The 54,740-nt window shown below is 70.7% G+C and carries 53 protein-coding genes and 2 pseudogenes (1 of these 55 running past the window's edge); 25 read left to right on the plus strand and 30 right to left on the minus strand.

Going from position 1 to position 54,740, the window contains the following annotated elements:
- Positions 1-118, plus strand: partial view of an IS5 family transposase gene (locus tag ACE101_RS11720; RefSeq protein ID WP_379129184.1) — the final stretch only. 461 nt of this gene lie to the left of the window's left edge; the window shows 118 of its 579 coding nt (coding positions 462-579); its start codon lies off the left edge, out of view; it ends in the stop codon at positions 116-118.
- Between the two features lie 64 nt (positions 119-182).
- Here the strand turns inward: ACE101_RS11720 and ACE101_RS11725 are convergent, their stop codons facing one another.
- From ACE101_RS11725 to ACE101_RS11735, 3 genes are all read right to left on the minus strand, one after another.
- Positions 183-431 carry a hypothetical protein gene (locus ACE101_RS11725; protein ID WP_379129385.1) on the minus strand — a complete coding sequence of 83 codons (249 nt, stop codon included), beginning with the start codon at positions 429-431 and terminating at the stop codon, positions 183-185.
- Positions 432-530: 99 nt separating this feature from the next.
- Positions 531-1,799, minus strand: coding sequence for a Zn-dependent hydrolase (locus ACE101_RS11730; protein ID WP_379129387.1), 1,269 nt, complete (start codon positions 1,797-1,799; stop codon positions 531-533).
- 52 nt (positions 1,800-1,851) lie between these two features.
- On the minus strand, positions 1,852-2,901 hold the full coding sequence (locus ACE101_RS11735) for a pyridoxal-phosphate dependent enzyme (RefSeq protein ID WP_379129389.1): 1,050 nt from the start codon (positions 2,899-2,901) through the stop codon (positions 1,852-1,854).
- 29 nt (positions 2,902-2,930) lie between these two features.
- Between ACE101_RS11735 and ACE101_RS11740 the strand changes: the two genes are divergently transcribed.
- Positions 2,931-3,440 carry an Lrp/AsnC family transcriptional regulator gene (locus tag ACE101_RS11740; protein WP_379129391.1) on the plus strand — a complete coding sequence of 170 codons (510 nt, stop codon included), beginning with the start codon at positions 2,931-2,933 and terminating at the stop codon, positions 3,438-3,440.
- Between the two features lie 348 nt (positions 3,441-3,788).
- Entirely contained in the window at positions 3,789-4,589 is an 801-nt protein-coding gene (locus tag ACE101_RS11745; RefSeq protein WP_379129394.1) for a MetQ/NlpA family ABC transporter substrate-binding protein, read from the plus strand.
- Between the two features lie 22 nt (positions 4,590-4,611).
- Here ACE101_RS11745 and ACE101_RS11750 read toward each other — a convergent pair whose 3' ends face one another.
- Positions 4,612-5,052 (minus strand): winged helix-turn-helix transcriptional regulator, encoded by a 441-nt coding sequence (locus tag ACE101_RS11750; RefSeq protein WP_379129396.1) that lies wholly within the window; start codon positions 5,050-5,052, stop codon positions 4,612-4,614.
- Positions 5,053-5,177: 125 nt separating this feature from the next.
- On the opposite strand from ACE101_RS11750, the gene ACE101_RS11755 reads away from it, so the two are divergent.
- A complete protein-coding gene (locus tag ACE101_RS11755; protein ID WP_379129399.1) occupies positions 5,178-5,951 on the plus strand; it encodes an SDR family oxidoreductase in 774 nt (257 codons plus the stop codon).
- Positions 5,952-5,998: 47 nt separating this feature from the next.
- Here the strand turns inward: ACE101_RS11755 and ACE101_RS11760 are convergent, their stop codons facing one another.
- The 3 genes from ACE101_RS11760 to ACE101_RS11770 all read right to left on the minus strand — a co-directional run bounded on the left by ACE101_RS11760 (position 5,999) and on the right by ACE101_RS11770 (position 9,386).
- Positions 5,999-7,405: a phosphatase PAP2 family protein gene (locus ACE101_RS11760; RefSeq protein WP_379138602.1), complete on the minus strand. Its 1,407-nt coding sequence runs from the start codon at positions 7,403-7,405 to the stop codon at positions 5,999-6,001.
- 341 nt (positions 7,406-7,746) lie between these two features.
- On the minus strand, positions 7,747-7,950 hold the full coding sequence (locus ACE101_RS11765) for a hypothetical protein (RefSeq protein ID WP_379129401.1): 204 nt from the start codon (positions 7,948-7,950) through the stop codon (positions 7,747-7,749).
- A gap of 428 nt (positions 7,951-8,378) precedes the next feature.
- Positions 8,379-9,386, minus strand: a complete 1,008-nt coding sequence (locus tag ACE101_RS11770) for a LysR family transcriptional regulator (protein WP_379129404.1) — start codon at positions 9,384-9,386, stop codon at positions 8,379-8,381.
- Between the two features lie 130 nt (positions 9,387-9,516).
- On the opposite strand from ACE101_RS11770, the gene solA reads away from it, so the two are divergent.
- The 6 genes from solA (at position 9,517) to ACE101_RS11800 (ending at position 15,561) form a co-directional block, all read left to right on the plus strand.
- On the plus strand, positions 9,517-10,686 hold the full coding sequence (gene solA, locus ACE101_RS11775) for an N-methyl-L-tryptophan oxidase (RefSeq protein ID WP_379129406.1): 1,170 nt from the start codon (positions 9,517-9,519) through the stop codon (positions 10,684-10,686).
- Between the two features lie 149 nt (positions 10,687-10,835).
- Complete coding sequence (locus ACE101_RS11780) at positions 10,836-11,654, plus strand: transporter substrate-binding domain-containing protein (RefSeq protein ID WP_379129408.1); 819 nt, start codon at positions 10,836-10,838, stop codon at positions 11,652-11,654.
- Positions 11,655-11,817: 163 nt separating this feature from the next.
- Positions 11,818-12,564: an amino acid ABC transporter permease gene (locus ACE101_RS11785; RefSeq protein ID WP_379129411.1), complete on the plus strand. Its 747-nt coding sequence runs from the start codon at positions 11,818-11,820 to the stop codon at positions 12,562-12,564.
- Positions 12,561-13,406, plus strand: a complete 846-nt coding sequence (locus tag ACE101_RS11790; protein WP_379129413.1) for an amino acid ABC transporter permease — start codon at positions 12,561-12,563, stop codon at positions 13,404-13,406. The genes ACE101_RS11785 and ACE101_RS11790 overlap by 4 nt, the downstream gene beginning before the upstream one ends.
- 11 nt (positions 13,407-13,417) lie before the next feature.
- The gene (locus tag ACE101_RS11795) at positions 13,418-14,170 is read left to right on the plus strand and encodes an amino acid ABC transporter ATP-binding protein (protein WP_379129416.1); all 753 of its coding nucleotides are present in this window, start codon (positions 13,418-13,420) and stop codon (positions 14,168-14,170) included.
- A gap of 8 nt (positions 14,171-14,178) precedes the next feature.
- On the plus strand, positions 14,179-15,561 hold the full coding sequence (locus tag ACE101_RS11800; protein ID WP_379129419.1) for an MmgE/PrpD family protein: 1,383 nt from the start codon (positions 14,179-14,181) through the stop codon (positions 15,559-15,561).
- Between the two features lie 166 nt (positions 15,562-15,727).
- Here ACE101_RS11800 and ACE101_RS11805 read toward each other — a convergent pair whose 3' ends face one another.
- Positions 15,728-16,111 carry a hypothetical protein gene (locus tag ACE101_RS11805; protein ID WP_379129422.1) on the minus strand — a complete coding sequence of 128 codons (384 nt, stop codon included), beginning with the start codon at positions 16,109-16,111 and terminating at the stop codon, positions 15,728-15,730.
- 233 nt (positions 16,112-16,344) lie between these two features.
- On the opposite strand from ACE101_RS11805, the gene ACE101_RS11810 reads away from it, so the two are divergent.
- Positions 16,345-16,878 carry a PAS domain-containing protein gene (locus ACE101_RS11810; RefSeq protein ID WP_379129424.1) on the plus strand — a complete coding sequence of 178 codons (534 nt, stop codon included), beginning with the start codon at positions 16,345-16,347 and terminating at the stop codon, positions 16,876-16,878.
- A gap of 49 nt (positions 16,879-16,927) precedes the next feature.
- On the opposite strand, the gene ACE101_RS11815 is transcribed toward ACE101_RS11810, so the two are convergent.
- Positions 16,928-17,677: a helix-turn-helix domain-containing protein gene (locus ACE101_RS11815; protein ID WP_379129426.1), complete on the minus strand. Its 750-nt coding sequence runs from the start codon at positions 17,675-17,677 to the stop codon at positions 16,928-16,930.
- A gap of 94 nt (positions 17,678-17,771) precedes the next feature.
- Here ACE101_RS11815 and ACE101_RS11820 point away from each other — a divergent pair, with 94 nt between their 5' ends.
- Together ACE101_RS11820 and ACE101_RS11825 are read left to right on the plus strand one after the other, a co-directional pair.
- The gene (locus tag ACE101_RS11820; RefSeq protein ID WP_379129429.1) at positions 17,772-18,968 is read left to right on the plus strand and encodes an MFS transporter; all 1,197 of its coding nucleotides are present in this window, start codon (positions 17,772-17,774) and stop codon (positions 18,966-18,968) included.
- 251 nt (positions 18,969-19,219) lie between these two features.
- The gene (locus ACE101_RS11825) at positions 19,220-19,723 is read left to right on the plus strand and encodes a Ros/MucR family transcriptional regulator (protein ID WP_379129432.1); all 504 of its coding nucleotides are present in this window, start codon (positions 19,220-19,222) and stop codon (positions 19,721-19,723) included.
- Positions 19,724-20,212: 489 nt separating this feature from the next.
- Here the strand turns inward: ACE101_RS11825 and repC are convergent, their stop codons facing one another.
- Positions 20,213-21,364: a plasmid replication protein RepC gene (gene repC / locus ACE101_RS11830; RefSeq protein ID WP_379129435.1), complete on the minus strand. Its 1,152-nt coding sequence runs from the start codon at positions 21,362-21,364 to the stop codon at positions 20,213-20,215.
- A gap of 86 nt (positions 21,365-21,450) precedes the next feature.
- Between repC and ACE101_RS11835 the strand changes: the two genes are divergently transcribed.
- A complete protein-coding gene (locus tag ACE101_RS11835) occupies positions 21,451-21,582 on the plus strand; it encodes a hypothetical protein (protein ID WP_379129437.1) in 132 nt (43 codons plus the stop codon).
- 21 nt (positions 21,583-21,603) lie between these two features.
- On the opposite strand, the gene ACE101_RS11840 is transcribed toward ACE101_RS11835, so the two are convergent.
- Both ACE101_RS11840 and ACE101_RS11845 read right to left on the minus strand, forming a co-directional pair.
- On the minus strand, positions 21,604-22,092 hold the full coding sequence (locus ACE101_RS11840; RefSeq protein WP_379129440.1) for a hypothetical protein: 489 nt from the start codon (positions 22,090-22,092) through the stop codon (positions 21,604-21,606).
- An 84-nt stretch (positions 22,093-22,176) separates the two neighbouring features.
- Positions 22,177-23,355 (minus strand): MFS transporter, encoded by a 1,179-nt coding sequence (locus tag ACE101_RS11845; protein ID WP_379129442.1) that lies wholly within the window; start codon positions 23,353-23,355, stop codon positions 22,177-22,179.
- Between the two features lie 180 nt (positions 23,356-23,535).
- Between ACE101_RS11845 and ACE101_RS11850 the strand changes: the two genes are divergently transcribed.
- Positions 23,536-26,403: an ATP-binding protein gene (locus ACE101_RS11850; protein ID WP_379129445.1), complete on the plus strand. Its 2,868-nt coding sequence runs from the start codon at positions 23,536-23,538 to the stop codon at positions 26,401-26,403.
- 383 nt (positions 26,404-26,786) lie between these two features.
- The gene (locus tag ACE101_RS11855; RefSeq protein ID WP_379129448.1) at positions 26,787-28,475 is read left to right on the plus strand and encodes a methyl-accepting chemotaxis protein; all 1,689 of its coding nucleotides are present in this window, start codon (positions 26,787-26,789) and stop codon (positions 28,473-28,475) included.
- Positions 28,476-28,516: 41 nt separating this feature from the next.
- Here ACE101_RS11855 and ACE101_RS11860 read toward each other — a convergent pair whose 3' ends face one another.
- The 8 genes from ACE101_RS11860 to ACE101_RS11895 form a co-directional block, all read right to left on the minus strand.
- Complete coding sequence (locus ACE101_RS11860; RefSeq protein WP_379129451.1) at positions 28,517-30,235, minus strand: ATP-binding cassette domain-containing protein; 1,719 nt, start codon at positions 30,233-30,235, stop codon at positions 28,517-28,519.
- Positions 30,232-31,161: an ABC transporter permease gene (locus ACE101_RS11865; protein WP_379129453.1), complete on the minus strand. Its 930-nt coding sequence runs from the start codon at positions 31,159-31,161 to the stop codon at positions 30,232-30,234. Before ACE101_RS11865 ends, ACE101_RS11860 begins: the two co-directional genes overlap by 4 nt.
- Entirely contained in the window at positions 31,158-32,075 is a 918-nt protein-coding gene (locus ACE101_RS11870) for an ABC transporter permease (protein ID WP_379129455.1), read from the minus strand. The genes ACE101_RS11865 and ACE101_RS11870 overlap by 4 nt, the downstream gene beginning before the upstream one ends.
- An 8-nt stretch (positions 32,076-32,083) precedes the next feature.
- Positions 32,084-33,712 (minus strand): ABC transporter substrate-binding protein, encoded by a 1,629-nt coding sequence (locus tag ACE101_RS11875; RefSeq protein WP_379129457.1) that lies wholly within the window; start codon positions 33,710-33,712, stop codon positions 32,084-32,086.
- Positions 33,713-33,786: 74 nt separating this feature from the next.
- Positions 33,787-34,314, minus strand: a complete 528-nt coding sequence (locus ACE101_RS11880; protein ID WP_379129459.1) for a tetratricopeptide repeat protein — start codon at positions 34,312-34,314, stop codon at positions 33,787-33,789.
- Positions 34,286-35,065 (minus strand): ABC transporter ATP-binding protein, encoded by a 780-nt coding sequence (locus ACE101_RS11885; protein ID WP_379129462.1) that lies wholly within the window; start codon positions 35,063-35,065, stop codon positions 34,286-34,288. Before ACE101_RS11885 ends, ACE101_RS11880 begins: the two co-directional genes overlap by 29 nt.
- Positions 35,066-35,104: 39 nt before the next feature.
- Positions 35,105-35,950, minus strand: coding sequence for an ABC transporter permease (locus ACE101_RS11890; RefSeq protein WP_379129465.1), 846 nt, complete (start codon positions 35,948-35,950; stop codon positions 35,105-35,107).
- An 83-nt stretch (positions 35,951-36,033) separates the two neighbouring features.
- A complete protein-coding gene (locus tag ACE101_RS11895) occupies positions 36,034-37,107 on the minus strand; it encodes an ABC transporter substrate-binding protein (RefSeq protein ID WP_379129468.1) in 1,074 nt (357 codons plus the stop codon).
- 141 nt (positions 37,108-37,248) lie between these two features.
- Here ACE101_RS11895 and ACE101_RS11900 point away from each other — a divergent pair, with 141 nt between their 5' ends.
- Both ACE101_RS11900 and ACE101_RS11905 read left to right on the plus strand, forming a co-directional pair.
- The gene (locus ACE101_RS11900; RefSeq protein ID WP_379129471.1) at positions 37,249-38,049 is read left to right on the plus strand and encodes a type 2 periplasmic-binding domain-containing protein; all 801 of its coding nucleotides are present in this window, start codon (positions 37,249-37,251) and stop codon (positions 38,047-38,049) included.
- The gene (locus tag ACE101_RS11905; RefSeq protein WP_379129474.1) at positions 38,046-39,143 is read left to right on the plus strand and encodes a cytochrome-c peroxidase; all 1,098 of its coding nucleotides are present in this window, start codon (positions 38,046-38,048) and stop codon (positions 39,141-39,143) included. The genes ACE101_RS11900 and ACE101_RS11905 overlap by 4 nt, the downstream gene beginning before the upstream one ends.
- 132 nt (positions 39,144-39,275) lie before the next feature.
- On the opposite strand, the gene ACE101_RS11910 is transcribed toward ACE101_RS11905, so the two are convergent.
- The 9 genes and pseudogenes from ACE101_RS11910 to ACE101_RS11950 all read right to left on the minus strand — a co-directional run bounded on the left by ACE101_RS11910 (position 39,276) and on the right by ACE101_RS11950 (position 46,777).
- Positions 39,276-39,755, minus strand: coding sequence for an MFS transporter (locus ACE101_RS11910; RefSeq protein ID WP_379129476.1), 480 nt, complete (start codon positions 39,753-39,755; stop codon positions 39,276-39,278).
- Positions 39,756-39,913: 158 nt separating this feature from the next.
- A complete protein-coding gene (locus tag ACE101_RS11915; protein WP_379129479.1) occupies positions 39,914-40,255 on the minus strand; it encodes a hypothetical protein in 342 nt (113 codons plus the stop codon).
- 48 nt (positions 40,256-40,303) lie between these two features.
- The gene (locus ACE101_RS11920; protein WP_379129482.1) at positions 40,304-41,329 is read right to left on the minus strand and encodes a TRAP transporter substrate-binding protein; all 1,026 of its coding nucleotides are present in this window, start codon (positions 41,327-41,329) and stop codon (positions 40,304-40,306) included.
- Between the two features lie 72 nt (positions 41,330-41,401).
- Positions 41,402-41,611 (minus strand): annotated as a pseudogene (locus ACE101_RS11925) (aldehyde dehydrogenase family protein); the annotation flags it as partial.
- A gap of 92 nt (positions 41,612-41,703) precedes the next feature.
- Positions 41,704-42,813: a zinc-binding dehydrogenase gene (locus ACE101_RS11930; protein WP_379129485.1), complete on the minus strand. Its 1,110-nt coding sequence runs from the start codon at positions 42,811-42,813 to the stop codon at positions 41,704-41,706.
- A 237-nt stretch (positions 42,814-43,050) separates the two neighbouring features.
- Positions 43,051-43,914, minus strand: coding sequence for an HpcH/HpaI aldolase/citrate lyase family protein (locus tag ACE101_RS11935; protein ID WP_379138605.1), 864 nt, complete (start codon positions 43,912-43,914; stop codon positions 43,051-43,053).
- Positions 43,915-43,916: 2 nt separating this feature from the next.
- Positions 43,917-45,092, minus strand: a complete 1,176-nt coding sequence (locus tag ACE101_RS11940; protein ID WP_379129488.1) for a CaiB/BaiF CoA transferase family protein — start codon at positions 45,090-45,092, stop codon at positions 43,917-43,919.
- 155 nt (positions 45,093-45,247) lie between these two features.
- Positions 45,248-46,180 carry a LysR substrate-binding domain-containing protein gene (locus ACE101_RS11945; protein ID WP_379129491.1) on the minus strand — a complete coding sequence of 311 codons (933 nt, stop codon included), beginning with the start codon at positions 46,178-46,180 and terminating at the stop codon, positions 45,248-45,250.
- Positions 46,181-46,609: 429 nt separating this feature from the next.
- Complete coding sequence (locus tag ACE101_RS11950) at positions 46,610-46,777, minus strand: hypothetical protein (protein WP_379129493.1); 168 nt, start codon at positions 46,775-46,777, stop codon at positions 46,610-46,612.
- A 239-nt stretch (positions 46,778-47,016) separates the two neighbouring features.
- On the opposite strand from ACE101_RS11950, the gene ACE101_RS11955 reads away from it, so the two are divergent.
- The 7 genes and pseudogenes from ACE101_RS11955 (at position 47,017) to ACE101_RS11985 (ending at position 53,301) form a co-directional block, all read left to right on the plus strand.
- Positions 47,017-47,388 (plus strand): tRNA-binding protein, encoded by a 372-nt coding sequence (locus ACE101_RS11955; protein ID WP_379129496.1) that lies wholly within the window; start codon positions 47,017-47,019, stop codon positions 47,386-47,388.
- A 343-nt stretch (positions 47,389-47,731) separates the two neighbouring features.
- Positions 47,732-48,151 (plus strand): winged helix-turn-helix domain-containing protein, encoded by a 420-nt coding sequence (locus ACE101_RS11960; protein ID WP_379126108.1) that lies wholly within the window; start codon positions 47,732-47,734, stop codon positions 48,149-48,151.
- Between the two features lie 17 nt (positions 48,152-48,168).
- Positions 48,169-48,705, plus strand: a pseudogene (locus ACE101_RS11965) (IS630 family transposase); the annotation flags it as partial.
- A gap of 566 nt (positions 48,706-49,271) precedes the next feature.
- Complete coding sequence (locus ACE101_RS11970; RefSeq protein ID WP_379129498.1) at positions 49,272-50,075, plus strand: MetQ/NlpA family ABC transporter substrate-binding protein; 804 nt, start codon at positions 49,272-49,274, stop codon at positions 50,073-50,075.
- A 25-nt stretch (positions 50,076-50,100) separates the two neighbouring features.
- Positions 50,101-51,237 (plus strand): methionine ABC transporter ATP-binding protein, encoded by a 1,137-nt coding sequence (locus ACE101_RS11975; protein WP_379129500.1) that lies wholly within the window; start codon positions 50,101-50,103, stop codon positions 51,235-51,237.
- Positions 51,230-51,883, plus strand: coding sequence for a methionine ABC transporter permease (locus tag ACE101_RS11980; RefSeq protein WP_379129502.1), 654 nt, complete (start codon positions 51,230-51,232; stop codon positions 51,881-51,883). Before ACE101_RS11975 ends, ACE101_RS11980 begins: the two co-directional genes overlap by 8 nt.
- Positions 51,884-51,924: 41 nt before the next feature.
- Positions 51,925-53,301: an LLM class flavin-dependent oxidoreductase gene (locus ACE101_RS11985; RefSeq protein ID WP_379129505.1), complete on the plus strand. Its 1,377-nt coding sequence runs from the start codon at positions 51,925-51,927 to the stop codon at positions 53,299-53,301.
- A 29-nt stretch (positions 53,302-53,330) separates the two neighbouring features.
- Here ACE101_RS11985 and pepT read toward each other — a convergent pair whose 3' ends face one another.
- Positions 53,331-54,566, minus strand: a complete 1,236-nt coding sequence (gene pepT, locus ACE101_RS11990; protein ID WP_379129507.1) for a peptidase T — start codon at positions 54,564-54,566, stop codon at positions 53,331-53,333.
- Positions 54,567-54,740 lie beyond the last annotated feature (174 nt).

Genomic DNA, 54,740 nt, shown 5'->3' on the forward strand with positions numbered 1-54,740 from the left:
CGAGCGGCTGATCAACCGGCTCAAACAGTATCGCCGCATCGCCACCCGCTACGAGAAGCGGGCCACCAACTACCTCGCTATGGTCACCCTCGGCATGACAATGCTCTGGCTCACATGAGTTTGCAGAGACGCCCTAGAGCGCTTCGGCAGGACCGGCGCGCCGCGGTGGTCCGGTCAGGCCTTCACGGCGGTCCGGCCGTCGTCAGCGCCGCGGCGGCCGTCGTCAGCAGGATCACCCGGGGGATCGGCACGGCACCCTCGGGCGTGTCGAGAAGTCGGACCGCCCCCGGGGTTTCGTACCAGCTGGCCGCCCGTTCGGTCTTCGCGTCGATGTAGCGCGCGCGGAACCCGTCCGAGGCGTATCCACCCGCCGGCCGTCCTGACCATGACGGGGCGGCGCGTGGGAGCGGCCATCCGGCGCGGCTTGGCACCGATGGCGATCGCGGCGCTCCGCGGGCCGGGTCGCGGCGCGCCGGGTTGCGGCCGTGCGGAAGCCAGGTCCGCGGAAGCCAGGTCCGGCGGAGGCCCGCCTACGCGCCGGCACCGGCGGACGGGGAAGCGGGATCCGCGCCGCTGAGGCGCACGACCACGTCGAGCAGCACATTGGCGCCGGCCACGAGATCGGCGTCGGCCGTCCGCTCGCGCGGATTGTGGCTGATGCCGCCGATACTCGGGACGAAGATCATCGCCGCCGGGCAGATCCGGGCCATCATCTGCGCGTCGTGTCCGGCCCCCGAGGTCATGCGCCGCGTCGACAGGCCCCGCGCCCCGGCCGCCGCCTCGATCGCCCGGACGATGCCGGGATCGAAGGCGACCGGATCGAACCGGGCCAGGCGCCGGACCGTCGCCGTCACCTGCTCGGCCCGCGCAACCGCAGCGAGCCGCGCCGCGAAATCCGCTTCGAGCGCCGACAGGCGCGCCGCGTCGGGGTCGCGCAGGTCGACCGTGAATACGGCACGGGCCGGGATCACGTTGATGGCATCCGGCTCCAGGCGCAGACGTCCCACGGTCGCGACGCTCCTTCCGTTGCCGGCCCTCGCACGCTCGCGCAGCCACGTCACGACCTGCGCGGCCGCCACGCCCGCGTCCCGCCGCATCGCCATGGGCGTCGTCCCGGCGTGGTTGGCCGCGCCCGCGATGGTCACCTCCTGCCAGGAGATGCCCTGGAGATCCTCGACCGCGCCGATCGCGATCCCCTCCCGCTCCAGCACGGGTCCCTGCTCGACATGCAGCTCGACATAGGCGTGCGGCCGCAGGAAGCCGGGCTCGTGCGGGCCGGCATAGCCGATGCGCGCGAGTTCCTCGCCGAGGATCGTGCCGTCCGTGCCGACCGTCGCGAGCGCCTCCTCGACGGCGAGGCCGCCCGCGGCGACGAGCGAGCCCAGCATGTCCGGCGCGTAGCGCACGCCCTCCTCGTTCGTGAAGGCCGCGACGGCCAGCGGCCGCGCCGGCTCCCGGCCCGCCGCCCGCATCGTCTCGACGACGGCGAGCCCGGCGAGGACGCCGGTGCAGCCATCATAGGCGCCGGCATCGATGACGGTGTCGATGTGCGAGCCCATCATCACGGGCGCTCCATCGCGGCCGCCGGGGCGCCAGAGCCCGATCAGATTGCCGATCCGGTCGACCATCACCTCCAGGCCGGCCTCCCGCATCCAGGCGGCGAGGGCGTCGCGGCCGGCCCGGTCCGCGTCCGAAGCGGCGAGGCGGGTCAGCCGCCCCTGCGCGTCACGGCCGATCCGGGCGAGCGACCCGAGGCGACCGAGGAAGCGCGCGGCGTCGATGGAGAGGGGCGGGGTCACGGTTCGCTCCGTCGCTCACGGGTGCGGAGGCAGGCCGGCGGGGTTCCCCCGCTCAGGCCGCCAGCGCGCCCTCGGTCACGAGGACGAGGATGCGGCTCTCCCGGTCGAGCCCGAGCTCCCGGGCCAAGCCCGGATCCGCGAGGGCGGTGAGCGCACCCGCGAGGCCCGCCGCGCCGGACGGCGTCGTCGGCGGGCCGCCGTGCTCCGCCAGGATCCCGGGCGCCGCCGTCAGGCCGGGCTCGGACACGGTCACGACCCGGGCGCCGTGGCGGCGCAGGACGGTGAGGGCGGGCGCGCTGGCCTCGCCGCAGGACAGCATCTCGGCGGCGGTGTGAAGCGCGCCGGGCACCCGCACGGGTCGGTCCGCCGCGAGCGCGGCCGGCAGGCAAGCCGCCGCTGTGGGCTCGACGGCCACCACGAGGCCCGGCGGGGCCAGCCAGCCCGCGAGACCGTCGGCCACCGCCGCGGCCAGCCCGCCGACGCCGGCCTGGACGAACAGATGCGTGGGTCGCGCAGGCCCGGCGGCGGCCGCCTGGTCACGGATCTCGGCCGCCAGGACGCCGTACCCGGCCATGACGTCGCGCACGACCGGATCGCCCGGATCGTCGGTCGTGTCCGCGACGAGGATGGCGCCGCCCTCGCGCGCCGCCGCCGCGGCCGCATCCACCGCGTCGTCGTAGGTGCCTGCCACCCACGTGATCGCGGCGCCCTGATCGGCGATGCGGCGGGCCCGTGCCGCGGGGACGCCCTCGTGCAGGAACACCCGCGCCGGTGCCCCGGCGAACCGGGCCGCCGCCGCGACCGCTAGCCCGTGATTGCCGTCGCTCGCGCAGACGAGGGCCGGCTGGCCGCCCGGCCGCCGCGCGAGGAGATCGGGAAGATCCATGCCCGCGGCCCGCGCCAGGGCCTTCAGGCCCGCATAGGTGCCGCCCAGCGACTTGAAGCTGCCGAGCATGCGCGGACTCTCGTCCTTGGCGAGAAGCTGCGCCACGCCGAGCCGGGCCGCGAGGCCCGGCAGATCGCGGAGAGGCGTCGGCGCATAGGCCGGGTCGAGGGGCCGCAGCACGGCGGCGATCGCGTGGGGAGAGGCGGCGTTCGTCATGGCCCCATGATGTCCGGACGGAATGACGGATGGCGCCGATTGCCGGCGGTGCTACGCTTGTTTCCGGCATTCTTCGGAGTCCCGCGCTGGAAACCGTCACCCTCGACGCCTTCGATCGAGCCCTGCTCGCCGAGGTTCAGATCGACAACCAAGTGCCGGCGCGGGTGCTCGCCGAGCGGGTCGGCCTGTCCGAGAGCGCGGTCCTGCGGCGGTTGCGGCGCCTGCGGCGGGACGGGATCATCGTCGCGGACCGCGCGGTGGTGCATCCCGCCGTGCTCGGCACGCCGCTCACGGTCCACGTGCTCGTGTCGCTGGAGCGCGAGACATCCGACCTCCTCGATGCCTTCGTGCGCCGCCTGCGGAGCCGGCCCGAGGTGAGGGAGGCATGGTACGTCACCGGCGAGGTGGATTTCGTCCTGCAGCTCCGGCTCTCGGGCATGGAAGCCTACGAGGCCTTCACGCGCGAGGTCTTCCACGACGAACCGAACGTGCGCAGCTTCCGCACGATCATCGCCATGCGCCAGATCGTCGGCCCCTGACGGTCCGAGTCCCTTCCGCGCCGAGAGATTCCGCATCCTGCCATCGCGAGAAGATCCCGCGAGAAGATCCACATCGGATCGGGACGCATAACTGCGAATCCATTTCCTCGGTCGCAAGATAAACAGAAAACGAATCGCATTGACTCCGCAATGCAGCAAGGTCAGTTTTTCATGCGTGCGATCTTCTTTCCCCTGTGCACGATCGCGCCGCGAGGCGGGATCGATCTCGCCGAACTGCGTGCAGTTCGGCCGACATCATCCGTGCACGGGCCGGGAGAAGCGACCGCACGTCCCCGTCCCACCCCGCGGATCCCGCGGATCCGTCATCGCCAACCGCCCGGATCGCCCATGCTCACCCTCGCCAGACGGACCCTGATCGCAGTTGCGGCGCTCGCCGCGCTCGCCGGCTCCGCCACCGCGGCGCCGTTGCGCGTCGTCGCATCCTCCGTGCCCCACGCCGAGATCCTGCGGTTCGTGACGCAGAAGCTCGCACCCGATCTCGACGTCGCGATCATCGAGATCTCCGGCGACATCCGCCCCAACGCCCTCGTACTCAACGGCGACGCCGACGCGAACTTCTTCCAGCACGGGCCCTACCTGCGCAGCGAGGAGAAGCAGCTCGGAACGACGTTCGCCGTCACGGCGGCCACGCATATCGAGCCGCTTGGCATCTATTCGCGCAAGATCGGAAAGCTCTCCGAGGTGCCGGCCGGCGCCACCGTGGCGGTGCCGAACAACGTCACGAATCTCAGCCGCGCCCTGAACCTGCTGCAGGCCAGCGGCCTCATCACGCTGAAGTCCGGCCTCGCCGATGGCCAGCTCGCGACGCCCTCCGACATCGCCGACAATCCGAAGGCGATCAGCATCGTCCAGGTCGCCCCGCCGCAGCTGCCGCGGTCGATCGACGACGTCACGCTCGCCGTCATCAACGGCAATTACGCGCTCGAAGCCGGCCTGACCCCGGCGACCGACGCCCTGGCCCTGGAGAAGGCCGAGAACAATCCCTACGCCAACATCTTCGTCACGACCCCGGCGCTCGCGACGGACCCGCGGGTGCAGCGCCTCTCCGCCCTTCTCGCCTCGCCCGAGGTGGCGGCGTTCATCCGCGAGACGTATCGCGGCTCGGTCATCGCGGTTCACGGGGGTTGAGCGCCGCCGGCCCGGCTCGCGGTCACCGCCGGACGGTCGCGCCGGACGCGTCGAAGGCGCGGCGGGCCGCCTCGACCTTGTCGAGGTTCTCCTCGGCCCAGATCCAGACCCCGCAGAACGCGGCCCCCAGGCTCGCCCCGAGTTCGGTGAGCCGGTAGTCGACGCGCGGCGGGATGACCGGGTGGACGGTGCGCGTGACCATGCCGTCCCGCTCCATCTGGCGCAAAGTCTGGGTCAGCATCTTCTGGCTGATGCCCTCCACCTGCCGTGCCAGCTGCGTGAAGCGCAGCTCGCCGTGCTGATGCAGAACCTCCAGGATCAGCATGGTCCATTTGTCGGCCACACGGCCGATCAGCTCGGTGACGAGCGCCTCCACCTTGGGATCGGTCTCGGCCGGGGGCGTCCGCTGGGCGATGCGCCGGGCCTCGCGGAGCGTGCGCTCATCGAAGGGCAAGCCCGTCATCCCGTCACTCTCCCGCCGGATCGTCACTCTCCGCCTGGTCAGTATAAATCTTTCCGGTGCCTTCTTCCTAGGAGGAAGAGACCGCCCGATCATCAGGAGGTCACCCGAGCGAGGAACGGCGCACGATGAAACCAACGGGCAACACGATCCTGATCACCGGGGGTGGATCAGGCATCGGTGAGGCACTCGCCCACCGCTTCCACGATCTCGGCAACACCGTGATCGTCGCCGGGCGGCGCAAGGACGCCCTGGATCGGGTCGTGGCCGGCCATGCGCGGATGAGCGCGATGCCGCTGGACGTCGAGAATGCGGACGACATCGCAGCCTTCGCGGAGCAGGTGACCGCCGCGCACCCGGCGCTGAACGTGCTGATCAACAACGCCGGCATCATGCGCTCGGAGGTTCTCGACGCGCAGCGCGATCTCGGCGACGCCGAGGCGACCATCGCGACCAACCTTCTCGGCCCGATCCGGATGACGAACGCGCTCATCGACCACCTGACCCGCCGGGGGGACGGGGCGATCGTCAACGTCTCCTCGGGACTGGGCTTCGTGCCGCTGATCACGGCGCCCACCTACTCGGCCACCAAGGCGGCGATCCATTCCTACACGATCGCTCTGAGGGAGGCGCTCAGGGGCCGGGTCGAGGTGATCGAGCTCGTCCCGCCGGCGGTCCAGACCAACCTGACGCCCGGCCAAGCGACGCGCCCCGGCTATCAACCGCTCGACGCGTTCATGACCGAGGTGATGGCCCTCTTCGCGCAGGAGCCCACGCCGCCGGAGATTCTCGTGCAGCGCGTCGGCTTCCAGCGCTTCGCCGAGGCCGAGAACCGCTTCGACCAGACGCTCGCGACGATGAACGCGTTCGTGCGCCGCGCCCGCGGCGGGGAGCCGGGATAGCGGGGAGGGGGGCGGTCGTTCGCGCCCGAAGCCCGCCGGACCGGCCGTCAGCGCGCGGATTGCCGGCGCGTCTGCTTCCCGGCGGCGAGGGCGGCCGCCTTGCCGGCCGCGGCGTAGAGGTTCAGCCGCGAATAGACGCCGAAGCCCGAGCCGTCGTTCAGGAAGCCGCCGCCCGGTCCCTGGGTCTCGGTGAGGATGGCATTGGCCTCCTCCAGGCTCAGCGCCGGGAATGCGGCGGTCAGCAGGTAGCCCGCCTCGGGTGCGAGCCGGCCCACATCCTCGACCGCGTGGGCGGTCCTGGCATGGACCACCGGCAGGCCGTAGGTCTGGGTGGCGTTGACCAGCGCCTCGTTGGCCGCCGCGTCCCGGAACCGGCCCTCGTCGCTCGCCGCGCAGGCCGCGATCGTGCCGCCGCATCCATCCCGCAGGAAGGCCGTCAGGTCGGCCCGGGCCGCATCCAGGGCCGCGCGGTAGTCGGTCACGGCAACCGCATCGTTGGTGGCCTGGCTCATCTCGTTGATGACCGCCGGGTTCTTGCGGATCTGCCCCACATAGGTCGGATCGTTGGCCAGCAGGTGGGCGACCGCGTGCAGGGCCACGGCGCGTCCGCCGAGCACGTCCATCGCGTAATGGGCGCCGACGACGATCCGGTTGTTGCCGTACTCGGCCGCGCGCGCGATCATCTGCTGGTAGCGCTCCGGCACCAGGATCGCGAGGATCAGGGACTCGGTGTAGCCGTAGGTCGTGTGGCCGCTCGGGTAGGAGGGGCTGTTCGTCAGGTCCTGGTTCGGCCCCCGCAGCCAGTCCAGGCTGTGGGAGGGCCGTCCGAAATAGTCGGCGCCCCGGTAGGCGAAGAGGTGCGGCAGGGTCTGGAACGGCCGGGAATTGCCGGAGGCGTCGGCGCCCTGGCTGCCGGCCGGACGCTCGTAGGCCTTGCCGAACACGTCGGCCGTGCCGTCGCGCGCGGTGAAGATGGCCGCTGCGGCCTCCGAGACCGCGACCTTGCCGTTCGTGGTCCCGTTGCCGAAGAAGTACTTGCCCGAATTCGAATCCGACTTGGTGACGTTGTTCGTGTACCCGATCAGGTCGGCCACCGACTGCGCCACATTGGTGAAAGTTTTGAAATCCGCGTAATGCGCCTTGGCCTGGTAGATGCCCGCGAGCTTGCTGCCGAGCCCGTCGGCCAGCTCGGTGGCGTTGCCGTCCGTGATGAAACAGTCGCGCAGGGCGAGCTGGCGCTGTTCGGCGTACGGCAGCAGGAGCGGCTGCTTGAGGGCGCCGGACTGGATGTCGCCGGTCACCTGCAGGTTGGCGGTCAGCGCCGCCCGCCCCTCGGCGGTCCGGGAGAGCGCGCTGACCGGCGCCAATCCCTGCAGCGCGGTGAGATTCGTCGCGGTCTGCGCCCCGGCCCGGAGGGGCAGCAGCGCGCAGAAAACCACGATCCCGCAGACCATTGCCTTGCGCACGGGCGTCTCCTCCGGCGGTTGTCATCGGCGGCGCCAGAAGACGACGAAGACCACCGGAAGTCCAGAGCGCGCGGCCCGGCCCCGGAGGCCCGCCCGCCGCCGCGGGTCCGTGCGCATGCACGGATCCTCAGGATGAGAAGGGGAGTGAGATCAACCGGATCGGCGAAACCGCTGGAACGCGTCGAACAGTCTCTCATACGGTTTCCGGATGATCGCTTCGCGATGCGGAAACCGGCCTCGCTCAGGCGCCGCGCGGGCTCGTGATACGGTTTCCGAAAGTGATCGTCCGGAAACCGTATCACCCCATCGAGGTTTTGGCCGAACTTACCTTAGCAGACCGGCTCGTGATGGTGATCGCTCGACTGCGCGCTTCGGTCGGGCGATCGCATGCAGGCGCAGATCAGAACGAACGCGGTCGCGAGACTGCTGCCGAGCGGCGCTGCGACGAGCGTCTTCAGGCCGAGAACGGGCTCGGTCAGACCGAGCGTGAGCGCACCGCTGAGAAGCGCGGATCCCATGAGAGCGATGACCATGCGCCTGGCGCCTTCCCGCATCGGGCGCATGCGGGGACCCGTCGTCCCGTCCGTCATGCACCGCCATGCCCACGAATAGATTGAACACAAATCGTTAGCAATCGATCTTCTAGAGCTAGTCCGTTTGGATGATCGCGCGGGGTGAGACGCTGCCACAGCCGCATACTCAATCTCTGGTTGTGATACTCGCGCAACCCGGCTCGCCGAAGCTGCGGGCGTTCATTTCTGGCCGTGAGACTGGACCCCGAAGCCTTGGTCCCAGCGCACCGCGAAGCAGCCGAGCACCTGATGCTCGATCTCCTGAAGGATGCCTACGCGGGTCTGGCCTCGCGCCTGATCGGCATGAACGGAAGCGCCGCACGCAGCTGGTCGCGGTTGCCTGGGGCCCGCCATCCCTCCGTTCCGGGACGGGACGAACCCTCACGGCCCTACGGCAGCGCGGGATCCCCCGGAAGCGGCCGGCCGCCGACAGGCGGGCCGGGTTCGGCCGCATCGAGCCAGGGGACGAGCGCCCCGATGCGCGGCCTGGCCTGACGCTCGAGAATGTCCCGGGACAGGGCGGCGATCCGGGGCGCGAGCAGCGGGATCTCGCCGCGCAGGGTGACGAGGAGAAGGTCGCGCGAGATAGCGGGACCGGGCAGCGGCAGAACCGCGATGCCGGCCGCGTGCGCGATGCCCTGGAGCAGGCACAAGGGCGTGGTGATCGCGATGCCCATCCCCGTCGCCACCATGGCGACGAGTGCGTCCGAGGTGTCGAACTCGAAGGCCCGCGGCGGCCGCAGGCCGAGGCGGCCGAGATGACGCTCGATCTGCAGGCCGACGCAGGAGCGCTCGCTGTGCCGGACCAGCCGATGGCGCGCGAGGATCTCGCGCAGGCTCATCCGGGCGAGATCGGGCCCGAGCCCCCGCGGCACGGCCAGCAGGTAGGGTTCGCGGAAGACCGGGTAGCGCTCGACATCCGACAACCCGTCCATCGGATCGCAGGTGATGGCCGCGTCGATCGCCCGGCGCATCAGCGCCTCGGTGTGGGAGAAGGCCAGTCCCGACCAGGCCGTGAGCGTCAGCGCGCTCGCGCCCTCGATCAGCTCCTTGACGAGGTGAGCCCCCACCGTCCCGGCGAAGGAATCGACGAGGCCGAGGCGCAGGTCGATCCGCTCGGGCTGCGCCGCCACGGCGCGCAGGGCGGCGAAGAGAGCATCGACGTCGCGGTTGAGGTCGGCGACGCGGCTCATGAGGAGCCGGCCCGCCGCGGTCGGCGTCAGCGGGCGCCGCTGACGGTCGAACAGGGCGGTGCCGATCGCGGCTTCCGCCCGCCGCACCGCCTGGGAGACCGCCGACTGGGTCAGGCCGCAGCGCTGCGCGGCCTCGGTCATGCTGCCGGATTCGGCCACGGCGCAGACCAGCTGGAGCGTCTTGAGATCGGGGAGCGGATCCATCGGCGGCCATCATAAGCAGCACTCATGCATGCCATCAATCTTGCTTCAAAAGGCTCGGCGGGATTGCCTCCCAGCCCAGGTCTTGGGCAATTCTCCTGCTGCGCAAGGTCTGGGCAGAGCGAGCGGAACGATGAGCGAGCGGGCGGATGTCGTGGTGGTCGGACTCGGTGCGATGGGAAGCGCCGTCCTCGACCAGCTGGCCGGGCGCGGGGCCCGGGTGATCGGCATCGACCGCTTCGCCCCGCCCCATACGATGGGATCGAGCCACGGCGAGACCCGCATCACCCGGCAGGCGGTCGGGGAGGGGCGCGACTACGTTCCCTTCGTGGTCGAGGCGCACCGGATCTGGCGCGAGCTCGAGGCCGAGACCGGCGAGAGGCTGCTGAACGCCTGCGGCGTCCTCGTGATGGGGCCGGGGCAGGGGACGACCTCGCACCACGGCAAGCCGGATTTCGTCGGCCGGACGATCGACGCGGCCCGCAGCTTCGCGATTCCGCACGAGGTGCTCACCGGCGCGGACGTCGCCCGGCGCTGTCCCCAGTTCCTCAACCTCGCCGGGGACGAGAAGGCCTATTTCGAGCCCGGCGGCGGCTACGTCCTGCCCGAGCGCTGCATCGCCGCGCAGCTCGGGCGCGCCGCGGCGCGCGGGGCCGCCATCCGCACCGGCCTCGCGGTGCTCGGGATCGAGCAGGACGGGGCGGGGGTCGCGGTGCGGACCGCGCACGGCACGATCCGCGCCGACCGGGCGGTCGTCGCGGCCGGAGCCTGGACGGCGCCGCTGCTCGGGCCGCGCTTCGAGCGCCTGCTCACCGTCAACCGGCAGCTGCTGCACTGGTTCGCCCTCGACGAGGCCGGCGCCTACGGCCCCACGGCCCCGGTCTTCATCTGGATGCATGGATCGGGCGACAGCGACTATCTCTACGGCTTCCCGCCGCTGCCGGGCGACGCCCGCCTGAAGGTCGCGACGGAGCAGTACGAGACGCACACCACCGCGGATTCCATCGACCGCGCGGTCGCGCCGGAGGAATCGGCCGAGATGTACCGCCGCCACGTGGCGGGCCGCCTGGCCGGGGTGGCGCCGCGGGCGGTTCAGGCCGCGGCCTGCCTCTACACGGTGACGCCCGACCGCGGCTTCATCATCGACCGTCACCCCGATCAGGATCGGGTCCTCGTCGTGTCCGCCTGCTCGGGCCACGGCTTCAAGCATTCCGCGGGGATCGGCAGCGCGGTGGCGGAGTTCCTCGCCGAGGGCCGCAGCCGCATCGACCTGGCGCCCTTCGGCCTCGCGCGGTTCGACTGACCGCGTGGCGTGGCGCTTGCTTTCCCCGGCCCGGGCCGGCCCCGCCCCTGCGAAGATTCCGGTCGACACCACCGCGCGGGCAGCGTCACGCCGTTGACCGCCCGCCGCCCCTCCCGTCTCCTCACCGACAGCCAAAGAGGTGCGATCCCATGCGACAGACAATTCGTGCGCTGGCCCTGGCGGCGACCGCCCTGGCGGCGATCTCCGGCGCGAGTGCGGCGGAGGGCGTCGACGCGATCAAGCAGCGGGGCAAGCTGATCGTCGGCGTGAAGGCGGATTACAAGCCCTTCGGCTTCCGCGACCCGAGCGGCCGGATCATCGGCCTCGAACCCGATCTCGCGGCCGACGTCGCCAAGCGCCTCGGCGTGGAACTCGAATTGGTGCCGGTGGTGTCCTCCAACCGCATCGAGTTCCTGCAGCAGGGGAAGGTCGACCTCCTGATCGCGACGATCTCCGACAAGCCGGAGCGCCGCCGCGTCGTGCAGGCCATCGATCCGCAATATTATTCGGACTACGTCAACGTGCTGATCCCCAAGAAGGCCGGGATCACGGATTGGAGCCAGCTCAAGGGCAAGCCGGTCTGCGCCACCTCGGGCGCGTGGTACAACAAGGACGTCGCGCGCACCTACGGCGCGGAGATCGCCGCCTTCGACGGCTCCGAGAAGCCGCTCTTCGCGCTCAAGCAGGGCAACTGCGTCGGCTATCTCTACGACCAGACCTTCATTCAGGGCCGTCTCACCGACGACGAGTGGAAGACCGACTACGCCATGCCGCTCAAGGGCATCCTCGACGCGCCCTGGATCATGGCGGTGGCGACCGGCAACACCAGCCTCCAGACCCTGATGGAAGCCACCACCAAGGACTGGATGAAGTCCGGCTTCATCGTCGAGGAAGAGAAGAAGTGGGGCATCACCCCGACCGACTACTCCCGGGCGATGCACGACAAGTACAGGAACGCCACCAACTGACCGGACCGGGCGAGGCCCCCGTCGTCATCGGGCGATCTCCCCCCGTCCCGAGGCGCCCACCCGGCGGGCCCCCTGGGCTGCCGCACGCGGCGGCCCCTCGGGATCAGGTCCGGGGGCATCGGTCGACCGTCAAGGCTGTCGAGATGAGGCAGGCTCTCAAGGCATGAGCGGCATCGCGGACTGGTTCCAGCGTCTCTACGAGACGACGGGTTTCAACTTCACGGTCTTCTACGATCCGTACGACTGGGGCCGCTACCTCGGCGGCTTACGGATGACGCTGCTCCTCAGCGTCTCCACGATCCTGCTCAGCCTCGTCCTCGGAGCGCTGGGGGCGCTCCTGCAGAACGGCCCGTCGCGGCTGCTGCGGGGCCTCGTGCACGGCTTCGTGGTGGCGTTCCGCAACACGCCGCCGCTGGTGCAGATCTTCTTCTTCTACTTCGGCCTCGGCACCCTCCTGCCGGCGACCGAGACGGCCTCGGGCCTGCGCGAGCCGATCCTCGGCAACGTGCAATGGGCGATCCTCGCGCTGTCGCTGTTCGCCGGCGCCTTCAACGTCGAGATCTTCCGCTCGGGAATCGAGGCGGTGCCGCGCACCACGATCGAGGCCGCCGAGGCGCTCGGCTACACCCGCACCAAGGCCTACCTGTACGTCGTCCTGCCGCTCGCCCTGCGCATCTGCCTGCCGGCGCTCAACAACAACCTCATCAACCTGCTGAAGACGACCACGCTCGCCTACGCCATCGCCGTGCCGGAGACGCTCTACGCGGTGAAGCAGATCTGGTCGGAATCGCAGAACGTGCTGGAGATGATGCTCGTGCTGCTGGCGACCTACGGGGGCCTGGTCGGGCTCCTGGTGTGGATCATGCACCGGTGGGAGCGGGCGCTGCGCATCCCGGGATATGGCGGATGAGCGCCTCGCGCGAGCCCGGGGGCGTCCTGCCCGTCCTGCTGCCCGTCCGGCCCGTCCCCGGCCCGCGGATGCGCCTGCGCCCGGTGCACGGGCTGATGATCGGGCTTGGCGCGGCGCTCCTCTCGGGCGCCGCCGCCGCCCAGCAGGCCGGCCCGGCCGCGCTCGCGCCGCTCGAGGTCGTGGTGAAGTGGGCGCCGCTCCTCCTCACCGGCTTCATCTTCAACATCGCCATCTCGCTCATGGCGATGCTGCTCGGCACCGCGGCGGGCCTGTGGCTCGGGCTCGGGCTGATCGCGGTGCAGCCCCTCCTGCGCGGCGCCTCCTGGTTCGCGACCCAGGTGTTCCGCAACGCACCCTGGCTCGTGCTGCTGTTCTTCGTGATGTTCCTGCTGCCCTTCCAGGTGACGGTGTTCGGCCTGCGCATCCCGTTGCCCGACTGGGTGAAGGCGACCGGCGGCTTCGCCCTGCCGGTGATGGCCAACGTCGCGGAGATCGTCCGGGGCGCCGTGCGCTCCATCCCGAACACGCAGTGGGAGGCCGCCGAGGCGCTCGCCTTCACGCGCCGCCAGACCCTGTGGCGGATCATCCTGCCGCAATGCCTCAAGCGCATGCTGCCGCCCTGGATGAACCTCTACGCCCTCGTGGCCATGGCCACCGTCCAGGCCTCGATCGTCGGCGTCTCCGAGATGCTGACCCTCACCGCGCAGGTGCATGCCGCCGAGGGCGGGCGGCCCGAGCTGTTCGCGCCGCTCTACGGCTTCGCCCTCCTGTGCTTCTTCCTCTACTGCTACCCGATCGACCGCTGGACGGCCCGCCTGGAGCGGCGCTTCCAGATCGCCTGAGAATTCCCGTGATGGCCAACGCCTGGACTCCCGATCAGCCGATCGTGCAGCTCATCGACGTGCGCAAGTCGTTCGGCGCGCTGGAGGTGCTCAAGGGCATCAGCCTGGACGTGCGCAAGGGCGAGGTGATCTGCATCATCGGCCCCTCCGGCTCGGGCAAGTCGACCCTGATCCGCTGCATCAACGCCCTGGTGCCGATCACCTCGGGCACGATCCGGGTGGAGGGCATCGAGGTGGCCGACCCGAAGCTCGACAAGCTGGCGCTGCGCCGCAAGGTCGGCATGGTGTTCCAGCAGTACAACCTGTTCCCGCACAAGACGGCTTTGCAGAACGTGATGATGGCGCCGATCCACGTGCTCGGCCAGGACCGGCGCGAGGTGGAGGAGCGGGCCCGCACCCTGCTGCGGAAGGTCCGGCTCTCCGGCAAGGAGGGCAGCTATCCGGGCGAGCTCTCGGGCGGGCAGCAGCAGCGCGTCGCCATCGCCCGCTCGCTGGCCATGCGGCCGGACGTGATGCTGTTCGACGAGGTCACCGCCGCCCTCGACCCCGAGACCGTCAAGGAGGTGCTGGTCACGATCCGCGAACTCGCCGAGGAGGGCATGACCTGCCTGCTCGTGACCCACGAGATGGCCTTCGCCCGCGAGGTCGCGGATCACGTCTACTTCACCGACCGCGGCGTGATCGTGGAGCACGGGCCGCCCGCGACCTTCTTCTCCGCGCCGCGCGACCCGCGCACGCAGAGCTTCCTCTCGCAGATCCTGTGAGGGCGCCCGTGCCGTCGCTCCTCGAACAGGCCGCCTCGTTCCTGACGGCCTCCCGGGCCGGAGCGCTCGACGCCGCCACGGTCGCGGCGGCGCAGGAGGCGCTCATCGACTACGTGGGGGTCGCGCTCGCGGGCTCGCGCGAGCCGGTCGCCCGCCGCATCAGGGCCTGGGCGGCGGCGAGGAGCGTCTCCCGCGCGGCCTCGCTCGTCGGGGCGGGGGAGCGGCTCGATCCGGAGAACGCGGCCCTGTGCAACGCCGTGTCGGGTCATGCCCTCGATTTCGACGACACGAGCTGGACCACGATCGGCCACCCGACCACCGTGGTGGCGCCCGCCGCCCTGGCGGTGGCGGAGAGCTGCGGCGCGTCCGGGGCCGAGGCGCTCGGCGCCTATCTGGCGGGGGTCGAGGTGGCGCACCGCCTCGCCGAGCGCGTGATGCCGGAGGCGTCGCGGAACGGCTGGCACACCACCGGCGCGCTCTACACGGTCGGGGCCGCCGCCGCGGCCTGCGCGCTCCTGCGCCCCGCACCCGAGACGATCGTCCACGCCCTGGCACTCGCCCTCTCGCGGGCGGGCGGCATCCGGGCGAATTTCGGCACGCAGGCCAAGCCCTACCATGCCGGCATGGCGGCGCAGGCCGGGCTGGAGGCCGCCTCCCTGGCGATGGCCGGCATCACCGCCTCCGCGCAGGCCTTCGAGGGCACGGACGGGTTCCTCGACTGCTTCGCGGGCCCCGCCGCGCGCCAGCGGGCCCTCGACGAGCCGCTGGTCTTCGGCCGGCCCTTCGACCTCGTCGGGCGGGGGATCGCCTTCAAGCGCTATCCCTGCTGCAGCGGCGCCCATCCGGCCCTCGACCTCGTCCTCGATCTCGCGCGGGAGCACGCGATCGTGGCGGAGCAGGTGGCGGAGATCCGCGTCGGCACCAGCCTGCTCGCCGAGCGGGAACTGGTCTGCCACGATCCGCGCACCCCCGCCGAGGCCCGCTTCTCGATGGAATTCGCCCTGGCGGCGGCCCTGGTGCAGGGCGGCGTCACCCTCGACAGCTTCACGGCGGAGATTCTCTCCGCGCCGGCGATCCGGCGGCTGATGGGGCGGGTGCGGATGGCCCTCTGTCCCGAACTCGCCGAGCTCGGCTTCATCGGCACCGCCCCGGTGCGGCTCGAGATCGTGCTCGCGGACGGGCGGGTGATCGCGGGCGCCCGCGACCTCGCGGTCGGCAATCCCGAGCGGCCCTTCGGCGAGGCGGATCGCCGGGCGAAGTTCGTCGCCTGCGCCGGCCGCGTGATGGCGCCGGCCGTGGTGGAGGACGCCTACGGCCTGCTGGGCGGCTTCGCGGCCCTGCCCGATCTCGGCGCCCTGTCCGCCGTGCTGTCGATCAGCGCCGAATCCTGACCTGATACGGTTTCCGGAAGATCACTTTCGGAAACCGTATCACGAGCCCGCGCGGCGCCTGAGCGAGGCCGGTTTCCGCATCGCGAAGCGATCATCCGGAAACCGTATGATCCGCTTCCTGGCTCCCCATCGTTCGCCGGAGGGAGACCGCTTCGGCGAACGCTGCTCAAGCGTCCCGCTCCGCTTCCCGGTCGGCCGCAGCCTCGATCATCTCCAGACACATCCGCCGGGTCTGCGGGTCGGAGATCCGGCTGAAGGCGCGCACCAGCGCGAGGGTCTGGCTCTCGGATGCGGCGGCATCCGGCTCCGCGCGTTGCACGGTTTCAACACCTTGTTCGAGGAACGCTGTGGATGACATCCCCAGCGCCTGCGCAATTCTGCGTTGTACCCGTTCGGCCGGTCCCCCCGGCAACGTCAGATGGGCGAAGTCCGCGGCAAGCGGATCAGAGACGGGAGCGTGCGGTTGAGCTGCCGTGTCTTCGCCGTCGGCATCGGATCCGCTGCGTTCACGGGCGTGAAACGGGGTGGAACAGCCGGTCTTGTCTTTCATTCTGTCCTCCCGTCGCTCGGCCTCTCTATCAGGCGTGACGGACGCGGCAACCATGCGGGCTCCGCTCAGCCGCGCGCGTCCCGGATACCCTCTTGATGTATCCGCAAAGCTCCCTCTATCAGTCTGGAATAGTTCGGATGTTCGCCTTGGAGGCTATGGTGGGCAGGTCTGCGGCGCGCACAATATCCCCGGTTCGCTTTCATCCAAAGGCAACTGTTCCCTTGGGCGAGGGAGTGGGGTCCTGGGAGTGGGATATCCATGCAGATCGCCTGCGCGCGAACGACGCCGTCGCCGAAATGCTGTGCGTTGCTCCGGAACAGGTGACGAGCGGGATCTCGCTGGCGCGCTTCGCCGACTGCATCCATCCCGACGACCGCGACGAAGTGATGAGGCGGATGCGGCAGAATGCGGCCGACGGCGCGTCCGTCGTCGCCGAGTTCCGCCTCATCGCGCGCGACGGTACGGAACGGTGGGTGCTCGTCCGCGGCCGCTACGACCTCGATGAGGCCGGCCGGCCGATCCGCGGTCAGGGCATCCTGGTCGACATGACGGGAAGCCGGCTGAGCGACAGGCCCTACGGTCGGCAGATCGGGTCGGCTTCCGCTCATCCGCTGGAGAGGGCGGTGGACCATTGCCTGTCGGCGCGCGACGCCATCGCCGAGACGGATGAGCGCTTCCTGATGAAGCTCGTCGACATGCTGCTTCTGGAACTCGGGCGCCAGTTGACCAAGCTCATCCAGAAGGAGCGCCGCCAGCGCCTGAGCTGACCTCGCGGACGATTCCGGCGGTCCCGGACCTGCTCCTTCGATCCCCGCGTCAGGCGGGAGCGTCGATCAGGTTCCCGATCCTGCCCCGGAGAGCCTGGAGGCTGCGATAGCCCACGCAGGCCGCGACCTGGCGCGGCGCCTGACCGTCCGCCAGGAGCGCCAGGGCCCGCACCACCCGGGCCCGGGCCCGCCACTGCCCGAAGCTGAGGCCCGTCTCGTGACGGAACCCGCGCGTCAGCGTGCGGCGGCTGACCCCGGCCTGATCGGCCCAGGCGTCGAGGTCCAGATCCAGGGCCGGGTCGTCGATCAGGCCGATGCAGATCCGCCGGAGGCGCGCATCGCCCGGCAGGGGCAGCGTCAGCGGGGTCTCGGGGGCCCGGCCGATCTCGTCGAGCACCAGCGCCGCCAGATGGCCGCCGCGCCCGGCCTCGTCGTAGAGGACGGGCTCCCGCGTCAGCGCGGCCAGTGCGGCGGCGAGCAGGGCGGAGACCTCGACGACGCGCGCCCGGGCGGGGAAGCCGGTGATGGCCTCGAGGGCGAGATAGGCCGAGCACATCGAGACATCGCCGTGCATCGCCACGGCGTGGGGCAGGCCCGGCGGGATCCAGAGGGCATGGCCCTCCGGCACGACCCAGGTGCCGTCCTCGGCCGTCGCCACCATCAGGCCCGCCGTCGCGTAGAGGAGCTGCGCGCGGGGATGGGTGTGGCGGCCCGTCCGGCTGCCGGCCGCGTAGGTCTTGGGCATCACCGCGACGGCGCGCGGCACGGTCTGGTAATCCTCGGCCTGGATCGAGCGCATCGCACCTCCTTGGCCCGATCGCGTACACCTTCGGCCCGACAGCGTTCAACGGGTCAGATAGACAGGGATGCGAACCCGCGGAGACGCCTGCCCGATGGACGCCGAGACCCTCTCCCGCCGCACGCTGCGCTTCGTCAACGTGGCGCACGCCCTCGACCATTTCGTGCTGCTGATCTACCCGACCGCCGTCATCGCCATCGCGGCGCAGACCGGCCTCGGCTACGGGGAGCTGATCGGGCTCGCCACCGGCGCCTTCGTCGCCTTCGGCCTCTGCTCGCTGCCGATGGGCTGGCTCGCCGACCGGTTCGGGCGGCGGACCATGCTGGCGATCTTCTTCCTCGGCTACGGCCTGTCCTGCCTCGGCGTGGCGAGCGCGGCGAGCCCGACCGCCTTCGCCCTGTGGCTCTGCGTGCTGGGGCTCGCATCCGCGATCTACCATCCGGTCGGCTCGACCATGCTGGTCACCCACGCGCGCCGCCTCGGCCGCGATCTCGGCGTGAACGGGGTGTGGGGCAATCTCGGCGCGGCCACCGCCTCGGGGGTCACGGCGCTCCTGGCGGCGGGACTCGGCTGGCAGGCGGCCTTCATCGTGCCCGGCCTGTTCTGTCTCGCCTGCGGGATCGCCTTCCTGGCCCTCGTCCCGGGCGACGGGGACGGGACCCGCGGCCAGGCCGGGAGCGCCCCCGTCATCGCGGTCTCGCGCCCGCTCCCGCTCCTCGTGGTCTTCGGCATCGCCATCGTGGCGGGCGGAATGACCTTCAACATCACCACCATCGCCCTGCCCAAGGTCGTGCACGAGCGCGTCGGCGAGGGATTGCCGCTCGCCCTGATCGGGTCGGTTGCCACCCTCGTGTTCGTGTTCGGCGCCCTGACCCAGTTGCTGATGGGGCGCCTCATCGACCGCTACAGCCTGCCGACGCTCTTCGTCGCCCTGGCCGTGCTGCAACCGGTCGGTCTCGGCATCGCGGCGGTGAGTTCCGGCCTTCCGCTCCTGCTCGGACTCGTCCTGACGATGGCGGCCCTCTACGGGCAGGTCGTCATCAACGACGCGATGGTGGCCCACTACGTGCCGCCCGCCTACCGCGCCCGGGCCTACAGCGTGCGCTACTTCCTCGGCTTCACCGTGAGCGGCCTCGTGGTGCCGATGATCGCCGTCCTGCACGATCACGGCGGCTTCGGGCTCGTGCTCGGGATCGCCGCGGCCTTCGGTGCGGTCATCGTCGCCGCAGCGCTCGGATTCTTCGGGCTGACGCGGCAGGACGGATCCCGTCCGCTCGCCGCCGCGGAGTAGCCGCCGCTCGAATGCCCGCGAGGAGCCATGAGCCCTTCGGTCGATCCTGAAGCGGCGCGTCTCAGGGCGGTCGTCGGCAACGTCCACCGCCTCATCAGCCCGGCATTCACACTTGTGGTTTACGAGAGATTAGCTCCGACGCGTCGACGAATACCGAAGCTTGGCCCGTTTTTCCCCTGACTGCATCGATTTCCCGCATTGACGCTACCAAGAAACGGCGCCAGCCTGCTGAGGATAACTCGGGAAAACGCATGACCGACGTGCCTGCGGCTGCTCATCTCGCGCTGGTGAGCGATATCGTCTCGGCCTACGTGTCGAAGAACAACGTACCGGCCAGTGAGCTGTCGGCTCTGATCCAGAGCGTGTCCCAGAGCCTCGGCAGCCTCGGCAAGCCCACCGGGCCCGAACCCGTCAAGCTCACGCCGCCGGTGCCGATCCGGCGAAGCGTCACGCCGGACGCGATCATCTCGCTGGAGGACGGCAAGCCCTACAAGTCTCTCAAGCGGCACCTGTCGGGCCGGGGCCTGACGCCGGAGCAGTATCGCGAGAAGTGGGGCCTGCCGCCGGATTACCCGATGGTGGCGGCGAACTACGCGGCCCAGCGCTCCGAACTCGCCAAGAGCCTCGGCCTCGGTCAGACCCGCCGCGCGCGCGCGGCTGCCGGGGAGCAAACCGTCGTGGAGGAGCCGGTGAGGCCGCCCGCCGAGCCGAAGCAGGGACGCGGACGTCCGAAGAAGGCCAGCGCGTCGGAGTGAGCCGGAGCGGGCACGGTCCTTGCCCGGGCTCTCGCCGCCCCCGCAACGGCGAAGGCTCTCTGCCGAGCGGTCCTGCGCGATTGAAAGCGGGCCGGGCTTCACGATCGAGAAGAGAGGCCCGGCCCGCTCGTGACCCTGACCGAGTGCCGCATCCGCGTGGACAAGGCCAGGGTGACCGACCGCTGATAGGCCTGTCCGAGACATGTGGCACTCACCTGGATCATCAATGGCCGTGATCGTCATGATGATCCGCATTCTCTGTTTGGTGCGATACCCGACATTTCTCGGGCGTCCCCGCCAAGGTCGTAGCCAATTCGCTCGGCTCCCGGGCTTGAACTTCATGATGAAGCGAAGCCGCAAGCTCGGGCACGAGGATCCCAAGGTGAAGCCGGTTCAGGCACGAATCCTCTCCCTCCTCGAAAGCCCCTGCGCAGCCTCACCCGATTGGGCCGGGCCGGCCGATCCCGCGCTGGTGGCCCGAGGCGATCGTCACGTCAGGCGCCTTCGGCGCATCGCGAGAAGCTCGGCTTCCGGGTTGTAGCGTCCCTCTCCCGTCAGCCGCACGAGGCGCCGGAAGTAGCCGCCCGGATTGCGGATCCGGTCCTGGCCCGAGGTGACGTCGTCGTCGTGGAGCTGGGCAACGATGAGCACCAGCACGGCGGCCTGCAAGGGCCCCAGGATGCGGCAGGCCTCTGCCCAGGCGGATTGATGCGCCCCGATCGAGGCTCGCAATTGCCGCCCGGCGTCGAGGATGTCGTGCTCCTCGCGGAGTTCGCCACGCACCAGGTCGCGGACCACGGGGCAGGCCGCCGCGACGAGCGCGGGTTGCGGACCCAAGGCCGGTCGCTCGATGGGGCGGACGGCCCCAACCGGTCCCGGTGAGCCCTTGCTCCAAGACTCACTCGGAGATCCATTGTCTGTTTCTATGTGGCGGCAATTCCTGCCGTCATCGCCGGCTGTGTAGAAGCGCTCCTCCACCATATGGCGCAGTTCGGCCCAGGCTTCGAGGAGGATCTCCGGATCGCCGGAGCCGCGCCGGCCCGGCGTCGTGCTCTCGAGGCTGGCCTGAGCCGCCGTCAGGTCGGCAATCGGCGTCTCGGGATAGCGCAGGCCGAGCGCGTGCAGGGCTTCGGCCACGGCGCGCCGATGGATCGTCAGGAGGTCGAAGGCGCGTTTGCGCCGCTCCTGTCTGTCGGCCCGGGCCTTGATCATCGCCGCCCATTTGCCGCGTCGCGCATAGACCGGGGTCAGATCGAACCCGAAGGCGTCGACGATCGTCCCGTCCGGCGCCCGGATCGCGTAGCGCTTGCCGTTGGCCGAGTCCTTGGGCGTGATGAGTTCCATGGCGACGAGGTCGCGCAGGGCGTAGCGCACCGCGCGCTCCGAGAGCCCGGTCCGCGAGACCAGGTGCTCGTTCGAGGGCCACACGATCGGGCGCGCCCATGCCTGTTCGCCCCACACGGCCGCGAGTTCGGACAGCACGACGCGCAGGGCCGCACGCAGGTCGAGCGCCTTCGCGGCCTCCCTGGCCGCAGCCGACAATTCCTTGCGCGACACGCTGCGCCCGTCGTCGAGGACGCGTCTCCTCCCGGCGAGAGCGGCGCGCGTGAGCGGCCGGCTCCCGGTCTGAACCATCTCCATCCTACCTCCTCGACGGAGGCAAAGCGGGACCGTTCGCCCGAGCGGGCGTCATTGACGATGCGGGAGGGAGGCGCTCGTAGGTCGCCGTGATCGGCATCGCCGTGCTCGCGAACGCGGCCTTCGCCCTCAATCCCGTCCCGGGGGTGATCGTCCTGATCGCCGCCGTCGTCATCGCGGCGCGCCGGCTCATCCGCCGGTGGCGGAACCGGCGGCGCTGACTGATCGGGCAGCCCTCCGCCCTATTCGCGGCTGAAGGCGCTCACGTGCTTCCAGGCCCGGTGCGTGTTGGCGATGATGCTCTCGATCGAGGATGCCATGTCCGCCAGGCGGCTTCGGTGGAAGTCGCGCTTGATGGCTTCCGCGTGAAGAATGACGGCGGTGAAGGCGTTGATGGTTTCGGCGGCAGGGTCGGGGCCGCCCGGCGTCCGGACCCCGTCGGGACGCCCGTTCTCCAGGGTCAGCGTCCAGGCCGCGGCGGGCTCTCCGTCACGCTCGAAGGCGATGTGCACGGCCGAGATCGTCTCGTCGCGGTGGCGTTGCAGGCGCACCTGCGCGCGCAGCCGCACCGAGAGCCGGTTGCGCACGCGCACCGCCTGCTCGATCTCGCAATCGGCCCCCTGCCGGAACGCCTCGTCGACGGCTTGCCGCACGAGGTCCAGTTCGCGCGCGTGAAGCGGTGTTCCGTCCGGCCCCCCGACCTCGCCGGGATCCGGTGCGTTCGATGCCATGCGGCTCTCCCGATCAAACCTTCTCTCGTGGCCCCGGGATAGCGAAGGCGCGGGCGGTCCGGGTGCAAATTACTGCAAAATCTGTCACGCCCGTTGATGATGGAGCGGCCCGCGCAGCGACAGGCCGAACAGGATCGTGGCGGCCGCGACCGTGACGATTGCCGCGCCGATCAGCACCTGCGGGCCCAGCGGATAGAGCAGCCCGCCGATCGCGGGGCCGGTCGACAGGCCGAGCTTGGAGGCGAAGCCGGCCAGAACCGAGGACCGCCCGCTCGCGTCGCCCGCGGCGCAGAGCGCGAAGGCATAGGGCAGCGCCATCGCCATGGTCAGGAAGATCGCCGAGACGGCGACGGCGAAGACCACCGGATCATGGCCGATCCCGACCAGCACCTTGCTGAGGCCGGCCGCGAGCATGACCGGGATCATCGGCCGCCAGCCGAAGGCGCCGCTGAGCCGGAGCATCGCGATCGCGCCGAGGGTGCCGGCCCCCAATCCGAGGCCGACGGCGAAGCTCGCGAAGGCCGGGGCATGGCCGAGATCGGCGCCGAGGCCGATCAGGAAGGCGCCGAGCCCGAGATTGGCCGCCTGGAACAGGAACAGGCCGGCGATCCGCGCGAGGCCGCTGCCGCGGGGCCGGTCGATCGCCCGTGCCGCTCGCGCGCTTCGCCCGGGCTGCGTGAAGGCGGGCAGGAGCGGCACGACGAACAGGGCGAGGAGATCGAAGGCGGCGAGGATGAGGAAGACGATTCCGTGGCTCATCAGCGGCGCGAGGAAGACGGAGACGAGAACGCCGATCCCGCCGAAGCCGAAATGGAATACGAAGAGGATGCCGAAACCCTGGCGGGGATCGCGCAGCTGCGCGATCAGCGAGTAGGCGAGGCCCACGAGAAGGCCGCCGACGATGCCGTGGACCGCCCGCAGGCCGATCAGCGCTTCGTAGCTTCGCGCGGCCGTGGTCGCGACATCCGCCGCGGCGAGCGCGAGGAGAAGGGCGGTCGCCAGGAGGCCCCAGGGCAGCCGTGGCACGACGAACAGCGCGAGCAGCGCACCGGCGGTCGACCCGTAGCCGTTGGCCGCGGCGACGAAGCCGGCCTGCGTCGCGCTCAGCCCGAACTCGGCGCGCAATGCCGCCACGATGGAGGGCATGATGTCGATGTAGAGAGGACCCGCCATCGCCACCATGGCCAGCAGCACGCAGGCGAGCACGCCGCCCGGCTCCCTCGTCCCTTTGGCCGCTTGCATCGCGGTGATGGTGGATTCCATGACGGCAGCCGCTCCGTTCGCCAGATCGGCCGAATCTAGGCGGTTTTACGTCGGCCGGCCATCGATCGATCAGTTCAGGGTCTTGGTCCGATGCAGGTTTTCGATGACGAAACCGCGTGGCACCGTCCTTGAATGATGATGGCGGACATCGTAGGCGCGGCAGGCTATCGCGGAACGCCCATGGCATCCTCCACTCGCGCGGCGCTGTTCGGCCCGTTCCGGCTCGTCCTCGCCTCGAAGCAGCTGCTGAAGGACGGCGCCGTGGTCCCGATGGGCGGGCGGGCCCTCGAGCTGCTGGTCGCGCTCGTCGAGCGGCCGGGCGAGGTCGTCAGCAAGCAGGAACTCCTGGCGAGCGCTTGGCCGGACCTCTTCGTCGAGGAGGCCAATCTCCGGGTCCAGATGACGGCCCTGCGGCGCATCCTCGGCGACGGCCAGGACGGGCGGCAATACATCGTCAACGTCGCGCGCCGCGGCTACAGCTTCGTCGCGGACGTCGCCTTCACCGACGTGCAGGAGCGCGGCTCCGCGCCGCCCCGCGGCGCGCGGCAGAACCTGCCGCTCAACCTGACATCGGTGCTGGGGCGGGCGGAGGCCGTGGCCGCGATCGGCGAGGAACTCGCCCGGCACCGGTTCGTGAGCGTCGTCGGTCCGGGCGGGGTCGGCAAGACCACCGTCGCCCTCGAAGCCGCCCGGACCGCCCTGGCCGGCGAGGGGGCGGAGGCGCCCGATGCCGTGATCCTCGTCGAACTCGCGCCGATCACCGATCCGGCCCTCGTCGAGGCCGCCATCGTGTCCGCCATCGGCATGACTCTCGGGACCGGCGGGCCGGGGCTCGGGGACCGCCTGCCGGCCGACCGTGCGCTGCTGATCCTGGACAATTGCGAGCAGGTGGTGGCCGCCGCCGCCCGGGCGGCCGAGCAGCTGCTCCTCGCCAACCCCGATCTGCGGTTGCTGGTCACCAGCCGGGAGCCGCTGCGCGCGAAGGGCGAGCACGTCCTGCGTCTGCCGGGCCTCGCCTTGCCGCCGACGGACCAGGAGGCCCAGGCCGCCGATGCGCTGACCTCCCCGGCCGTCCGGCTCTTCATCGAGCGCGCCGCCTCCACCCTCGGCCGCTACGAGGTGCCGCCCGACGACGTGCCCGCCATCGTTCGCATCTGCCGCCGCCTGGACGGGATCCCGCTGGGGATCGAACTCGCCGCCGGACGGGTCGACGCCTTCGGCGTCCAGGGCGTGGCCCTGCGGCTCGACGACGTGTTCCGCGTCCTGGTCGCTGGGCGGCGCACCGCGCTCGCCCGCCACCAGACCCTGCAGGCGACGCTGACCTGGAGCTACGACCACCTGAGCCCCGGAGAGAAGGTCACGCTCTGCCGGCTCTCGGTGTTCAGCGGCCATTTCTCGCTCGAGGCGGCGACCGCGGTCACCGCGATCGAGGAGCCGAGCTGGGACACGATCGACCACCTGACCAATCTCGTCTCCAAATCCCTCGTCAGTGCCGACTTCACGCAGGCGCTTCCGCGCTACCGGCTGCTGGAGATCACGCGGGCCTACGCGCTCCAGAAGCTGCGCGAGCGCGGCGAGTTCGACCGGCTGAGCCGCCGCCACGCCCTCTGCATCAAGGAGTTCATGGCGGCGGCCGAAGAGGAATCGTCGCGCCTGCCGGCGGCCGAATGGGCCGCCACCTATGCCAGCCAGCTGGACAACGTGCGGGCGGCGCTCGACTGGTGCTTCGGGCCGAACGGCGACCGCGCACTCGGGGCCGAACTCACCATCTCCTCGGCCGTCCTGTGGTTCCAGCTGTCCCTGGTCGACGAGTGCCGGGCCCGCTTCGAGCGGGCCGTGGCCAGCCTGCGGACCGGCGCACTCGATCCGGCGCGCGAGGTCTCGCTCCTGGCCTCGCTCGGGACGGCCCTGATCTACACGATCGGGCCCGTCCGGGAGGCGTCGGTCCCGTGGACCTGCGCCGACCGGATCGCGCGGGCTTCCGGCAGCGTGGAGCTGCGGCTGCGGGCGCTCTGGGGCCTGTGGCTGACCGAGCTGAGCGCCGGCCGCTACGCCGCCTCCCTCGCGACCGCCCATGATTTCGAGCGGCTGGCGCGATCCCCCGACGAGGCCGGGAACGAGGCGAACCTCCTGATCGCGCACCGGATCCTCGGCATCTCCCAGCTCTTCCTCGGACGCGCCGACGGCGCGCGCGCTTCGCTCGCCGCCGCGATTCAGGAGGATCGCATCTCGTCGAGCGCGATCGTGCGGATGCAATATGATCAGGAGTTGAACGCGCGCGCCTTCTATTCCGCGGCCCTGCTGTTCCTGGGCTTCCAGGACCAAGCCTCGGCGCTGGCGGCGCGCAACGTCGCCGAGGCGCGCGAGCGCGGTCATGCCACCACGCTCTCGCTCGTTCTGGTCGAATCCGGTTGTCCGGTCGCGTATTATTGCGGGGACCTCGCCGCCTTCGGGGAGCGGCTCGACCTGCTGGGCGACGTGTCCGGCCGGCACGCGTTCGGTCCCTGGCGCGCCTGGAACCAGTGCTTCCGGGGCTCCCTGCATCTGGCCCGCGGCGCGTATTCCGACGCAGTCGAGACGTTGACGGCGGGGATCGCCGCCTTGGAGCGGACACGCTGGCCGATCCGGCGCGTCCTTTTCCTCGGCCATCTCGCCCAGGCCCTGCACGGCGATCAGCGACCGGACGCGGCGCTTCCCGTGATCGACCAAGCCATCGAGTCCGGCCTGACCGCCGGCGAGGGCTGGATCCTCCCGGAATTGCTGCGCATCAAGGGCGAGATCCTCGCGGGCGACCGGCCCCGGGATGCGATGGCCTGCCTCGATGAGGGCTTCGCGATCGGGGCGCGTGCCGACATGAAGTTCTGGATGCTCCGATGCGCCGCAACGGCGGCGCGTCTGATGCCCGGATCCCGGCAGGTTGTATTCCGGTTGCGGCAGGTCGTCGACAGCCTGACCGAGGGGCACGACAAGCCCGATGCCCGCGCCGCCCTGCGGATCCTCGCGAGCGCGGAGGGCGATCACCGTCGTTATGGCGGGTCCATGGGATGATCATCATCAGGCGCGGTTCACGGCTCGACACGGCGATGCGCAACAACCGCCTTCATCTCGCATTCTCCCCCTTTCCGGGGCCGGAAAGGGGGAGAATGCGGCTCCACCGAGCCGGGAGCGATCTCTCGGCAGCCGGATCCCCCGGGCCCACCCAATTGAATCGACCGCGTTGAGACAACCCTGGATGGAGCTCTTCTCGTCCCTGCCGCGCCAACGTCTATCGCGGCTCGGAAATGGGATTTACAGTTCATAAGTCTGAATCCGGCGCGCTGTTTTCTGAAAATTCCCTGGCGGATATCGATTTTTGTTAACCGTCGCAACCTAACTTTTAAGTCCGAAAGCCGCCCAGTGCCTTGGTGAGCGGCATTCGGAAGAGGTTGCCCGTGTCTCTCGGAAGCTTGTCGATCCGCACCAAGTTGATTGCGGCTTTTTCGCTCCTGACCGTTTTCATCGTCGGCCTGGGCGTGCTGGGGTTGATCAGCACGCAACGGATGCGCGATCAGGAACTCGATATCGAGATGAACCGGCTTCCCGGCATGCGGGTGCTCGGCGAGATCGCGACCTTCACGGCCCGCAACACCAGCCTCCTCCTGAGGCATACCCAGGCCGCGGACACCGATCTGGTGACCGAAATCGAGCAGGAGATGAAGAGCCTCGCCCAGGTGATCGGCGACAGGAAGGCCCATTACGAGGCGATGATCTCCACTCCCGAGGAGCGCGCCCTCTACAATGTCTTCATCCAGGAGACGCGCAAGTTCGAGGAGGTCCGCCAAGCCATCCTCGACCTGTCGCGGAATGGGCAGAAGGTGCCGGCCTTCGAACTCTTCGAGTATAACAGCCTGTCGTCGCGGCTCGCGGCGGCCGAAGCGCTCGAGAAGCTGATCGTCCTGAACAACGACGGCGCGGCGCAGGCCCAGGCGCGCAGCAAGGCCGTCTTCGAGAGCGCCCGCGCCATCGGACTCTCCGCCATCTTCCTCGGGCTCATCCTCTCGGCCGTGTCCGCCACCCTGATCGTCCGGGGCGTGACGCGCGGCATCCGCTCGGTCGTGCAGCCCATGCAGGCGCTGGCCGCGGGCGATCTCTCGGTCGAGATTCCGCACCAGGGTGCGAGGACCGAGATCGGGACGATCGCGGATGCCGTCCAGATCTTCAAGACCGGCCTCGTGCGGATGCGGACGCTGGAGGACGAATCGGCCCTGGCCCGGGCGGGCGCCGAGGAACAGCGCAGGGTCGCGATGCATGACCTCGCCAACGGCCTCGAACGGGCCGTCGGGAGCATCGTCGGATTGGTGTCCTCCTCCGCCACCGCGTTGCAGGCCACGGCGCAGACGATGACCGCCACGGCCACCGAGACGGCGAGCCAGTCCACCACCGTGGCGGCCGCGGCGGAGAAGGCGGCCTCGAACGTCAACACGGTGGCGGCTGCCGCCGAGGAGCTGGGCGCCTCCGTGCAGGAGATCGGCCGGCAGGTCGGCGGATCGACGGCGCTCGCGCAGGCGGCCGTCGCGGAGGCGAGCCAGACGGCGGCCTTCGTGCAGGAGCTGAACGCGGCGGTGGCCAAGATCGGCGACGTGGTCGGGCTGATCTCCTCCATCGCTGGCCAGACGAACCTGCTGGCCTTGAACGCCACCATCGAGGCGGCGCGGGCCGGGGAGGCGGGGCGCGGCTTCGCGGTCGTCGCCGCCGAGGTCAAGGAACTCGCCACCCAGACCGCCAAGGCGACGGAGGAGATCGGCGGCCAGATCGCCCGCATCCAGGGATCGACCGGGCAGGCCGTGTCCGCCATCGACGCCATCGCGGCACGCATCCGCGAGATCAGCGGGGTGGCGAACTCGATCGCGGCCGCCGTGCAGGAGCAGGGCGCGGCCACCCAGGAGATCGTGCGCAACGTGGCCCATGCCGCGGCGGGCACGGGCGAGGTGACGAGCAACATCGCCGGCGTCGCGGGCGCCGCCGAGGAGACCGGGGCCGCGGCGAGCCAGGTGCTGGCCTCGGCCTCGGAGCTGTCGCGGCAGGCCGAGCACCTCGGCGGCGAGGTCGCCCGCTTCCTCGCGACCCTGCGCGCCGCCTGAGGACCGCCGCGTCCCCGCTCCGGGGCGGGGACCCAGGACGATCAGGCGTGCGCCGCGAAGGGCTTCGGCACGGCGTCGAGCAGGCTGCGCGTATAGGCGTGGGCGGGCCGGACGAGGACATCGTCGACGGGCCCGTCCTCGACCACCCGGCCGTCGCTCAGCACCAGCACGCGGTCGGCCACGTGTTGCACGAGGCCGATATCGTGGGAGATGAACAGGAGCGCGGTGCCGAGACGCGCTTGCAGCTCGCCGATCAGGTCGACCACCTGCGCCTGGACGCCGATATCGAGGGCCGAGACCGGCTCGTCGCAGACGACGAGCGCCGGCTCGGCCGCGAGCGCGCGGGCGATCGCCACCCGCTGGCGCTGTCCGCCGGACATGGCGCGCGGGAAACGGTCCAGCAGGCCCGCATCGAGGCCGACCTGATCGAGGAGCAGGCACACGCGTTCCTCGATCCCCCGCCGCGGCACCCCCGCGAGATTCTCGGCGATGATGTCGCGCACCCGGTAGCGCGGATCGAAGCTGCTCAGGGGATCCTGCGGGATGTACTGGAGCCGGGGCCGCAGCGGCCGGCGCGCGCGCTCGGTCAGGCCCGACCAGGGCTGGCCGAGGAGGCGGACGCGGCCGGCATCGGGCTCCAGCAGACCGAGGACGATCTTGGCGCAGGTGGACTTGCCCGAGCCGGACTCGCCGACGAGCCCGACCACTTCCCCGGCGCCGACGGTGAACGAGACGTCGTCGAGGGCGAGGAGGTCGCCATGGCCGCCCCGGCGGCGGTAGCGCTTGGTGAGGCCCTCCGCCTCCAGCACCGTCCGGCCGGTCGCGGCCGGTCGTGGCGGCAGCCGCTCGCGCAGGATGCGGACGGTGCCGGGCCCGGCCCCCGGGCGGGAGACGCCCTCCGGCGCGGCCTCGATCCGCGCCGAGGCGAGGCGGCAGCCCCGGGAGGCGGCCGAGGGAACGGCGGCGAGGAGCCGGCGCGTGTAGGGATGGCGCGGGCGCGCCAGCACCGCGCGGGTCGGGCCGGCATCCACCACCCGGCCCGCGCGCATCACCTGGACGCGGTCGGCGATCTCCGCCACCACCGCGAGGTCGTGGCTGATCAGGAGAAGCCCGGCCCCCTCGTCCCGCACCCGGCGCGAGAGCACCGCCAGAACCTGCTTCTGCACCGTGGCGTCGAGGGCGGTGGTGGGCTCGTCGGCGATCACCAGCCGCGGGCCGCCCGCGATGGCCGCCGCGATGAGGGCGCGCTGGCGCAGGCCGCCGGAGAGCTGATGGGCGTATTGCCCGGCCCGGACCGCGGGATCGGGGATCCCGACGCGGGCGAGCGTCTCGACGACCCGCTCCGCGACCGCGCCGCGCCCGCGCACGAGCCCGTGGACGGCGACCCCCTCGCCCACCTCCTGGCCGATGGTGCGCAAGGGATCGAGCGAGACCAGCGCGTCCTGCATGACGAGGCCCGCGAAGGTCCCGCGCAGGCGCCGCCACCGGGCCGCGTCGAACCGCGACGCGTCCGCGCCGTCGATCAGGAAGCGCCGGGCCGAGACGCGGGCGCCCGGTCCCGCGAGATCGAGGAGGCAGCGGGCGGTCACGCTCTTGCCCGAGCCGGATTCGCCCACCAGCGCCACGCATTCGCCGGGGCGGATCAGCAGGTCCACGTCGTCCACCACCGGGCGTCCGCCGTTCACGCCGTCGAACGTCACCCGAAGGCCGGCGAGATCCACCAGGGGGGCTGCGGAGGCGGCCGTGCGCGGGGGGCTCATGGCGCGCGCCCCTCGAAGCGGCGTTGCAGATGGCTGCCGGCCACCGTGAAGGCGATCACCGTGAGGGTGATGGCGGCGCCGGGAAACACGCTCGGCCACCACGCGACGCGCAGCACGTCCCGGCCCTCGGCCAGCATCACGCCCCATTCCGGCGTCGGCGGCTGGGGGCCGAGGCCGAGGAAGCTCAGCCCGGACACCGCCAGGATGGTCGATCCCACGTAGATCGTGGCGGTCACCGGCACCGCCACCAGCACGTTCGGCAGGACGTGCCGCAGGAAGATCTCGCCGCGCCCGCGCCCGTAGATGGCGGCCTGCGTCACGTAATCCGCGTCCCGCACGAGCTGGGTCTGGGCCCGCACCACCCGGCCGAATTTCGGAATGCCGGCGAGCCCGACCGCGATGGCGATGTTCATCATGCCCTGGCCGAGGAACGTCACCACCATCATGGCGAGGAGGACGCCGGGGAAGGAGGAGACGACGTCGAACAGGCGCGAGATGCCCTCGTCCAGGAGCCGGTTCCTCTGGCCGGCGACGAGCCCGAGCAGCACGCCGAGCCCCACCGAGAGCGCCGCGCTGCCGAGCCCGATTCCGAGCGAGGTGCGGGCCCCGTGCACGGTGCGGGCGAAGACATCGCGCCCGAGCCGGTCGGTGCCGAAGGGATGGGCGAGGCTCGGCGGCGCCAGCACCGCCAGGACATCCCCCTCCAGCGGATCGGCGCGGGCGATCAGCGCGGGCGCCGCCGCGGCGAGGAGGAGCACGGCGATGAAGATGCCCGCCGCCACGACGCCGAGGGGCGGCAGGCGTCGCCGCGGGGCACGCGCGCTCGCCGCCGCATCGGCTTCGTCCCGGGTCCCGGCGGGCTCGACCAGGGCGACGGGCTCGACCAGGGCGATGGGCTCGACCAGGGGAGGAGCGGAGTGCGTCATGACGCCTTGAGCCTCGGATCGATGAGCAGGGTGAGGATGTCGAGGAGCGTGGACGCCGCCACGTGGACGAAGGCGGCGAGCAGCACCACGGCGAGCACCACCGGCACGTCGTGCGACAGCACCGCGTTCAGGGTCACCGTGCCGAGGCCGGGCCGGCCGAACACCTTCTCGGTGATGACGGCGCCCCCGAGGAGCCCGCCGATGATCCATCCGCCGAGCGTCGCGACCGGCAGGGCGGCGTGGCGCAGCACGTGGCGCACCCGGATCAGCGTCTCGCCGAGCCCGCGGGCGCGCACCGTCACGACGAAGGGCTGCTCCAGGGTCTTCTCCATGGCCTCCCGCAGCACCTGCGCGAGCAGGCCCGCCGTGGGCAGCGCCAGGGTGACGGCCGGCAGGACGAGCGCCGACCAGCCCTCCGCCCCCGAGACCGGGAACCAGCGCAGGCTGAACGAGAAGGCCATCAGGAGCAGGATGCCGAGCCAGAACACCGGCATCGAAGCGAACACGAGTTCCAGGAAGGCGGCGAGGCTCCGGGCGATCGGGCCCCGGCCGGCGGTGAGCACCGCGACGGCGACCGCGAGGAGCGCGGCCAGGATGCCGGCCGCCGCCGCGAGCTGCGTGGTGGGCAGGAGCTGCGAGGCGACGATCTCCGTCACCGGCTGGCGCAGCGCGTAGGAGGTGCCGAAATTGCCGCTCGCGATGCGCAGCAGGAAGTCGAGGTATTGCGCCGGCAGGCTGCGGTCGAGACCCCATTCGGCGGCGATCGCCTCGCGCAGGCCCGGATAGTCGAGGTCGCCCGCGAGGATGTCCTCGACTTGGCCGGGCAGCGCGTGCAGGGCGAGAAAGGCGGCGGTGAGGCTGCCCCAGGCCACGAGGAGGCCGGTGCCGAGCCGCGCGATCACGGGACGCCACATGGCTTCCCTCACTTCTTCGCCAGCCACACGTCGTAGAAGTTCGACGGGGAATCGAGCTGCGTCTCGAAGGAGAGCCCCCGCACGGACTCCTTCGCCGCGAGCTGGTAGTTGGCGGAGAAGAGCGGCACGATGAACGCTTGGTCGATCGCACGCTTCTGGGCCGCGTCGACCAGCGTCTTCTTCGCGTCGAGGTCGGTGGAGGCCAGGGCCTCGTTGATCAGGCGGAAGAGTTCCTTGTCGCCCTTGTCGGCGACGGCCCGGATGAAGCCCGATTCGCCGATATTGCCCTGCAGCTCCTGGGCGGCATCGGCCGGCAGGTAGGTGTTGGGGTAGATGGTCCAGGTGCCCTTCTGCGTCTGCTGGGCCCATTCGCCGGCGCTGATGAAGCGCAGCTTCAGGTCGAGGCCGATATTCCTGCGCAGCTGCGCCTGGAGGGCCTGGATCAGCACCTCCCGGTTGTCGCGGACGAAGGGCTGGGGATAGCCGACCTCGATCGACAGGCGCTCGCCGTCCTTGGTGCGGAAGCCCTGGGCATCGCGCCCCGTCCAGCCGGCCTCGTCGAGGAGCCGGTTGGCGCCCGCCGCGTCGTTGCCCCAGCTGCGCTCCAGGGCCTTGTTGGAGAAGAAGTTGTCGCGGCCGATGTTGGACCATGCGCGCGGATAGGTGCCGAGATAGACGCTCCTGACGATGGCGTCGATATCCGCGCCGTCCCGCAGCGCCCGGCGCACGCGCAGGTCGGTGGCCGGCGGGATCGTATAGTTGATGTTGAGGGTGAAGGAGGTCTGGGCCCCGGACGGGCCGACGAGGAACTGGAATCCGGGCTGGTCCTTGAAGAGGCCGATATCGGTCGGCTGGACGCCCTCGATCACGTCCACCTGGCCGGAGGTGAGGGCGCCGGCGCGCACCGCGTATTCGGGCAGGAAGCGGACGGTGAGCCGGTCGAGATGGGCCGGGCCCTGGTGGGCGGCGTAGCCCGGTCCCCATTGGTACGCCGTGTTCCGCACGAAGCTCGCCGACTGGCCGCGCGTGTAGTTCTCGAAGACGAAGGGACCGGTGCCGGCCAGGGCCGGACCGCCGGAGCAGAGCCCGTCCCCCGCTTGCAGCGATTTCGGCGAGACGATGCCGAGCCGGACGCTCGCGATGGATTCGAGCAGGGCGGAATCGGGACGGTTCAGGGTGAGCTTCACCTCGGCCGGCGAGACCGCCTCGACGCTCTCCACCGCCTTGAGCAATTCGCCGGCGGCGTTGGTGTTCCTGGCATCGCGGATGAAGTCGAAGTTGAACTTGACCGCCTGCGCATCGAGCACGCCGCCATCGTGGAACCTGACCCCGTCGCGCAGCCGGAAGAGGTAGGTCTTGCCGTCCGGCGAGATCGACCACGCGGTGGCCAGCCAGGGCAGGAACTTGCCGCCCTCGCCCTTGGCGACGAGCGAGTCGATGTAGTTGCGGATGATGATGTACGAGTTCTGCTGGACCGAGCGGTGGGGATTGAAGCAGGCCGGGTCGGTGGTGACCCCGAACACGATCGATCCGCCCCGGACCGGCGTGTCCGCGACCGCGGGCGCCGCGCTGATCGCGCCGAGGGCCAGCGCGGCGAGGGCGCGGCTTGCGAGGGACGGCGAACGGCTCTTCGACATGAACACGACTTCTCCTTGACTGAAGCGCGGCATCGCGCTCGTCCGCTGTGGAATGCGGGGCGGCGGCGCCCCGCTCAGGACGGCGGTGGCGGCTCCACGCCCGCGGCCGACAGGGCGGCCTCCAGCCGTCGGACCTCCTCGCAGCCGTCCGGGTGGCAGAGCAGGCGCAGGAGCTTGAGATTGTTGCGGGCGTGGTCGAGGTCGCCCACCGCGAGGAACAGCTCGCCCTGGTATTCGAGCGCCGGGCGGTGGGTCGGGTCGTAGAACAACGCCTCCTTGTACCAGCGCGCCGCCTCGTCGTAGCGCTTCAGCTTGCGCAGCGCGAAGGCGAGCAGGTTGTAGAGATCGGCGTGCCGCACGGTCGCGGTGAGTGCGCCCAGTTCGGCGGCCGCGGCCTCGTATTCCTCCGCGTAGATCCTGGCGCGGGCGGCCGAGAGGTCCGGGAGATCGGTGGACGGCGCCGTATCCATGGCCGCGGCCGCCGTCGCGAGCCCGCAGGCGAGGGAGGCCGCGACGAGGCTCCGCCGCAGCCGCTCGGGCGGCCGGAGCAGCCGCTCGGGCGGCCGGAGCCGCTCAGGCGGCATCGCGGTGGCCGAGATCATCGCCCATGGCCTCGAGGATGCGGCGCTTGATGGCGACGAAGGCCGCGCCGGCCCGGTCGCGGGCGCCGTCGCGGTCGATCGCGATGCGCTCGGCCACCCGGCCGGGGCCCGGGCTCATCACGACCACCTCGTCGCTGAGGAAGATCGCCTCGTCCACGTCGTGGGTCACGAGGACCATGGTGACCTTCTCGACCCGCCAGATGCGCTGCAGCTCACCCTGGAGCCGCACCCGTGTGAGGGCGTCGAGGGCGCCGAGGGGCTCGTCCATCAGCAGGATCTCCGGCCGGCTGGCGAGCCCGCGGGCGATCGCCGCGCGCTGGGCCATGCCGCCCGAGAGCTGGTGCGGATAGGCCTGCTCGAAGCCGCGCAGGCCGACGAGCCCGATATGCTCGCGCACCGTCCGCGCCTTCTCGGCCGCGGGCCAGCCGGAATTCTCGAGGCTGAGCGCCACGTTCTGCTCCAGCGTCAGCCACGGCAGCAGCCGGTGATCCTGGAAGACGATGCCGCGGCTGAGGGCCGGGCCGGCGATCCGCTTCCCATCGACGAGAATGTCGCCCTCGTAATCGGAATCGAGGCCGAGGATCAGGCGCAGCAGCGTGGACTTGCCGCAGCCCGAGGGGCCGAGCAGCGAGACGAACGAGCCCGCGGCCACCTCGAAGCCGACATGGGACAGCACGGTGAGCGAAGGGCGGCCCTCGACCGGATAGGTCTTGGAGACGTCGCGGATGTCGAGGCGGCCAGCGGCGGCCATGGGAGCGCTCCTTGGTGAGAGGGGGCCGGCGGGCCGCGTTCAGCCCTCGAAGCCCTGTTTCCAGCGCAGCAGGCGCCGTTGCACCAGGGCCATGCCGCGGTCGATGGAGAAGCCGATGAGGCCGATGACGACCATGCAGACCATGAGCTGGTCGGTGAGCAGCAGCCCCTGCGCCCGGAAGATGAGGAAGCCGAGCCCTTCGAGCCCGCTCAGGCCCTCCGCCACCACCACCAGGGCCCAGGCGAGGCCGGCGGCATAGCGCAGCGAGATCAGGATGCTCGGCAGCGCCGACGGCAGCACCACGCGGCGCACCAACTGCCAGCGCGTGAGGGTGAGCGCCCGGGCGAGCTCGATATGGTTCTTGTCGACGTTCCGGATGCCCTGGAGCGTGTTCAGGAAGACCGGGAAGAACACGGATTTCGCGATCACCAGCACCTTCGCGGGGGCGCCGATGCCGAGCCACAGCACGATGAGCGGAAGCCACGCGATGCCGGGAATGTGCCGGATCGTGTCGAAGGTCGGACCGAAGAACGCCTCGACCCGCCGCGACAAGCCGGCGGCGATCCCGAGAAGGATCGCGGCGGCGGAGCCGTACAGGAAGGCTTGGCCGACGATCGAGATGCTGGCGAGGAAGTCGAGTGCGAGGTTCTGGGCGGTCAGCATCATCCAGAAGGCCGTCGCCACCCGCTGCGGCGCGGGCAGGAAGACGGGATCGATCCAGCGGAAGCTGGCGGAGGCCTCCCACAGAACCAGGATGGCGAGGGGCAGGATGAGGCCCGTGAGGCCGAAGCCGCGGCGCCGCGGCTGCACGGCGCGGGCGGCCCGCCGCACCGGCGCCGGATCCACGAAGCGCGCCCCGGCAACCGTATTCGCGGTGTCGCTCATGATCGCAATCAGGTCCCGTTCAAGTGCCCGGAAACGACGCGGCTCCGGTCGTTGCCCCTGCGGCGACGCCGGAGCCGTCGCGTTCAGTTGTAGATCGAGTATTGGCCGCCGACGAAGAATCGCCCGTCGATGAAGGCGTTGATCTGCTCGTCGGAGAGCTTGCGCTCGGACAGGATGTCGTCGCCGTGGGCGATGTACCAAGCCTGGAAGGTCTTGATGGCGTTGCGGGCGCGGTCGGCATTGGGCTCGCCGGCCATGAATTCCCATTCGCCGGCATGCGAGATCTGGAACTTGGCGACCTCGACGGGCACGCGGGTCTCCCGGGCGACGATCTCGGCCGCCTCGTCCACGTGGTCGGCGGTCCATTCGCGGGTGCGCTCGCGGGCGGCGAGGAAGGCCTTCACCACCTCCGGATACTTGTTCACGAAGTCGCGGCGGGCGAAGTACGTCACCCGGCCGGCGTTGTTGACGTAGACGCCATCGTCGGGCGAACGGCCGACCACCTTGAGCTTGCCCGAGAGCCAGGCGCCCGCGAAGGCGCCGGCGGCGAGATGCGCTGTGGTGGCGTCGGTCGCGCCCGACAGCACCGAGGAGATCGCCACGGCGGGATTGTCGATCGAGGTGTAGCGCACGCGGCCCTGCTTCTCGCGGGAATCGAAGGGCAGCCCGGCCTTCTCCAGGATCTCGAAGGGCGACGACCAGTAGCAGCTGATGCGGCTCGACCCGAACTTCTTGCCTTCGAGATCCGCCACCGTCTTGATGGCGTCGTTGTCCGCGCGGGCGAGGATCGGCGCGCGGTAGCGGTTCGACGGCTCGGAGGCCCAGATCACCACCCCGTCGAGCCCGTTGGCCCGGTGCACGGTCGCCGGATAGATCATGCGCTGGGCGATGGCGATGGCGCCGCCGCCCACCGCCGCGGCCTCGGCGCCGAGCAGCTCGGCCGCGCCGGAGGCGATCAGGTTGACCTGCGTCGTGCCGATCCGGTCGAACTCGTCTTTGAAGAAGCCCTTCTTGCGGGCCACCACGGTCCAGGGGGTGAGCTGGAGATTGATCGCGGGGAGCGTCTCGGCGCGCGATGGCGTCGCCCCGCCGAGGACGCCGAGCGCGACGGCACCGAGCGCCGCGAGCGCCGACACGAGAGAATGATGGTGGCCCATGATGGTGGTCCCCTGGCAGCGCTGCCGCGGTTCGACGCAAGCAGGCTATAAAATCCATATTTTTTGTATACTAATGCCCGGACCGCCGCAAGCGCCTTGTCGGCGGGATCCCGTGAGCCGGAGAGGAGCCGTGATACCGCCATGACGATGACCGTCCGCAGCCTGACCGCCGCCGTCCTGGTGGCCCTGACGCTGAGCGCCGCGCCGGCGGCCGGGCCGGGCGGTCATCGGTCCGGCGCCGAGGGGAGGGGGCTCACCCTCGCCGCCGCCTATGTTCCGCCGCCCGACGCGCCGGACGGGCGAATCTACTACGAGGAGGGATTCGAGCCCGATCTCGCCCGCCTCCTCGGCGAGAGCCTCGGCAGCCCGGTGCGCCTCGTCGCGGCTCCGGACGGGGCGGCGGCGCCGGAGAGCGGCGCGGTGGACGGCGTCTTCGTCCGCCTGAGGCCGGACGATCCGCGGCTCGCCTCCGGCGAGGCCGTGCCGCTCGGCTACCGCTCGGGCCTCAGCGTCGCCATGCGCGCGGACACCGCGATCCGCCGGTGGGAGGACCTCGCGGGCCGGACGGTCTGCGCCTCGGAAGCGAACCTGGCCGGCCAGCGCGTCGCCCGCAGCTTCGGCGCCCGGGTCGTCGTGGTGCGGGCGCCGGCCCCGGCCCTGATGCGGGTGCGCAGCGGCGAATGCGACGCCGCCATCCATGACCGGGCGCTCCTCGATGAATTGTTCACCTCCCGCGCCTGGACCAAGTTCTCCGCCACCCTGCCGCCGGTCGAGCCGACCGTGCTGGCGCTCCTCCCGGCGCAGAGCCCGGCCGGCGCCGCCCTCCGGCGGGCGGCGGCCTCGGTGTCGGGCGCGGGGGGGTGGCGCGAGCGACGGATGCGCTGGGCCTCGACCGTCGCGTTCGAGGTCTATCGCGACCAGGTGGCGGGCGATTGCCATTGAGGCAGGGACGGCGCCTTCTTCGCGCCGCCCTCGGCTTCGCTGCGATGGTCGCGGCCGGGGCGGAGGGCGGGCCGGCGCCGGATACGGCGGCCGACCTGCGCCGGGCTTATGCGGGACCGCCGGAGCGCTGGCCCGCGGCCTGGATCGAGCCCGGGGTGGCCTTCGTGGAACTCGGCGCCCGGCTCCCGCTCCCGCGTCCCGACCCGGCGGGGCAGCGCCGCGCCGCCCTCGGCGCGCGGCTGTTCCACGATCCGACCCTCTCGGTGGACGGGCGCCTCGCCTGCGCCGGCTGCCACGATCCGGCGCAGGGCTGGACCGTTCCCACCCCGACCGCGCGCGGCCATCGGGACCGGCTCGGCCGCCGCAATCCGCCCGGCCTGCGGACCGCTGCGGCGCGCAGCCGCTGGGGCTGGGACGGCCGGCATTCGGCTCTCGCCCGGCAGGTGCTGGCGCCGTTGACGGACCCGGACGAGATGGCGAATGCCGCCCTCGACCCGGTTCTCGGGCGGCTCGCGGCCGATCCCGGTTCCGCGGCGCGTTTCGCCGAGGCCTTCCCGGGAGCGGGGATCTCGGCGGACACGCTCTCGGCCGCCCTCGTCGCCTATCTGGCCGGACTCGACGGGCCGACCCGCTTCGACCGCTTCGCCGCCGGGGATTCCGCGGCCCTGTCCGACCGGGAGATCGCGGGCCTGCACCTGTTCCGCACCAAGGCGCGCTGCGCCAATTGCCATTTCGGCCCGCTGCTCACGGACGAGCGCTTCCACAACCTCAGGCTCTCCGCCTTCGGCGAGCCCGCGCAGGATCTCGGCCGCTTCGCGGTCACCGGCGAGCCGGAGGATGCCGGGCGCTTCCGCACCCCGAGCCTGCGTCACGTGGGCGAGACCGCGCCCTACGGCCATGCCGGGCTGCTCGCGACGCTGGCGGGGATCGTCAATCTCTACGACCGCGGCGGCGGCGAGGTCTGGGCCCGCAACGCCGCCGAGGCAGCCCGCCCGCTTCACGCGCCGGCCGCGCGGCTCTCGCCCCTGATCCGGCCGCTCGGCCTGACCCGCGACGAGAAGGCGGCGCTCGTCGCCTTCCTCGGAACGCTCTGATACGGTTTCCGGACGATCACTTTCGGAAACCGTATCACGAGCCCGCGCGGCGCCTGAGCGAGGCCGGTTTCCGCATCGCGAAGCGATCATCCGGAAACCGTATGACGCCTCCGGGCGGGGGAGCCGGCCGCGTCAGTGAGCCTCGATCGGGCCCGCGGCCCGCTGCGGCTTCTTCAGGATCGCCACCACGCCGAGGCTGAGCACGAGGCTGACCCCGACGAGCCAGAACCCGTCCGCATAGGCCATGACATAGGCCTCGCAGCGGACTTGGCTCGCCAGCATGCCGAGGGCGGCGGCCTTCGCGGCGGCCTGATCGGCGATGTGACCGTGCAGGCCCGCGGCCAGCGCCGCGAGACGCTCCGGCGTACGGGTCGCGTTCACCGTGACGGCTTCGGCCAGCACCGAGAAGTGCATGTGCTCGCGCCGGTCGATCATCGTCGAGAGCATCGCGATGCCGATCGCGCCGCCGAGGTTGCGCATCATGTTCGACAGCGCCGAGGCATCCGCCGTGTCGCGCGGCGCCAAGCCGGCCGTCGAGAGCTGCGAGAGCGGGATGGTGAAGAGCGGCTGGCCGATCGCCCGCATCAGCTGCGGCAGGATGAGCTGGTCCATGCCGACATCGTGCGTCAGGCCAACATGGATCCAGCAGCTCGCGATGAAGAACAGCGTGCCGGAGCTGACGGCCGGGCCGCGGCTCCGCCGCCACCGGGTCTCGCCGCCGCGCATTCCCGATGGCGACCGTCCGCGCCGAAGCCCGTCGGCGCGACGGCCTACCAGTCGGCGAGCGGAAACGGCCAACGCATCCGCGCCTTCATCTGGCCGTGCGGATCGGGCTTCGCGCCCCGCATGCCGACGGCCATGGTGATGCTGACCGCCTCCTCGCGCCTCGTCAGGTCCGGCTTGCGGATCTGGATCCAGGATTCCGGCAGCGTGTCCCCGCACCAGTCGAGGAAGGTCTCCGCGCTGTCGCCCGCCGGCCACTCGCAGCCGGCGAGGTGCTCCATCAGGCCCGCGCGGTTCGTCACTTTGATCGCCAGACCGGGCCACCGGCGCGGATGCCCGTGGCGGGCGTCGTCGCGCAGCTCGCGGATCACCAAGCGGACGGATACCATGGCGGCAGGGTGTCCTGCCGCCCCTTGCGATTCGGTTACGCGGCGCGCTCAGCCGAGCGTCCCGGCCGCGGCTTCGAGGAGGCCCATCGCCTCGTCCCCGAACTTCTTGCGCCACTCGGCGTAGAAGCCGCTCTTGCGGAGTTCCTCCTTGAAGGGGGCCGGATCGACGTCGTTGAAGGCGAGCCCCTTCGCGGTCAGCTCCTCGCGCAGGTTGGCATTGAGGTGCGCGACGTCCTTGCGCTCCTCCAGGCAGGCCGCGTTGACGTTCCTGGCGAAGACGTCCTTCAGGTCCGCCGGCAGCTGGGCCCAGGCGCGGCGGTTGATCAGGAACCACCAGCCGTCCCACATGTGGTTCGTCACGGAGCAGTACTTCTGCACCTCGTAGATCTTGGCGGTGTTGATGATGACGGGCGGATTCTCCTGCCCGTCGACCACCCTGGTCTGCAGGGACGAGTAGACTTCCGCGAAGTTGAGACCGGTCGGCGCGGCCCCGAGCGACTTGAACAGCGAGGTCCACAAGGCGCTGACGGGAACCCGGATCTTGAGCCCCTGGAGGTCCTTCGGCTCCCTGATCGGCCGCACGCTGTTGGTGATCTGCCGGAAGCCGTTATCCCAGATCCTCTCCATCACGACGAAGCCGGCCTTCTCGATCTGGCCCCGCAGGTGCTGGCCGAGCGGCCCGTCCATGCCGCGCCAGACCGCCTCGTAGTTCGGGAAGGCGAAGCCGAGACCGTAGATCGACGAGGTCGGGATGAGCGTCGAGAGCACGTTCACGCCCGAGAGGGCGAAGCATTCGAGCGCGCCGGAGCGCAGCTGCGAGAGCATGTCGCTCTGACCGCCGAGCTGGTTGTTCGAGAAGATCTGAAGCTCGACCCGTCCGTTCGTCTGCTCCTTGATCGCGTCCGCGGCCTTGCGTGCGTGGACGTTGATCGGATGGGCTTCGGGCACGTCCGTGCCGAGCTTGAAGACGTACTCGGCCGCGCGGGCGTAGCGCAGCGGGACGGCCGAACCGACCAGGCCGGCGCCGATCGTGCCGGCGATGAGCGCGCGCCGCGAGATGAGGGTGCTCGACATCGTTCCTCCTGAAATCTTGTCGTTGGCTGCGGGTCCGGGGATGCCGCGAGGGGCGGCTTCCCCGAGGGGCCGTCAGCGGATGATGAAGGGGTTGGCCGGGACCTCCGTCGCGGTGGAGGTCCACACGCTCTTGGTCTCGAGATACTCGCGCACCGCGTCGAGCCCGCTCCCGCGCCCGAGGCCGGACTGCTTCATGCCGCCGAAGGGCATCATGTAGCTGGTCGCCCGATAGGTGTTCACCCAGACGGTGCCGGCGCGCAGCCTCTTCGGCACGCGGACGGCCCCGCATCGACAGACGCCCCGTCGATGAACAGCTGGAATGTCTTCATGTCGCCTCTCCTCCCGACATCGAATTTATTGATGTTTATTCGGCATCAAAGTTCGATGATCGGCTTGATCTCCTCGAAGTTCTTCATCCGGGTCAAGGCCGTATTGACGTCGTCGAGCTTGTAGCGATTGGTGACCATGCGGTCGAACGGCACCTCGTGCAGGTGCTTCGAGACGAATTCCAGCGCCTTCCAGTAGGCCTTGGCCTGCCCGGAGAAGGATCCGAGCACCCGGAGGTTCTTGCTGACGATGGTCGAGGGCTTGATCGTGGTCGTGCCCTGGCCGAGCTGTCCCACCACGACGTAGCTCGCGCCGCGGCGGGCGAGGTCGAGCCCCTCGCCGAAGGCGTCCGGATGGCCGGTGAACTCCATCACCACGTCCGCGCCGCGTCCGTCGGTCAGCGCCCGGACCCGGTCGAGCCGCTCCTCATGCGTCGTCTGCTCGACGGACATCACCGCGTCGGCGCCGAACTCGCGGGCGAGTGCGAGCCGCGGCTCGGGGGCGCCGAGGGTGACGACCCGGCGGGCGCCCGAGATCTTGGCGACGGCGGTGGCGAGCAGCCCGAGCGGACCCGCCCCCTGGACGACCACGGTGTCGGTCGGGTCGATCCGCCCGAGCACGTCGAAGGCGTTCATCACCGACCGGAACGCGCAGCTCGCCATGCTGGCGAGTTCGTTCGGCACGTTGTCGGGCACCCTCACCCGGCCGGAATCGGGCAGCACGTAGCCGTATTCGGAGAAGCCGCCCAGCAGGTACGGAGCGACATCCATCCGCTCGTACATGTACTTGCGGCTGTACTGGCAGAGGGTCGGCTCGCGCGCGACCGTGCAGAAGTAGCAGCGCCCGCAGGCCGTGTGCGTCCAGGTGATGCGGTCGCCGACGCGGAGCGGCTGACCGACCGAGTCGCGCTCCGTCCCGGCGCCCATGGCGACGATCCGGCCGACCATCTCGTGGCCGATGATGACGGGCAGATCGACCTTGAGGGCGAGGGAGCCCTGCCAGAGATGGACATCCGTGCCGCAGACCGAGCAGGTCTCGATCCGGGTCAGGATGGTGCCGGGCTCCAGCTCCTTGGGGATCGGCACCTCCTCGATGCAGACCGGGGCCTTGAACGCGCGCACCACGGCGGCGCGGCTGCTGGTGGGAAAACGCATCATCGTCCGGTTCCTCAGCATCGTTCGCCGAAGTGATCGCCGAAGTGATCGCCGAAGTGATCGCCGGTTCGGCGGCGAACGCGATGCGGCAACGGCAAGCTCGGCAGAATTGCCATGTCGTTCTTCCCAAGCGAACTTGCCAAGCAAACCTGCGTCGGAAGGCTGCGCTTCATCCGCTTGGGATTCCGATGCATTGCAGATTTTGTCACAAAACCGGTGACCAGATCGTGCGAAGCCCGTTTAGCCCACCGGTTGGGTCGCGTCGGGCGAGATCGCGAGCACGCGGCGGGCGAGCTTCAGATGGGCGATGTCGATCATCTTGCCGTCGAGCGTGGCGACCCCCGCCCCGTTCCCCTCCAGGAGCCGGACCACCGCGGTCGCCCACGCGACGCGCTCCGGCGGCGGCGTGAAGGCGGCCGCCACCGCCTCGAGCTGATTGGGATGGATGCAGAGCTTGCCCGAGAAGCCGTCCGCCGCGCCGGCCTGCGCCTCGGCGCCAAGGCCGGCCGGGTCGCGCGGATCGGGGAAGGGCGTGTCGATCGCCGCCACGCCGGCGGCGGCCGCCGCGATCAGCAGCCGGTCGCGGGCCGCCGCGATCGGGGCCGCGAGCGTCCCGTCGCCGCGGCGCGGCACGATGCCGAGATCGGCCGACAGGTCCTCGGCCCCGAAGCAGAGGGCGCGCAGCCGCGGCGACACGCCGGCGTAATCCATGCGCTGCAGGGAGGCCGCCGTCTCCGTCGCGAGGAGGAGCACGGCGACGCTCCCCGCCGCGAGGCCGCCCACCGCCTCCAGGACGTCGATCTGCCCCGAGAGCACCGAGAGGTCGGCCGGCCCGGCGCATTTCGGCAGCAGGATCGCGGCCGGCCGCGCCGGCACGATCGCCGCGAGGTCGTCGAGGTGCCAGGCCGTCTCGCGCGGGTTGATCCGGACGATCAGGTGATCGGGCCGGGCCCGCAGCGCCGCCACGGCCGCCTCGCGCGCGGCCGCCTTGCCGGCGGGGGCGACGCTGTCCTCGAGATCGAGGATGACGCGATCGGCCCCCGATGCGACCGCCTTCTCGACCTTGCGCGGGGAATCGGCCGGGGCGAACAGGAGGGAGCGCATCCTCACCGCACGTCCTCCCGCCCGAGTTCGGCTTCCACGTCGCCCTCGTCCTGCCCGAGCCGCGGCGCGAGGCGCCGGATCCGGCCCGGCGTGCGCGACAGCCGCGGGAAGGGGGCGTGCATCGGGACCGGACCGAGATCCGGATCCTCGACCTCCACCAGCACGCCGCGGCCCTGCACGTGGGGGTCGAGCGCGAAGCCCGCCGGGTCGTAGACCGGGCCGACCGTCACCTCCGCCTGCGCGAAATAGGCGAGGTTCTCGGCGAGGTCGCGCTGGGCGATGAAGCCGCCCACGATCGCGTCGACCTCGTCGACGTTGTCGAGCCGGGCGGAGTTCGTGGCGAAGCGCGGGTCGCCGATCATGTCCGGACGGCCGATGGCCCCGAAGAGCCGCGCGGCCATGTCCTGCGTCGAGGCCGACAGGGCGATCCACTCGCCGTCGCGGGTCCGGTAGACGTTCCGGGGCGCGGTGATGCTGACCCGGTTGCCGATGCGGGAGGGCGAGCGGCCCGTCAGCCGGTGGATCGCGGCGTCCGGGCCCAGCGTCGCGTGCAGGGGCTCCAGCAGCGACAGATCGACGACCTGCCCGAGGCCGTCCGGCCGCTCGGCGACCCGGAGGGCGGCCAGGGTCGCGAAGGCGCCCGACAGGCCGGCCACCATGTCCGCGAGCGCGAGGTTCGGCAGGGCGGGCGGCTTGTCGGCGAAGCCGTTCTTGGCCGCAAAGCCGCTCATGGCCTCGATGAGGGAGCCGAAGCCCGGCCGCTGGGCGTAGGGCCCCGTCTGGCCGAAGCCGCTGATCCGGACGATCACGAGCTTCGGGTTGAGGCCGAGCAGGATGTCGGGACCGAAGCCCGCGGCCTCCATGACGCCGGGGCGGAAGCCCTCGACCAGAACCTGGGCCGTCGTCACCAGCCGGCGCAAGGTGGCCTTGCCCTCGGCGCTCTTCAGGTCGAGCCGGATCGAGCGCTTGTTGCGGCTGTAGACCTTCCACCAGGCCGAGATGCCGTTCTCCTGCCAGTGGCGCAGCGGATCGCCCTTGCCCGGTTCGAGCTTGATCACGTCGGCGCCGAAATCGGCCAGTTGCAGGCTCAGCATGTTGCCGGCCACGAGGCGCGACAGATCGAGCACCCGGATGCCGGAGAGCGGTCCGTCCGCCATCATCGAGGACATCGTGCTCATGATCCGCTCCGGCCGGAGCGTACCCGCGTGCGAGGGCGCGACGTGCGGACCATTGTGCCTCCCCGGCGCTTCTTGTTGATCGCGTGTGAGGGGCATCCTGACCGACCCGGCTATGCGGATCGAGAAGGATTTTACGGGGTGGCCATCGTGAAAACTTATGGCTCCGCGAGGACGGCTCCGCCCCATGCCCCGCTCTCGACCAGACGGCGCATCTCCGCGACCATCAGGTCGGCCACGAGCGCGGTGGGACCGACGAAGGGCTGGTCGGCCGCGTAGCACAGCCCGAGCGGCCGGGTGATGGCGGGCTCCACGATGCGGATCATGGCCGGGCGCTGCGCGTCGTCGATCCCCGACAGGGCCGAGACCGGCAGGATGGTGGCGGCGAGACCGGAGGCGGCCACCTTGCGCATGGTGGGCAGGCTGTCGACATCCGCGATCACGTTGAGCGCGAACCCCTCCTGCGCGAAGGCCGCCTCGATCATCGTCCGCAGCGTGTGGGTCGGGCTCGGCATCACCAGCGGAAGCTGGGAGACCGCCCGCATGGTGATGGACGCGGCGGGCATCGACCCTGCCTTCGTCACGAGGAACAATTCCTCGCGGAGGATCGGCCGCACCGTCAATCCGGGACTGGAACGGTCGCGGTACAGGACCGCGAGTTCGAGCCGATGCCGGGCGATCAACTCGTGGAGGTAGCCGGAGAGACTCTCGAACAGCTCCGGCCGGATGCCCGGATACCGGTTGAGGATCGCGCCCAGCAGGGGATGCGCCAGGATGGTGGCGACGCTCGTCGGGAGCCCGATCGCCACGCGCCCGATGACCTTGACCGGTCCCGTGAGATCGGCGACCGCTCCCTCCACCTGGCGCAGGATCGTGCGCGCGTGGCGATAGAAGCGGTCACCGGCCTCGGTCGGGTAAACCCCCCGGGGCGTCCGGGTGAGAAGCTCGTTCCTCAGGCTGGCTTCGAGCTGGGCGATCTGCTGGCTCAGGGCCGGCTGCGCGACGTTCAGGTGGGATGCCGCCCGGGACAAGCTGCCCCAATCGACCGCGGCGACGAAGAAGCGGAGCTGCTTCAGGGTTGGTGTGGACATCACGAGAGGCCGATCGGCAATCGATCGGCACCCTAACCGCTCCGATACAGCTCCGAAAGGCAAGCCACGATCATCGATCCGGGGTGTTGTTCATCGGCTGCCATCCGCTTGATTGATCGAAACTGCATTGCGGGTGATGACCGGCCCGAGGGATCGACGGCAGCCCTCCCGGTGCCGCCCGCGATGAACATCTCGGCGAGCCCCGTCGAGGCGGGGCGGATCGTCCGCGCGTCCCGCGGCCCGCGCGTTGCGCACCAGCCAGGGTCGCGGGCAGGCGGCCTGGCATCCCGTGCAGCCCGACGGCTCTCCGGTGAGGCGCGGCCGGTCCGCGGGGATCGTCCGACGGAGCGGATCCCGGTTCGTCGCGGACGATGCGGTGACATCAAAAACCGAGGGCAGCGCCCGATCGCCGCGTGATCGGGCGCTGCCCTAGCGGCGCGAGGTCCTGGACAGATCGAGCGGCAGCCGCAGCTCCGCATCGAGGCTGGAGGCGAGCCGCCGCGCCTGCTCGGGATTCAACCCGCGAACGAGCGGCTGCTCGCCGCGGAACAAGGTGAAGGTGCCGTCTGCGCTGGCCTGAAGACGGATCTTTTCCATCGGCAGCTCCCTGGCCGTCCTGCGGCGAAATTTAACTTAGATTGCATCTGCGCCGTCAAACCGTGGATACCCGATCGGCTCACGCGGGCGTGAGCCCGCATTGCGAATCGTCGCTCGTGCTTTGGTGCAAAGCGTTGCGCTGGCAGCGGGCGCCTCCACGGGCCGCATGGCACCGCGGGCCGGCCGGGGAGGGGACAAGGTTCTTGTCGGAGGGGATGCCATGGCCGATAGAGGGCGCCATGACCGCAGCTCACCCCTCCGAAACGCCGCCCGCCCCGCAAACCAGCTTCGACACCTTTCTTGCGGTCGACATCCGCGTCGGCACGATCATCGCGGCGGAACCCTACCCCGAGGCCCGCAAGCCGGCCCTCAAGCTCGTGATCGACTTCGGTCCGGTCATCGGACACAAGCGGACGAGCGCGCAGATCACCACGCACTACCAGCCGGACGCGCTGATCGGGCGGCAGGTGGCAGGCGTGGTCAATTTCCCGTCCCGGCAGATCGGCAAGTTCAAGTCCGAAGTGCTGACGCTCGGTTTTCCCGACGAGGCGGGCGCCGTGGTGCTCGTCACGCCGGACCGCCCCGTACCGAATGGCAGCCGCCTCTTCTGATACGGTTTCCGGAAGATCACTTTCGGAAACCGTATCACGAGCCCGCGCGGCGCCTGAGCGAGGCCGGTTTCCGCATCGCGAAGCGATCATCCGGAAACCGTATGAGGGCCTGTTTGACGGCTCCCGGCAATCGCGGCCGGCAAGACCCTTCGTCTCATACCGGCGCGCGATTGAGGTGACTCGGATGGGTGTTCCCCGGGAAGGAAGCAGCTGATTCAATTGGCTCCTGCCTGAGCGGGAGGTCGGAATGGGACGCGGTTTGCCAATCCGGGAGGATGTCGCGACGCCGACTGAGTTGAGGCGGCGGGCCAGGAAAGAGCCTCGCCGTTCGACAGCGCAGCGGATGCTGGCGATCGCCAATGCGCTGGAAGGCATGAGCCGCGCCGAGGCGGCACGGGCGGCCGGGATGGAGCGCCAAGCTCTGCGCGATGCGGTGATCCGGTTCAATGCCGAGGGGCTGGCCGGGCTGGTGGATCGTCCGCACGGCCACAGGCGAGAGATCCTCAGCGAGGGTGAGCAAGCAGTTCTGGTGCATCGGATCCTGGTTGGGCCAGATCCCGAGCAAGGGGAGCCGTCGAGTTGGACGCTGCCGGACCTCTGCCGTTTCATCGAGGAGCGGTTCGACAAGACGATGTGCCCGCAATCCATGTCGCGGGTCGTGCGTCGGCTCGGGCTGTCGAAGCAGAAGGCCAGGCCCGTTCACCCGAAGCGGAACGCCCGTGCGGCGGCCGCTTTCGCCAAAGGGGGCTTCGCACCGCCGTAGCGGCGGCGGCCCAAGCCCATCCGGACAAGACGATCGCGCTCTGGTTCATGGACGAGGCGCGCGTGGGCCAGAAGGGCCGGACCGGCCATCGCTGGTGGGTGCGCGGCCAACGCCCGCCAGGGCTGTGCGACAAGCGCTTCGCCTCAGCCTACATCTTCGCAGCCGTGCGGCCCGCCACAGGCGAGGAGTTCGCCCTCGTGCTGCCGCGGGTCTGCACTCAGGCCATGGATCGCTTCCTGGCCGACTTTGCGGCCAGCATCCCAGCCGACACCCACGCTGTGATGGTGCTGGACGGTGCGGGCTGGCACGATCCGCGCGCGGTGACGCTCCCGCCCAACCTCACCCTCGTGCCGCTGCCGCCCTACAGTCCCGAGCTGAACCCGGTCGAGCGTGTCTGGCTCTACCTGCGCGAGCGCTACCTCTCCCATCGGCTCCTCGCCGACGACGAGGCCGTCGTCGAGGCGTGCTGCCGGGCCTGGACTGCGCTCGCGGCAGAGACCGGCCGCATCAAGTCCCTCTGCGCCTACCCCTACCTGAAACAGATCAGTTCATAAGCGCGGCGGTATCACGCGCGCTCATTCCGAGGGTGAGCGTGGGAGAGGCTGCGCCATCAACCGGACGGGCGCTGTGCGTTCGCCGAAGTCCCGCTCGGCTCGATGTCCAATGGCGCGAACACCCTGGCGCGCCCCGGATCTCCCGCCTCGGTTGCCGATGGCTGCAGCCGAGTCCGCCCCGTGGCGCCAAGTCGCCGACGAGCGTCGGACTCGGTCATCTCCGGGCAGTAAAATAATCATCTCCTTCTGCGCAATAAGAAAATATAAAATACTATTTCTCGACGGCAATTTGGAATTGCGCGGAGTCGATGCTGCGGGATAACCAGTTGGCCGACGATCGTCGGCCCGGATCTCTGCAGCATGCCAGATCTGAGGATTTCCGTGTTCTTTGTACGTCCCGTCGCCTGTGATGCCGGCCGCGCGCATCCGGCTCGCGAGCGGAGGCCGGGAGAACATGGCGTCCGGGCGGGCGATCCGATCGGGCGACGCCTTCGCAAGGGGCTGCTCACCCCGGGGCCGCTTGCCGGTGCCGATCCTCTCCGTTTTCCTGCAACGAGACTGAATTCATGACTTCGCGTTTCCTCGCCGGCATCGTTCTCGCTTTCGTCGGCCTCGCCTCCCCCGCCCTGGCGCAGGGGATCAAGGTCGGCGTCGTGCCCGGCGTCTACGCCGATTCCGTCATCGCCGCGGCCGAGGAGGCCAAGGCCCAGGGGCTCGACGTGCAGGTGGTCGAGTTCTCCGACTGGACGACGCCGAACGTCGCGCTCGCGGCGGGCGACCTCGACCTGAACTACTTCCAGAACAAGCTCTTCGCCGAGAATGCCAGCCGCCAGCGCGGCTATCGCTTCGCCGAGATCGGCCTCGGCACCCTGCTCAATGTCGGGCTCTACTCGCTGAAGCACAAATCCTTCGAGGAGATCCCCAGCCGCGGCACGGTCGCGGTCCCGAACGATCCCGTGAACCAGGGCCGGGCCCTGCTGCTCCTCGCCAAGGCCGGGCTGATCCGGCTGAAGGACGGGGTCGGCGCCATGGGGACCCTCGACGACATCACCGGGAACCCGAAGAGGCTGACCTTTCGGGAGGTCGAAGGGCCGCAGCTCGCCCGCGTGACCGGCGACGTCGACCTCGCGGTCGGCTACCCGCACTTCATCATCGCCTCCAGGGCCTTCGATCCCGGCAGCGCGCTCCTCTTCTCGGGGCTCGACGACGTGGATTACGCCGTCCGCTTCTATGCCAACCGGGACCGGGCCGAAGACCCGAGATTCCAGAAGTTCGTCAGGATCTACCAGACCTCGCCGAAGGTGCGGGCCGCCATCTCGAAGGGGTTTGCCGACAACCCGAAGCTCTACTCGATCGTCTGGAAGAACTGAGCGGCATTCCGGACAGGAGGGCACCATGGTCGGGCAAACCATCGCGCTCGCGCGCCGCAGCCTCTTCCCGGCCGCGGCGGACCGCGCCGTCTCCCGGGTGCGCGGGGCGGCCGGGGCGAGGCCCGCCCCACGCCGGGCGGGCTCCGTGCGCTTCGAGGGGGTCGGCAAGACCTATCGGTCGGCGGCCGGGGAGGTTCGGGCGCTCGCGGGCATCGACGTCGCGGTGCCGGAGGGCGGCATCTTCGGCATCATCGGCCGCTCGGGGGCGGGCAAGTCGAGCCTGCTGCGCCTCGTCAACCGGCTGGAGAGCCCGACCGAGGGCCGGGTCTTGGTCGATGGCGAGGACGTCGCGACCTTCGACGGGGAGGCGCTGATCGCCCTGCGCCGCCGCGTCGGGATGATCTTCCAGCACTTCAACCTGCTGTCGGCGAAGACGGTGCGCGACAACGTCGCCCTGCCGCTGCGCGTCTCGGGGGTTCCGGGCCCCGAGATCGCCCGGCGCGTGGACGACGTGCTGCGCCTCGTCGGCCTGGAGGGCAAGCACGATGCGCATCCGTCGCGCCTGTCCGGCGGGCAGAAGCAGCGCGTCGGCATCGCCCGCGCCCTCGTCAGCGGGCCGGAGATCCTGCTCTGCGACGAGGCGACCTCGGCCCTCGATCCCGAGACGACGCTGCAGATCCTCACGCTCCTCAAGGACATCAACCGCCGTCTCGGGCTGACCATCGTGCTGATCACCCACGAGATGAGCGTCATCCGGGAGATCTGCGACCACGTGCTCGTGCTCGACCGCGGGCGTGTGGCGGAGACCGGCCCGGTCTGGCAGGTCTTCGGCGATCCGCGCCACGACGCCACCAGGGCCCTGCTCCAGCCCCTCGCGCGGGGGCTGCCGGAGGATCTGGCCGGCCGGCTGCGTCCGGACCGCCGGCTCGCGCAGGCCGAAGAGGCGGTGATCGCCCTGCGCTTCACGGGCGCCACGGAGCCCGACCTCGCGGCGCTCGCCGGACGCTTCGGGGGCGCCCTGCGCCTCCTGGATGCCACCCTCGACCGGATCGACGGCCACAGCCAGGGCCGCCTGCTCGTCGCCGCACGCCTCGCACCGGGGGAGCCGCTCGGCGACCTCTCGGCCCTCGCCCAGGAAACACGGGTTCTCGGCTATGTCTGACGCGATGCTCGCCCGCCTGGGACAGGCGTTCCTCGACACGATCGCGATGGTCGGCGTCTCCGCCGGCATCGCGCTCCTCGCCGGCATACCCCTGGCGCTCTTCCTCGTCCTGTCGAGCCCCGGCGGCATCGTCGCCGCGCCCGCCGCCCACCGGGCGGTCGCCGCCGTCGTCAACGGGTTCCGCGCCACGCCCTTCATCGTCCTGCTCGTGGCCCTGCTGCCGCTGACGCGGCTCCTCACCGGCACGACGATCGGCGTCTGGGCCGCGATCGTGCCGCTCTCGGTCTCCGCGACGCCCTTCTTCGCCCGCATCGCCGAGGTGTCGCTGCGCGAGGTCGATGCCGGCCTCATCGAAGCCGCCCAGGCGATGGGGTGCCGGCGCCGGCACATCGTGCGCCACGTGCTGCTGCCCGAGGCCCTGCCGGGGCTCGTCGGCGGCTTCACCATCACCCTCGTCAGCATGATCGGCGCCTCGGCCATGGCCGGCGCGGTCGGCGCCGGCGGGCTCGGCGACCTCGCGATCCGCTACGGCTACCAGCGCTTCGACACCACGGTGATGGCGATCGTCATCGCCGTCCTCGTGGCGCTCGTCTGCCTCGTCCAGTTCGCCGGCGACGCCGCCGTCCGGCGCCTGCGCGTGCGGTGAGCGCCCCTCCACCCGTTCCGTTCCGGCCGTGAGCGTCCCGTATGAATACCCGCAAAGACATCCTGCTCAACGCCTTCACGATGAACTGCGTCGGCCACATCAATCACGGCCTGTGGACGCATCCCCGCGACCGGTCCCACGAATACACGCGGCTCGATTACTGGATCGAGACGGCGAGGATCCTTGAGGAGGGATTGTTCGATGCCGTCTTCATCGCCGATATCATCGGCGTCTACGACGTCTACCGGAACTCGATCGATCTCACGGCGCGGGAGAGCATCCAGCTCCCGGTCAACGACCCGACCTTGCTCGTGCCCGCCATGGCGGCGGCGACGCGCCATCTCGGTTTCGGCGTCACCGTCAACGTCGCGGTCGAGCATCCCTACACCTTCGCCCGCCGCGTCTCGACCCTCGACCATCTGACGAACGGGCGGGTCGGCTGGAACGTGGTGACGGGCTATCTCGACAGCGCTGCCCGCGCCGTCGGGCAGGCGGCCATGGCCGAGCACGACGCGCGCTACGACCGGGCCGACGATTATCTCGACCTCCTCTACAAGCTCTGGGAAACGAGCTGGGAGGATGGGGCGGTGCGGCGGGACCGTGCGGCCCGGCTCTATGCCGACCCGGGAAAGATCCACCCGATCCGCCATGACGGGCCGTTCTACGCCTCGCAGGGTTACCATCTCGCCGAGCCGTCGCCGCAGCGCACGCCCGTCCTCTATCAGGCCGGCACCTCCGGGCGCGGCCAGCGGTTCGCGGCGCGTCACGCCGAATGCGTGTTCATCATGGCGTCCGATCCGGAGAGCGCCCGCAAGACCTCGCGCCAGCTGCGCGAGGCGGTGGTGGCGGCCGGGCGCCGGCCCGACGACATCCGCATCCTCGCCGGCCTCACCGTGGTGACCGGCGAGACGGATGCCGTCGCCGCCGACCGCCTCGCGGAGTACCTCGCCTACGCCAACCCCGAGGCGGGGCTGGCCCATTTCGCCTCCGGCAGCGGCATCGACTTCTCCCGCTACGGGCTCGACGACGCGATCACCTACGGGCCGACCAACGGCATCCAATCGACCACGGCCGCCGCCCGGCAGCGCCGGCTGACCAAGCGCCAGCTTCTGGACGGGCTCGCGCTCGGCGGCCGCTATCCGCTGATCGTCGGCAGCGGCGAGAGCGTGGCGGCCGAGATGCAGCGCTGGGTGGAGGAGGGCGAGATCGACGGCTTCAATCTCACCCGCACCGTCGCCCCCGAGAGCTGGCGGGACTTCATCCGCTGGGTGGTGCCGGCGCTGCAGGAGCGCGGCCTCTACAAGACGGCCTATCGTGAGGGCACCCTGCGCCGCCGGATCTTCGGGGAGGGCGACCATCTGCCGGAACGGCACAGAGGCAGGCAGCTCCGCGAGGCCGCCCGCATCGCGGCCGCCTGAGCGGGGCCTGCCCGCCCCTGTGCGCCGCGTCAGGTCCGGGGATGGTCGGGAGCCAGCCGGCAGATCGCGCCGGCCACCGCGTAGGCCGTCTCGAAGGCCGGGACCGGCAGGCATTCGTAGCGCGAGTGGAAGTTCAGGCCGCCCGTGAAGAAGTTCGGCGTGGGCAGGCCGCGCGCGGAGAGCGCCGACCCGTCCGTGCCGCCCCGCATCGCGAGGGGCTTGGGCGTGACGCCGACCTCCGCCAGGGCCGCGAAGAGCAGATCCACGCAGCGACGATCGCCGCCGAGGCTGTCGGCGATGTTGCCGTAGGTGTCGCTGATCCGGCAGGCGACGCGCCCGGTGGGATAGCGGGCCGCGATCTCCTCGGCGACGGCGGCGAGCCGCCGCTTGCGCGCCGCGAAGCTCTCCCGGTCGAAGTCGCGCACCATCGCCGTGAGGCGCGCCTGCGCAGCCTGCGCGACGAGGTCGTGGAACCAGACGTAGCCCTCGCGGCCCGCCGTGCGCTCGGGCGTCTCGGCCCGGTCGAAGGCGGCGATGAAGTCGTGGGCCATGAGAAGCGGGTTGACCATCACGCCCTTGGCCGACATCGGGTGCGCGGTCACGCCCGTGAAGACGATCTCGGCCGAGGCGGCGTTGAAGGTCTCGGTGACGACCTCCCCCACCTCGGTCGCGTCGATCGTGTAGGCGAAGTCGCAGGGGAAACGGGCGAGGTCGAGCGCCTTCGCCCCGCGCAGCCCGATCTCCTCGTCGGGCACGAAGGCGACGTGAATGTCGCCGTGGCGATCCTCCGGGCCGAGATCGGCCAGCAGCGTCATGATGATGGCGATCGCGGCCTTGTCGTCGGCACCGAGCACGCTGGTCCCGTCGCTGAAGATCACGTCGGCGCCGACCCAGGGGTCGAGTTCGGGATGCTCGGCCGCGCGCAGCCAGATGTCCTGCTCCGGGTTGAGGCAGAGATCCGCCCCCTCGTAGCGCCGCAGCTGCGGATGCACGACCGGCGAGAGGCCCACATCCACGGTGTCGAGATGGGCGATGAAGCCGATGCGGGGAGCGCCCGGCACGGTCCCGGGCTTCTTCGCGGTGACGGTGGCGCAGGCGTCGATCACGACGTCGGCGAGGCCGAGATCGCGCAGGTCCGCCGCGAGCAGCGCGGCGAGGCGCTGCTGGCCCGGCGTGCTCGGCAGCGCCGTCGCGCGGGCATCGCTCTGGCTCTCGACCGCCACGTAGCGCAGGAAGCGCTCGATCAGCTGCGCACGAATGTCCATCGGGTCGGATGCTCCGTTCCTGCCGCCGCGTGCTTGCGCATACGACCGCGGAGGCCGATTGTCATACGGTTTCCGGATGATCGCTTCGCGATGCGGAAACCGGCCTCGCTCAGGCGCCGCGCGGGCTCGTGATACGGTTTCCGAAAGTGATCTTCCGGAAACCGTATCACAGGC

The sequence above is a fragment of the Methylobacterium carpenticola genome, assembly GCF_042748905.1.
Taxonomy (GTDB): Bacteria; Pseudomonadota; Alphaproteobacteria; order Rhizobiales; family Beijerinckiaceae; genus Methylobacterium; species Methylobacterium carpenticola.

Bases quoted from the DNA above. Each gene is read 5' to 3' on its own strand.
- ACE101_RS11805 (WP_379129422.1), bottom strand. From the start codon at position 16,111: ATGAAAGACAAGACCGGCTGTTCCACCCCGTTTCACGCCCGTGAACGC.
- ACE101_RS11980 (WP_379129502.1), top strand. From the start codon at position 51,230: ATGTCTGACGCGATGCTCGCCCGCCTGGGACAGGCGTTCCTCGACACG.
- ACE101_RS11740 (WP_379129391.1), top strand. From the start codon at position 2,931: ATGGCGCCGATTGCCGGCGGTGCTACGCTTGTTTCCGGCATTCTTCGG.
- ACE101_RS11955 (WP_379129496.1), top strand. From the start codon at position 47,017: ATGACCGCAGCTCACCCCTCCGAAACGCCGCCCGCCCCGCAAACCAGC.
- ACE101_RS11765 (WP_379129401.1), bottom strand. From the start codon at position 7,950: ATGGTCATCGCTCTCATGGGATCCGCGCTTCTCAGCGGTGCGCTCACG.
- ACE101_RS11875 (WP_379129457.1), bottom strand. From the start codon at position 33,712: ATGTCGAAGAGCCGTTCGCCGTCCCTCGCAAGCCGCGCCCTCGCCGCG.
- ACE101_RS11950 (WP_379129493.1), bottom strand. From the start codon at position 46,777: ATGGAAAAGATCCGTCTTCAGGCCAGCGCAGACGGCACCTTCACCTTG.
- ACE101_RS11975 (WP_379129500.1), top strand. From the start codon at position 50,101: ATGGTCGGGCAAACCATCGCGCTCGCGCGCCGCAGCCTCTTCCCGGCC.
- ACE101_RS11960 (WP_379126108.1), top strand. From the start codon at position 47,732: ATGCTGGCGATCGCCAATGCGCTGGAAGGCATGAGCCGCGCCGAGGCG.
- ACE101_RS11890 (WP_379129465.1), bottom strand. From the start codon at position 35,950: ATGAGCGACACCGCGAATACGGTTGCCGGGGCGCGCTTCGTGGATCCG.
- solA (WP_379129406.1), top strand. From the start codon at position 9,517: ATGAGCGAGCGGGCGGATGTCGTGGTGGTCGGACTCGGTGCGATGGGA.
- ACE101_RS11910 (WP_379129476.1), bottom strand. From the start codon at position 39,755: ATGGACCAGCTCATCCTGCCGCAGCTGATGCGGGCGATCGGCCAGCCG.
- ACE101_RS11895 (WP_379129468.1), bottom strand. From the start codon at position 37,107: ATGGGCCACCATCATTCTCTCGTGTCGGCGCTCGCGGCGCTCGGTGCC.
- ACE101_RS11850 (WP_379129445.1), top strand. From the start codon at position 23,536: ATGGCATCCTCCACTCGCGCGGCGCTGTTCGGCCCGTTCCGGCTCGTC.
- ACE101_RS11870 (WP_379129455.1), bottom strand. From the start codon at position 32,075: ATGTGGCGTCCCGTGATCGCGCGGCTCGGCACCGGCCTCCTCGTGGCC.
- ACE101_RS11785 (WP_379129411.1), top strand. From the start codon at position 11,818: ATGAGCGGCATCGCGGACTGGTTCCAGCGTCTCTACGAGACGACGGGT.
- ACE101_RS11780 (WP_379129408.1), top strand. From the start codon at position 10,836: ATGCGACAGACAATTCGTGCGCTGGCCCTGGCGGCGACCGCCCTGGCG.
- ACE101_RS11755 (WP_379129399.1), top strand. From the start codon at position 5,178: ATGAAACCAACGGGCAACACGATCCTGATCACCGGGGGTGGATCAGGC.
- ACE101_RS11845 (WP_379129442.1), bottom strand. From the start codon at position 23,355: ATGGAATCCACCATCACCGCGATGCAAGCGGCCAAAGGGACGAGGGAG.
- ACE101_RS11840 (WP_379129440.1), bottom strand. From the start codon at position 22,092: ATGGCATCGAACGCACCGGATCCCGGCGAGGTCGGGGGGCCGGACGGA.
- ACE101_RS11920 (WP_379129482.1), bottom strand. From the start codon at position 41,329: ATGTCGAGCACCCTCATCTCGCGGCGCGCGCTCATCGCCGGCACGATC.
- ACE101_RS11880 (WP_379129459.1), bottom strand. From the start codon at position 34,314: ATGATCTCGGCCACCGCGATGCCGCCTGAGCGGCTCCGGCCGCCCGAG.
- ACE101_RS11900 (WP_379129471.1), top strand. From the start codon at position 37,249: ATGACGATGACCGTCCGCAGCCTGACCGCCGCCGTCCTGGTGGCCCTG.
- ACE101_RS11865 (WP_379129453.1), bottom strand. From the start codon at position 31,161: ATGACGCACTCCGCTCCTCCCCTGGTCGAGCCCATCGCCCTGGTCGAG.
- repC (WP_379129435.1), bottom strand. From the start codon at position 21,364: ATGGAGATGGTTCAGACCGGGAGCCGGCCGCTCACGCGCGCCGCTCTC.
- ACE101_RS11940 (WP_379129488.1), bottom strand. From the start codon at position 45,092: ATGAGCACGATGTCCTCGATGATGGCGGACGGACCGCTCTCCGGCATC.
- ACE101_RS11735 (WP_379129389.1), bottom strand. From the start codon at position 2,901: ATGACGAACGCCGCCTCTCCCCACGCGATCGCCGCCGTGCTGCGGCCC.
- ACE101_RS11745 (WP_379129394.1), top strand. From the start codon at position 3,789: ATGCTCACCCTCGCCAGACGGACCCTGATCGCAGTTGCGGCGCTCGCC.
- ACE101_RS11770 (WP_379129404.1), bottom strand. From the start codon at position 9,386: ATGGATCCGCTCCCCGATCTCAAGACGCTCCAGCTGGTCTGCGCCGTG.
- ACE101_RS11930 (WP_379129485.1), bottom strand. From the start codon at position 42,813: ATGATGCGTTTTCCCACCAGCAGCCGCGCCGCCGTGGTGCGCGCGTTC.
- ACE101_RS11825 (WP_379129432.1), top strand. From the start codon at position 19,220: ATGACCGACGTGCCTGCGGCTGCTCATCTCGCGCTGGTGAGCGATATC.
- ACE101_RS11945 (WP_379129491.1), bottom strand. From the start codon at position 46,180: ATGTCCACACCAACCCTGAAGCAGCTCCGCTTCTTCGTCGCCGCGGTC.
- pepT (WP_379129507.1), bottom strand. From the start codon at position 54,566: ATGGACATTCGTGCGCAGCTGATCGAGCGCTTCCTGCGCTACGTGGCG.
- ACE101_RS11795 (WP_379129416.1), top strand. From the start codon at position 13,418: ATGGCCAACGCCTGGACTCCCGATCAGCCGATCGTGCAGCTCATCGAC.
- ACE101_RS11970 (WP_379129498.1), top strand. From the start codon at position 49,272: ATGACTTCGCGTTTCCTCGCCGGCATCGTTCTCGCTTTCGTCGGCCTC.
- ACE101_RS11985 (WP_379129505.1), top strand. From the start codon at position 51,925: ATGAATACCCGCAAAGACATCCTGCTCAACGCCTTCACGATGAACTGC.
- ACE101_RS11790 (WP_379129413.1), top strand. From the start codon at position 12,561: ATGAGCGCCTCGCGCGAGCCCGGGGGCGTCCTGCCCGTCCTGCTGCCC.
- ACE101_RS11760 (WP_379138602.1), bottom strand. From the start codon at position 7,405: ATGGTCTGCGGGATCGTGGTTTTCTGCGCGCTGCTGCCCCTCCGGGCC.
- ACE101_RS11885 (WP_379129462.1), bottom strand. From the start codon at position 35,065: ATGGCCGCCGCTGGCCGCCTCGACATCCGCGACGTCTCCAAGACCTAT.
- ACE101_RS11750 (WP_379129396.1), bottom strand. From the start codon at position 5,052: ATGACGGGCTTGCCCTTCGATGAGCGCACGCTCCGCGAGGCCCGGCGC.
- ACE101_RS11915 (WP_379129479.1), bottom strand. From the start codon at position 40,255: ATGGTATCCGTCCGCTTGGTGATCCGCGAGCTGCGCGACGACGCCCGC.
- ACE101_RS11815 (WP_379129426.1), bottom strand. From the start codon at position 17,677: ATGCGCTCGATCCAGGCCGAGGATTACCAGACCGTGCCGCGCGCCGTC.
- ACE101_RS11860 (WP_379129451.1), bottom strand. From the start codon at position 30,235: ATGAGCCCCCCGCGCACGGCCGCCTCCGCAGCCCCCCTGGTGGATCTC.
- ACE101_RS11935 (WP_379138605.1), bottom strand. From the start codon at position 43,914: ATGCGCTCCCTCCTGTTCGCCCCGGCCGATTCCCCGCGCAAGGTCGAG.
- ACE101_RS11820 (WP_379129429.1), top strand. From the start codon at position 17,772: ATGGACGCCGAGACCCTCTCCCGCCGCACGCTGCGCTTCGTCAACGTG.